The organism is Longimycelium tulufanense, from assembly GCF_014645795.1.
Classification (GTDB): Bacteria; Actinomycetota; Actinomycetes; order Mycobacteriales; family Pseudonocardiaceae; genus Longimycelium; species Longimycelium tulufanense.
Genome location: NZ_BMMK01000006.1, coordinates 1 through 57,671, shown reverse-complemented (window position 1 = coordinate 57,671; position 57,671 = coordinate 1). Strand labels below are relative to the sequence as shown.

Below are 57,671 nucleotides of genomic sequence, written 5' to 3'. Positions count from 1 at the left end.
TGGAGTTTCACATGCCGGCGATCGTCCTCATCGGCGCCCAGTGGGGCGACGAGGGCAAGGGCAAGGCCACCGATCTGCTCGGCGAGCGGGTCCAGTGGGTCGTGCGTTACCAGGGTGGCAACAACGCCGGGCACACCGTGGTGTTGCCCGACGGGCAGGACTTCGCCCTGCACCTCATCCCGTCCGGCATCCTCACGCCGGGCGTCACCAACGTGATCGGCAACGGCGTGGTCATCGATCCGGGCGTGCTGCTGGAGGAGCTCGCCGGCCTGGAGGAACGCGGGGTGGACACCTCGCGCCTGCTGGTCTCGGCCGACGCGCACCTGATCATGCCCTACCACGTGGCGATCGATAAGGTCACCGAGCGCTACCTGGGCAAGGCCAAGATCGGTACCACCGGCCGCGGTATCGGCCCCTGCTACCAGGACAAGATCGCCCGCGTCGGCGTGCGCGTGCAGGACCTGCTGGACGAGAAGATCCTGCGGCAGAAGGTCGAGGCCGCCCTGGAGTTCAAGAACCAGGTGCTGGTCAAGGTCTACAACCGGCGCGCGCTCGACCCGAACCAGGTGGTGGACAGCGTCCTGGAGCAGGGCGAGCACTTCCGGCACCGCATCGCCGACGCTCGGCTGCTGCTCAACCAGGCCCTGGACCGCGGCGAGACCGTGCTGCTGGAGGGCTCCCAGGGCACGCTGCTGGACGTCGACCACGGCACCTACCCGTTCGTGACGTCCTCGAACCCGACCTCGGGCGGCGCCTGCACCGGCGCGGGTCTGGGCCCGAAGCGGATCACCACGGTGCTGGGCATCCTCAAGGCGTACACGACCCGTGTCGGTTCCGGACCGTTCCCCACCGAGCTGCACGACGAGTGGGGCGAGCGGTTGCGCAAGCAGGGCGGCGAGTTCGGCGTCACCACCGGCCGTTCGCGCCGGACGGGCTGGTTCGACGCGGTCATCGGCCGCTACGCCTCCCGCGTCAACGGCGTCACCGACTACTTCCTCACCAAGCTGGACGTGTTGTCCGGTATGGAGAAGGTGCCGGTGTGCGTGGCGTACGAGGTGGACGGGCAGCGCGTCGACGAGATGCCGATGACACAGACCGACGTGCACCACGCCAAGCCGATCTACGAGGAGCTGCCGGGCTGGTGGGAGGACATCAGCCACTGCCGCACCTTCGAGGACCTGCCGGCGAACGCGCGCGCCTATGTGGAGCGGTTGGAGGAGCTCATCGGTGCCCGGATCTCGGCCATCGGCGTCGGTCCGGGCCGCGAGCAGACGATCGTCCGGCACGAGTTCGCCTGAGCCGTACCAGCGTCACCGGTTGTTCGCACGGTCTGCTGACGTAGCGCGTCTGTCATGGCGCGAACCGCCGACACACCACCGAGGTCGAGGTGGTGGATGAGGAACAGGTTGCCCGAGCAGGTTGGTTGGCGGGATCACGGCCGCCAACCAACCCGTCGACGTCGGGGCCGCAGGGCCTGATGATTGGCAAGATCGCGTGGTCCTGCCGAGCTTGTCGTGACCGGCCATGCCCAGTTCGATATCGGACAATTCCACTCTCAGGCACGTTCCGCCCGCGGGCGAACCGGTTCTCGCTCGATATCTCGGCGACCGGTGAATGTCGCCACCCGATTGTTCCGATCCGTGAGACCGGGTGGCCACTTGTTGACAAGCCCCTGGGACGCCGAGACGATCGACTCGTGACCGAGCGCGATTTTCTGGTGGCGCGCCTGCACGTCGACCTGCGGCGGCAGGCCAGCGCCATCTGTCGCGCGCACTGAGTCCGTCATCGGCACCGCGAATCGCCGCCCCCCGCTGACCCTTCTCCCGCGCCGGTGACCACCAATCGACTGTGGTCTCGACGGTTCCCGTGATTCGACCTTCCGACTCGTGGAGACAATTCGTGTCACTCCCGACGGCCGGCACCCTCACGCGTGCGGAAACGGCCACCGAGTCCCGCACCACTCGTCGCTTCCGCATCCCCGCCCCACGCCGATGGCTCAGCCCGGTGCTGCTGCTCGTGCTGTGGCAGGTGACCAGCGGCACCGGGGTAATGCCCGAGGACAAGCTGGCCGCCCCACTGACCATCGCGCGTTCGGCGGGTGAACTCATCGCCAACGGCCAGCTGCTGGAGGCGTTCCAGGTGTCGATCGGCCGCGTCGTGGCCGGTCTCGCCGTGGGCGCCGCACTCGGTGTGCTGCTCGCGCTGATCGCCGGCCTGTCCCGGTGGGGAGACGCCCTCGTCGACCCACCGGTGCAGATGTTTCGGGCGCTGCCGTTCCTCGGCCTCATCCCGCTGCTGATCCTGTGGTTCGGCATCGGCGAAGCACCGAAGATCGCGCTGGTCGCGCTCGGTGTCGCGTTTCCGCTCTACCTCAACGTGCACGCCGCGGTCCGGGGTGTGGACCCCCGCCTTCTCGACGCCGCCAAGGTGCTCGGTTTCACCCGCTGGGAACGGCTGCGGCACGTGGTGCTGCCCTCCGCGGCGCCACAGGCGTTGATCGGGCTGCGGCAGGGCCTTGCCGCGGCCTGGCTGTCGCTGATCATCGGCGAGCAGGTCAATGCCGACTCCGGCCTCGGCTTTTTGATCAACAACGCCCGCGACTTCCTGCGCACCGACGTCATCGTGGTCGGCCTACTGGTCTACGCGCTGCTCGGGCTGGCCACCGACGCGCTGGTGAGACTGCTGGAAAGGAGGGTTCTCCGGTGGCGGACCACGACCGGGAGCTGACCGCGGCACGCCTGCGCGGCGTGGGGAAGACGTTCGACGGCCGCCGCGTGCTCGACGGCATCGACCTCACCCTGGGCGCCGGCGAGTTCGTCGCCCTCCTCGGCCCCAGCGGCTCAGGCAAGTCCACCCTGCTGCGCCTGCTGGCCGGCCTCGACAACGACTTCGACGGCGAGCTGACCGTACCCGGCCGGGTGTCCGTGGCGTTTCAGGACCCCCGCCTGCTGCCGTGGCGGCGGGTCGGCGAGAACATCGCGCTGGGCCTGCGCCGGACCGACCCGCGCGAGGCCGCCCGCCAGGCGCTGGCGGAGGTTCGCCTCGATCACCACCTCAACTCCTGGCCGTCGACCCTCTCCGGCGGCGAGGCACAGCGCGTGTCGCTGGCCCGGGCCCTGGTGCGCGAGCCCGACCTTCTCCTGCTCGACGAACCGTTCAGCGCCTTGGACGCGCTGACCAGGCTCGTCATGCACCGGCTGGTGTCCGAGTTGTGGCAACGGCATTCGCCCGCCGTCCTGCTGGTGACCCACGACGTCGACGAGGCCCTGCTCCTCGCCGACCGGGTCCTGGTCCTCGGCGGTGGGCGGATCGCGGCCGAGTACCGGATCAGCGAGCCGCGCCCACGCCGTCGCGTGGAGTTCGCCGAGCTACGGCAACGCATCCTGGGTGATCTGGGGGTGAACGCGAGTGACGCGGCCTAGCTCGATGCTGATCCTCCTTGCGCTGCTGGCGCTTCTCACGGGCTGCCCGGCGGCTCCCACGGCACGGAAGGCCCCGGTCCCCGCCCCCGTCGGCCAAGCCGAGCTGAAGAACGTGGTGTTGCGGGTGGGAGACCAGAAGGGCGGCTCGAAGTCCCTGCTGGCCGCAGCGGACCTGTTGCGGGACGTGCCGTACCGGATCGAGTGGTCCACCTTCACCTCCGGCCCGCCCCTGCTGGAGGCCGCCTCGGCCGGAGCCGTCGACATCGGGGGCGTCGGCAACACGCCCCCGATCTTCGCCGCGGCCGCGAACGCCAAGGTCTCGGTGGTGGCCGCTGCCCAGGGTGATCAGACCGGCGATTCCCTCCTGGTGCCCGCCGACTCCCCACTCCACCGGCTCGCCGATCTCCGTGGCCGCACCATCGCGGTCGCCAAGGGCAGCTCGTCGCATGGCGTGCTGCTCGCGGCACTGCGCCGCGCCGGCCTGAGGCCCCGGGACGTCACGATCGCGTACCTGACACCTGCCGAGGCGTACGCGGCGTTCAGCCAGCATCGGGTGGATGCCTGGGCGATCTGGGAGCCCTACACCTCCCAGGCACTGCAGACCACCCGTGCCCGCACGCTGGTCGACGGACGTGGCCTGACCAACGGGCTGAGCTTCCAGGTCGCGGGCCTGGCCGCGCTCGCCGACCCCGGGCGCAACACGGCGATCCGCGACTACCTGGTACGCCTCGCCAGGGCCATGGCCTGGTCTGCGCTCCACCCCGAGCAGCGGGCCGACGTGTGGTCGACCGAGACGGGCCTCCAGCGCAGCGTGACCAAGGCAGCGGTGGACCGAGGCGTCGACCTGGCGACCTCGCTCGACCAGCGCGTCGCCGACAGCGAACAGCGAATCGCCGACGCGTTCTTCGAAGCCGGCCTGCTCCCCGACCGCGTCACCTTCGCCGACTTCGTCGACACCAGACACAACAACGACGTACTCGCCGCCGTCCGCCCATAGTCCCTCGACAGTCCACAGTGGAGAACGCAATGAGCATTGTGCTGCATTGGTTTCTACCCACCGCCGGCGACGGTCGAACCGTGCTGGACCGGTTCCATTCCTCGGCCGAGGCCGGAACCGCCGCACTCCGCGAACCGGATCTCGACTACCTCGCGCAGATCGCCCGTGCCGCCGAGCACCTCGGCTTCACCGGCGTGCTGACCCCGACCGGAACCTGGTGTGAGGACGCCTGGCTGGCCACGGCCGCGTTGCTTCGGGAAACCGAGCGGCTGCGGTTCCTGGTGGCCTTCCGGCCCGGCGTGCTCTCCCCGACGCTGGCCGCCCAGATGGCCGCCACCTACCAGCGGCTCTCCCGCGGGCGCCTGCTCCTGAACGTGGTGACCGGCGGGGACGCGGTCGAGCAGCGCAGGTTCGGCGACTGGCTCGATCACGACCAGCGCTACTCCCGTACCGACGAGTTCCTGGCGATCGTCCGGCGGGTCTTCTCCGGCAGCCCGGTCGACTTCGCCGGCGAGCACTACCGCGTCAGCGGCGCGACCCTGCTCGCCCCGCCGGACCCGCTGCCCGCGTTGTACTTCGGCGGCTCCTCCCCGGCCGCGCTGCCCGTCGCCGCCCGCCGCGCGGACGTCTACCTGACCTGGGGCGAGCCGCCCCAGCTCGTCGCCGAGAAGATCACCAAGGTGCGCAAGCTCGCCGACGAGGAGGGCCGGCGACTGCGCTTCGGCATCCGGCTACACGTGATCAGCCGGGACCGCGCCGAAGACGCCTGGGCGGAGGCGCGGAGGCTGCTGGACGCGCTCGACCCGGCCACGGTGGCGCGGGCCCAGCAACAGCTCTCGACAAGCGACTCGGTCGGCCAGCAACGGATGCTGGCGCTGCACGAGGACTACCGGCGGCGCGGCACCCACGACGCCCTGGAGGTCTCGCCCAACCTGTGGGCCGGGATCGGGCTGGTGCGCGGTGGTGCCGGCACGGCGCTGGTGGGCAGCCACACCGAGGTCGCCGACCGGATCGAGGAGTACCACGAGCTCGGTATCGACGAGTTCATCCTCTCCGGCTACCCGCACCTGGAGGAGGCGTACTGGTTCGGTGAGGGCGTGCGGCCCGAGCTGGCCCGGCGCGGCCTGCTCGACGAGAACCCGGCCACGCTGCGGGTGTCGGCATGAGCACCGCCAACGGTGGGAACGGCGTTTTGGCCGAGCGTGCGCAATGGCCGCTCGCCGTCGCAGCGCTTGCCGGCCACCCCAACCCGCGCTCGCGCACGCTCCGGGCGGCAACTGTGGTGCAGGAGCGCCTGGTCGCGACGCTCGTCGCGGCCGGGCGGCCGGCCGTCGCCGGTCAGGTGGTGGACGCCGCGGACATCGCACACCGCGTGTTCGACCCCGGCCAGGCCGAGTGCATCGCGGACGTGTTGGAGTCCCTGGCACTCTCCGACGTGCTCGTGGTCGCCTCGCCGACCCGCAAGGCCAGCTACAGCGGGCTGCTCAAGGCATTGCTCGACCACGCGCCGCGGGGGTTGCTCAGCTCGACCATCGCGGTGCCGCTGATGGTCGGGGCCACCCCGGCCCACGCGCTCGCGGTCGAGGTGCACCTCCGGCCACTGCTGGCGGAACTGGGCGCCACCGTTCCCGGCCGTGGGCTGCCCCTGCTGGAGTCCGATGTGGATAGTGGGGCGTTCCGGGCGGTGATCGAGCGCTGGCTCAGCGGTGCTGCGGCAGACCTGGTCGGGCTGGTCGACGCGCGTCGCTGGCTCGGCTTCCGCGACGAGGTACCGGTCCGTGCGATTGCCGCGGCCCGCGCGAGCTGGGGCGTCTGACTGCCGCGCACGAGGCCCTGGGGTGCCGCCGGTCAATCCGGTGTGCTGGCCGACGACACCGTTCTTCCGTGCGCCGGGGACATCATCGAGAGGCTTCGCGTGCCGCCCGGACAAAGTCCACGATCAGCGCGGGATCCTTGACGCCACGACTCGTCTCCACACCGCTCGACACGTCCACACCCCAGGGACGGATCATGCTGATCGCCTCCGCGACATTCCCCGGGTGCAGCCCGCCGGCAAGCATCCACTGCCCCAGGGGTGGCTCTGCCGCGAGGTTCGTCCAGTCCCAGGGCTTTCCCGAACCGGGCGCGGGAGCGTCCAGAAGCAGGATCTCCTCGCCGTGGCTGCCGCAGTAGTGGTCGGCGGTCGAGTGGCCGGCCACGCCCCGGATGAGGCGGACCGGGAGGTCGGCGCAGGCGGCGAAGTCCGCCGGCGAGTAATCCCCGTGCAGTTGGATGGCATGCAGGCCGGCGGCCATCACGGTGGTCCTGACCCAGTCCACCGGAACCCCGCGACACACACCGACACTCAGCACGTCCGGCGGGAGCTCTGCGGCCAACTCGCGGGCCTGCTCCGCCGTGACCTGCCGAGGACTCTCGGTGAGCACGAAACCGACGGCGTCGGCACCTGACTCCACGACGGCGGCCACATCGGTCGCGGTGCGCACGCCACAGATCTTGACGAACACGATCTCAACCCCCGGTCACGACGCCGCGCGAAAATCCGCGATCGCCGATCGCGGGTCGCCATCACGTACCAGTGCTTCGCCGACGAGGACGACATCGGCGCCCGTCTGGCGGTAGTACGCGACATCCTCCGGGCCACGGACGCCGGACTCGGCAACCGTGATCACCCCGGGCGGGACGACGGGTGCCAATCGCGGGAAGACCGACCTGTCGACCTCCAGCGTCGTGAGGTCGCGTGCGTTGATGCCCAGCAGCCGGGCGTCCGCCGCCACCGCACGCCGCACCTCCTCCTCGGTGTGGCACTCGACCAGTGGCGTCATGCCGAGCTCCTCGCTCAGCTTGATCAGCTCCACCAGCTCCGCCTGCTCCAGCGATACCACCATGAGCAGCACCAGGTCGGCACCGTGCGCCCTGGCTTCCCAGACCTGGTAGGGCGTCACGATGAAATCCTTGCGCAGTACGGGAATGTCCACCGCGGCCCGTACGGCGTCCAGATCCGCGAGTGAACCGCTGAACCTGCGCTCCTCGGTCAGAACGCTGATCGCCGACGCGCCGCCCGCCGCATAGGCACGGGCCAAGACGGCCGGATCCGGGATGTCGGCCAACGGTCCCTTACTCGGGCTGCGCCGCTTGACCTCGGCGATGATCGAGATACCGTCCCCGCGGAACGCGAGCAGCGGGTCGAGCGCGGCGGGAACGGAACGCGCCCGACGCTGCACGTCCTTCAACGGCACCGCCGACTCCCGGCGTTCGAGGTCCTCCCGGACGCCGAGCAGAATCTCATCAAGCACCGTGGCCATGCCGCTCATCATTCATCCGTGCCAAACGTCTGGCAATCAGCGGAATAAGAACGACGCGGTATAAAACGGCGTAAATATTGGCCACGGCGATGAATGTGGTTGTCTCGAAACGCCGTGCCACCGTCGGTGGTGCTCGGGCCGTGAACGCGGGCGACCTGTTCCGGTCCAGACGACGCTTGTGAGCAGGCAATGCCGGTCCGGGCTCGGTAGGTGCGAGCCGCCCGAACAAGGCCGGCAACCGAATGGAGCCGGGCAGTGGGGCAAGAGAGGGCGAGGGGCCGGTGGATGAACTTACCGGCCCCTCGCGCGGCGATGCGGCGGCCCGGATGCCTGCTGCGAGAACCTGGTCCTGTCGTCCTCGATGAGCCGCTGGTGCCCTCGAGAGCCTCGACATCCCCGAGCGCAGAGGTTTTCCCGCCGAGGCGAACTCCTCCGCCGCGCCTCACCGGTTCAGCGTCGTGCGAGCACCTCGCTGCGGGCCGCGACCGCCGTGTCCGTGTTGTCACTGAACAGACCATCGATGCCCTGCTTGAAGAACAGCTCGTACTCGTCGAACGCCCGGCCGTACTCCGCCGGGTTGTCCGACGAACGGAAGTCAGCCGGCAGGAACGTGTTCTCGTTGCGGAAGGTGTACGGGTGGACGACCAGGCCAGCGCCGTGGGCGTCGGACACCAGCGTCGTCGGCTCCGTGAGGAAGCCCTTCTCGTCCCGTGGGATGATCATCCCCTTCTCCGGGCCGACACCCTTGGCGTAGGTGGCGATCTCCCGCAGCCCCTCCGGCGTCACCAGGTCGGCATAGGTCCGTGGGTCGCCCGACTCGACGAAGTCGTAGGGTTGCCCCTCGGTCCACACCAGCTGTACCAGCGGCACCCGCAGCTGACGCTTCAACTCCTTGAGGTTGGAAACCTCGAAGGACTGCACGAACACGGGCGCGTTCGGCCGGTTCAACCCGTTGCGGGTCAACGCCTCGACCAGCTTCGGCTCCAACGCCAGGCCGGCCTTCTTGAAGTAGGTGGGGTGCTTGGTCTCGGCGTAGATGCCGATCGTGCGGTGCAGCTCCCGAGCCAGCCGCTTGGTGAGGTCGACGACCTCCTGGAACGTCGGCACCTCGTAGCGGCCGTCGTAGAGCGTGTTGTGCGGCCGCGTCTCGGGGATGCGCTCCTTGGCCCGCAGCGTCTTCAGCTCGGCGAGCGTGAAGTCCTCGGTGAACCAGCCGGTCAGCTGCTCGCCATCGATCGTCTTGGTGGTCTTGCGGTCGGCGAACTCCGGCCGGCTCGCCACGTCCGTGGTGCCGCCGATCTCGTTCTCATGCCGCGTCACCAACACGCCGTCCTTGGTCGACACCAGGTCCGGCTCGATGTAGTCGGCGCCCATCCGGGCGGCCAGCTCGTAGGAGGCCAGCGTGTGCTCCGGCCGGTACCCCGGCGCACCGCGGTGCCCGATCACCAACGGCTGGTCTGGGCGGTGGTCCTGCACCGCGACGTCGGCGGGCTGGCTCGGCTCGGCAACGGCCGACGGTAGCGCGACGCCCCCCATGAGCCCCAGGACGGCCAGGGCGGACACGGCGACACCGGCGAACCGGGCCGTGAGTCTGTTCCGGAACGCCTCTCGCGGCGGCTTCCGCATCAACGGACCTCCTCGTCGACTGGCACGTGGTCGCGGGACACCATGACGGCGCATCGCGACATGTCGGCCACCGTAAGGGGTACATGAGCGCACCGGGCAGTGAACGGACAGTGTTCGAGAAGGGGGTCGATGATCGGCCGGTGGCGCCGGCGGTCCCCCGGCGGTGCGAGCCCGGGTGGTTGAGCGTGCACGGCTCGTTGCGGACGGTCCCGGTAGGGGCGATGCGGGCGCGGCCGGTGGGCGAGTTGGGACAGGGGTCACCCGGAAGGCCCACCGAGCAGCCTCTACCCTGGTCCCCCGTGCGTGTGCTGGTGATCGGCTCAGGTGCCCGGGAGCATGCCCTCGTCCTCGCGCTCTCCCGCGACCCGGCGGTGACGGCGCTCGCGTGCGCGCCCGGCAACGCCGGGACCGCCACGCTCGCCGAGCCCAGCGTGCTGGAGGTGGGCGACCCGGCGGCGGTCGCCTCGCTGGCCCGGCGCTGGAAGGCCGACCTGGTCGTGATCGGCCCGGAGGTCCCGCTGGTCGCCGGTGCCGCCGACGCCGTGTGCGCGGCCGGCATCCCGTGTTTCGGCCCCTCCCGCGACGCCGCCCGGATCGAGGGCTCCAAGGCGTTCGCCAAGGACGTCATGACGGCCGCGGGCGTGCCCACCGCGCGCAGCGAGGTCGTGGACAACCCGGCCCGGCTCGACGCCGCCCTGACCCACTTCGGTGCCCCCTACGTGGTCAAGGACGACGGGCTGGCCGCCGGCAAGGGCGTGGTCGTCACCAGCGACCTGGACGCGGCCCGGATGCACGCGATGAACCTGCTCGACGACGGGCACCCGGTGCTGCTGGAGTCCTTCCTGGACGGTCCGGAGGCGTCGCTGTTCTGCCTGGTCGACGGCGACACCGTGGTGCCGCTGCTGCCCGCGCAGGACTTCAAGCGCGTCGGCGACGGCGACACCGGCCCCAACACCGGCGGCATGGGTGCCTACGCCCCGCTGCCATGGGCACCGCCGAACCTGGTCGACGACGTCGTCACCCGCATCGTCCAGCCGACCGTGGACGAGTTGGCCCGGCGCGGCACCCCGTTCACCGGGCTGCTCTACGCCGGCCTCGCGCTGACCTCGGCCGGCCCGCAGGTCGTGGAGTTCAACTGCCGGTTCGGCGACCCCGAGACGCAGGCCGTGCTCGCTTTGCTGCGCACCCCGATGGCCGGGCTGCTGCTGGCCGCCGCCACCGGCCGCCTCGCCGAGCACCCGCCGCTGGAGTGGGCCGAGGGCGCCGCGGTGACCGTGGTCGTCGCGGCGGAGGGCTATCCCGGGCGGCCCCGCACCGGGGACGTCATCGGTGGTGCCGATGCCGAGGGCGTGCTGCACGCCGGCACCAGGCGCCGCGACGACGGCGAGGTGGTGTCCGCCGGTGGCCGCGTGCTGTCGGTGGTCGGCACCGGGCCGGACCTCGACGCCGCGCGCGAGGATGCCTACCGGCGGGTGGCCGGCGTGCACCTCACCGGCTCGCACCACCGCACCGACATCGCGCTGCGTGCGGTGCAGGGCGAGGTCGCCATCCCCGCCGACGCCTGAGCCGTCGCCCCTGCCCCACGGCGGCGGGAACCCCGTCCGGTGCACCCGCGCGCATTTGGGATTGCGCTGCAACACGCTGGTCCCGGCGTGTTTCGGCGTCTCTTACCCGATCAGTTGAAGATCACTCCCAGTTGTCACCATTTCCTGGACGAATGCGGCATTCGGGGCACAGGATCCGGGTACGGAACCGGGAGGGCGATCAACGCGTCACACTGTGAGTCGCAGATCGCCAAAGGGGGTTGGCAAGGTGACGGTCAGCCAGTTCAACAACGAGGCGCTGGACCAGTGCCGCACCACGGTGAGTGGCCAGGCGGGTCAGTACGGTGCCCTCGGTGACGGTTTCCCCGCGCGCGGCGGCGACGCCACGATCTTCGGCAAGCTCGACAGCTCGGCGGCCTTCTCCGGCGCGGTTGACGAGTTCACCGGCACCGTGCGTTCCGAGTTCGGTGCCGCGGAGTCGCTGCTGGGCAAGATCGAGCGTGCACTGGACGCGGTGCACCAGAGCGTCCAGGACGTCGAGCAGGAGGCCGTCCGCGGCATGACCCCGGTTCACTGACCGGGTACGCGCCAGGGTTTGCGGTTGAGCGAGGGGTAGGGACGTTGAGCGCGAAGGATGCCGTCGCCGGTCTTCCCGGGGGACAGGCGTTGTACGAGCTGGCCGACAAGGTCGACGGTGACCCGGAGGCGATCCGCGGCATCGCCCGCAAGTGGAAGGCCGCGGCCGGACGGTGCGACGAGTCCACCACGACGGTGGACAAGTCGGTGACCGCGCTGGACGGCGCGTGGGAGGGCGAGTCCGCGGACGGTTTCGTCGCCTACATGGGCAGGTTCAGGCAGGCCGGGGCGGCCGTGCGGACCGCGCTGGACGACGGCGCCGGCAACCTCGAACGGGCCGCCGAGGCCCTGCAGGCCGCGGAGATCGCGGTCGACAACATCTGCGAGCGCCTACTCGCCGACGTGGAGAAGGCCAAACAGCAACGCGAGGACTCTTCCGACCAGGAAAGGGAAAACGCCATCCGACAGCTCGTCGAGCAGGCGGTGGCCGAGGCCCGGCCCAAGGTCGACGAGGCCGAACACGCGCTGAAGGGCCTGGCCGGACGGCTCTCCGAACTCGGATCGGGGCTGTCGCCGAAATTCTCCGAGCTCCCGGCACCCGACACGCAGCCGTTCACCCCCGCGCCGGGGCGCCAGATCGAGTGGAGCCCCGTCGCCCAGGAGACCTCGCCCACCGCGTCCATGCCCGGTGGCGGCGCGGGCAGCGGTGGTCCCAGTATCGGTGGCAGCGCGGGTGGTGGCGGAGCCGGTTTCTCCGGTGGCGGAGGCGGTTTCTCGGGCATGCCCGGCGGCGGGGAGGGCGACGGCCTCGGCGCCAGCGGTGGACCCCCGCCCGGCGGTGGCCCGGCCCCCGAGGGGCAGGTGGCCGAATGGATCCAGGAAGCGATCGAGATCCTCAAGCAGATGGGTTATCCCGTCGAGAAGATGAACCCGAACGACATCTGGATGATCATCCAGCACGAGTCGGGCGGTAACCCGCACGCGATCAACAACTGGGATTCCAATGCTGCCGCGGGAACGCCCTCCAAGGGCCTGATGCAGACCATCGACCCGACGTTCAACTCGTACGCGATCGATGGGCACCGCGACATCTGGAACCCGGTCGACAACATCATCGCCGGCGTCCGCTACGCAATCGACCGCTACGGCTCGGTGTCCAATGTGCCCGGTGTGGTCGGCATGAAGACCGGAACCGGTTACCGGGGCTACTGACAAGCCACGTGGGCCACGTCCACCGCCGGGACGTGGCCCACGTTTCCTTTGCTCACCCGGCTGTCCGGCCCGTGCCTGTCGGCGACGGGACGAGGGGTGAGCGGCTTCGGCCCACTGCCTTCGGCTCCACCAGGACCAGCCAAGTCCCGAGGCGGGAAATCCGCCGTGCGGCGGGAGAAGAGCCGCGACAGACCAACGATGTGGCTACCTGGTCGGCAAACCGCCGAAGCTCGGGCAGGCCGTGACTCGCCGTGCCTCGTGGGAGGCGAGCCGCGAGCCGGCCGAAGCCGCGACGGGCCGCATGACCAAATCGCGGAACGTTTCCTGCTGGCGTGCAGGCGGATAACGATCATCGCCGTGCGTCCGCCGGCACCTCCCGTGCAAGGTCCACTGTGTCCGGACCGTGCGTGCCGGCGGCCGCGGCGGGCCGGGCGTGGACTCACCCGACCTTCTGGACCAGCTCCTTCTGCTGCCGGTCACCGAGGCCACCGGCGCGACGGTTGGCGTCGATACCGATCTCGTCCATCAAATGGTTGACCTTCGCCGGGCCCAGCCCAGGAACGGCACGCAGCAACTGGGAGACCTTGGTCTTGCCCACGACGGGGTCACTCTTGGCCCGCTCCAGGACCTGCGAGAGCTTCATCTGGCCGCTGCGGAGCTTCTCCAGCAGCTGCGTCCGGGCCTTGCGGGCCTCCGCTGCCTTCGCCAACGCGGCCTTGCGCTGTTCCGGAGTCATCGACGGGAGAGGCACGTCGCCTCCTTCCACAGGGGACGGTTGGTGCGCGTTCGCACGCTCGCCATCATCGCTGGACCTGGCGGTTTGCACCGAACTGGGCCCGAGGATCAGCACCTTGGGTGAACCCGTGGGCCGGCCACCCGGCGTTGTCTTCCGGGCCGGCGTGCCCCCCGACCGAGCGGCGACGCGCCGGTTGTCAGCCCGGAACGAGTGAGCGGGGGTCTGGCACGCTGACGGCATGTCCAAGCTGGTGTCCCCCCTGGGTGTGGCGCGGCGCGCGGCGGTGCCGCCGTTCCACGTCATGGAGGTGGTCTCCGCGGCGGCCCGGCGACAGCGGGAGCGCGGGGACGTGGTGTGGCTGGCGGCCGGCCAGCCCGCAAGCCCGGCGCCCCGACCGGTGCGCGAGGCCGCCCTCGAGGTCCTGACCAGGCAGAACCTCGGCTACACCGAGCAACTCGGCATCCCGGAGCTGCGTGCGGCCATCGCCGGCCACTACGCGCGCCGCTACGACGTCGACGCCACGCCCGACGACGTCGTCATCACCACGGGCGCCTCGGGCGGCTTCCTGCTCGCCTTCCTGGCCGCCTTCGACGCCGGAGACCGGGTCGCGGTGGCTCGGCCCGGCTATCCCGCCTACCGCAACATCCTCACCGCGCTGGGCTGCGAGGTCGTCGAGCTGCCGTGCGGGCCGGACACCCGCTTCCAGCCGACCGTGGCGATGCTGGAGGAGCTGGACCGCCCCATCAGGGGCCTGGTCGTGGCCAGTCCCGCCAACCCCACCGGCACCGTGCTGGACCCCGACGAGCTGGCCGGGCTGGCGCGCTGGTGCGAGGCGCACGGCGTCCAGCTGGTCAGCGACGAGATCTACCACGGCATCGGCTACGGCCGGCCCACCGCCTGCGCGTGGCGGACCACGCGCGAGGCGATCGTGGTCAACTCGTTCTCCAAGTACTTCGCCATGACCGGATGGCGGCTGGGATGGATGCTCGTGCCCGGCCGGCTGCTGCGGGCGGTCGACAGCCTCACCGGGAACTTCACGCTGTGCCCGCCGACCCTCGCCCAGCACGCCGGGGTCGCGGCGTTCACCCCGGAGTCCTGTGCGGAAGCCGACGCGCACGTCGCCCGCTACCGGGCCAACCGGGAGCTGCTGCTGGCCGGGCTGGCCGATCTCGGGATCACCCGGCTGGCGCCGGCCGACGGCGCGTTCTACGCCTACGCCGACATCTCCCATCTCACCGACGACTCAATGGCCTTCTGCCGCCAGCTGCTCGATGACACCGGGGTGGCCGTGGTGCCCGGCATCGACTTCGATCCCGTCGACGGCCATCGCTTCGTCCGGATGTCGTTCGCCGGCAGCGCCGAGGAGGTTGCCGAGGCACTGGCCCGGATGCGCACGTGGCTGCGCGGGCACTGATCCGGCCTCTCGATCGTTGGGCAGGGTGAACACCGAACGGGGGAGGTCTGCCGTGTTGTGGCGTGTGATCGGTGTCCTGCTCGTCGCCTGGCTGGCGTTATCGCTGGTCGGAGCGCTGATCAAGGGGCTGTTCTGGCTCGCGGTGATCGGCGGTGCGCTGTTTTTGGGCACGGCCGCGGTCGGGTGGGCCAAGAAGGGCCGGCTTCCCCGCTAGCGGGAGCATGGCTGCCCGCTGACGTGCGGTCGTCGACGGCTCGGTGTTCGCCAGCCGTCGGGATGCCGCACGCGGCGGGCGGCCGGTTCTGCGCTCTTGGCGGTCACGATCGAGACGGCACGGTGAGACTGCCTGCGAGGAGCCTGGCCCCCATACCTGCGCACACGCCACTGCGGTGTGCGCGCTCTGGCGTCGGGCGGTGGGGTGTTGGTGCGGATGCTGCGCGGCGTCCGGTTGTCGAGGCGCGGCGCCTATGCGGGCTCCGGCGCACCGAAGACCAAGTCGAGGTGGACCTGTTGTGGTTCCGTGAGTGCGCCGGTGTCGCTGCGAATGAAGCGGTGTGGCGGGTGGTCGATCGACCATTCCTTGCCCGCGGCCGGCCCCTGTGGACGGGGCGCTGGTGGATGCGGTACTTCGCGGCAAACCGCGATCGAGACGCTGCGGTCTCGTCTGGGTGCCGAGCGCCGATGTGGGGAGCACCCGCCCTTGCAGGGGCGGGTGCTCGTGCTGGTGGTGGCGGGGCGCCCGCAGGTGCGCCCCGCTGCTCCTTGTCGGTCTCAGTCGCTCTGCCAGAGGAAACGGCCCTCGCCGGTGTGCTCGTCCACGAACGCGTACCCCACGCCGTCCTCACCGAAGTCGACGTCGAACGGCAGGTCGCAGCTGTCGATCTGGGCGAGGAAGCTCCAGGCGCCCGCCGGGCTCTCGTCACCCAGCAGCCACGTGGGCTCCCCACCGAGCCAGCAGAGCACCTCCTCCCCGTCATCCTCCGGCTGTACCACCTCGACCAGGTGGTCCGGGCCGTGCGTGGGCCCGCGCGAGATCGCCGCGGTGGACACGAAGGACGGCAGCCGTCCGGGCTGGCAGAAACACGCGTTCTCACCACCCTCGGGCTCCCAGGTGCTGTCCACCTCCTCCGCCACGTCGTCGGTCAGGAACAGGTATGCCAGGCGGACCTCCTCGCCCGGCAGCCGGACCTGCCCGAGGAACCGCATCGGCCGGCCCAGCTCCTTGGACAGTGGCCACGCCGGCTCACCGAGCCACACCGGCTGCCCGCCGAACTTGGTCACCGGCTCGGACACCGGCCCGTCCGCCGGAACGAAGCGCACCGCTTGGGACGGAAATGACATGACTGCCCCCTACTCCCTCCCCCAGCTGATCGGTCGAGCGCACGCTACCGGCCCGCCCCGACGCCGCGTGCGCCGCGCCCACCCAGCCCCGACGAGCCCACCCCGATGCGTGACGAACGATCCGATCTGTCCGAAAAAGGCGTTGGCATGCAACAGTTAGCTTCCATAACTTCAGGCACCGTGCTCGACGACGACTCCGTGTTCCGCGCTCTCGCAGACCCCATCCGCCGTCACCTGCTCGACCGCCTCCACTCCCGCAACGGTCAGACGCTGAACGAGCTGTGCGCGAACGTGGATGTGTCGAGGCAGGCCGTCAGCAAGCACCTCGCCGTCCTGGAGAGCGCGTTGCTGGTGATCTCCTTCCGGCGTGGCCGGGAGAAGCGTCACTATCTCAACCCGGGACCGATTGCCGATCTCGTCGCGGGCTGGATCGGCAAGTACCAGCACCAGCGCGCGATGGCGGTCGCGGAACTCCGGCGCGCGCTGGAGGCGGAACCCGGATGAGCGAGCCGCCCGTCGCCGGGGCACCGCCGAGGAAGTCGGACCAGAAACGTCGGGCCCAGGAGCGGTGACGCACGGGGTTCGACAGAACTCCTCGCGTGCCCGCCCGGAGCCCGGCTCGGCGAGCGGGCCGTCCCGGACAGTCGCGTCGCCCTCGACATCGGGTCGCTCCACGGCAGACGGGTACGGCTGAGCCTCGCCGGTGACCAGCCCGCAGGCGGGGACCCACAACGCGAGGGAAGGTCGAGGCACAGCCGGGAGTGGCCAGTCGGCCGTGACCCGCCTGGCCATGCCACCCGCGCCGTCCACGCACTCGTGGCCGGGCCCCGCGCTCTGCACGCCGTTCTTCCCACGGTAAGCCCAGCGCCCCGGAGAGCGATCCTGCGCAACCGCGAGGCATTCCCTCGACGAACTGGTCAGCCGTGGCGCACCGCCCGGATCCGGCGGAGCGCCTCGTCAATGCTGCGCCTGCCGACGTCGCGGTGGGTGACGAACCGGATGTTGCCGGCCATCGGAGCCGCGAGCACCCCGGCATCCGTGAGCTGTCCGAGCAGGGCCGCGGGGTCGGACACCCGGGCGAGCACGATGTTGGTCTGCGGCGGGGTGACCTCCCAACCCAGCTCCGCCAGGCCCTCGGCCAGCCGGGCCGCGTTCGCGTGGTCCTCGGCCAGGTCGTCGATCCGCTCCAACGCCACCAGCCCGGCCGCCGCGAGGACGCCGCCCTGCCGCACACCGCCGCCGAGCATCTTGCGCAGCCGCCGCGCCTCGGTGACGAAGTCCGCCGAACCCGCCACGAGCGAGCCCACCGGCGCGCCCAACCCCTTACTCAGGCAGACCTGCACCGTGTCCGCCCCCACGGTCAACGTCGCCGGCGCGACACCCAACGCCACGGCCGCGTTCCACAACCGCGCACCGTCCAGGTGCACCCGCAGGCCGCAGCCGGCCGCCGTGGCGACCAACTCGGTTTGCTCCTCCGGCGGCAGCACGACCCCGCCCGCCGCGTTGTGCGTGTTCTCCAGGCACAGAAGCGTGCTGCGCAACGTGTAGTACGGGCCCGGGACACCGGCGGCGGCCCGCACGGCGTCGGCGGACACCCGACCCGGGCCCGGATCCCACGGCAACGCCTCGGGCATCCCACCGGCCAGCCACGCCGGGGTGCCCAGCTCGTTCTCCAACACGTGCGCGCCCCGCGGCGCCAGGAACCGGTCACCCCGCCGCAGATGCGCCAGCAGTGCCACCAGGTTCCCCATGCAACCGCTGGGCACCCACAACGCCGCCTCGACACCCAGGACCTTCGCGACGCGCTCCTCCAGCTCCCGCATCGTCGGGTCGCCGTCGAGCACGTCGTCACCGACCTCCGCCGCGGCCATCGCGGCCCGCATGCGTTCATCCGGCCGTGTCACCGTGTCGGACCGGAGGTCGATAGGCTGGGCAGCCAGCTCTGGCCGCGACGCAGAGGTGGTCACGGGACGATCACACCATATTCGCGAGTAGGTATCAGGTCGTCCCTCGCCCCGCCCCGGCACCGTATTCGGTGTGGGCCGGTACGGCGCGGCCCGTCCGGTCACCCTTGTGGCGACCCGCCGAGAGGGTGACGTGGATCTCGCCGGTGGAACGTGCAACCGTGGAGGGTGGACGTTCCGTCCAGTTGGGTGCAGGCACGACGAGCGGAGAGTCCCGCGTGGACCAGCGCGAGGAGCAGGAGTTCGCGGCGTACTTCGTGGCTCGGCGCGACGCCGTGCGTCGAATGGCGTTCCTGCTCTGCGGCGACTGGCACCGCGCGGACGATCTCGCCCAGACCGCGTTCGTCGCGTTGCACCGGCGGTGGCGCAAGGTCCGGGACAAGGCGGCCCTGGACGCCTACGTCCGCAGGACGCTGGTGCGCGCGGTGATCGACGAGTCCCGGCGACCGTGGCGGCGGGAGCGGCAGGTGGAAAACCTGCCCGACGTCAGCGGCTCCGGGCCGGAGCTGGGCGACGCGGTGGCCACCCGGGAGGCCCTGCTCGGCGGCCTGCGGCGGGTACCGCCACGGCAGCGCGCGGTGCTCGTGCTGCGGTTCCTGGAGGGGCTGGACGTCGCCGCCGTGGCGGAGGCGTTGGGCTGCTCGGAGGGAACCGTGAAGAGCCAGACGGCGCGCGGGCTGGACGCCCTGCGGGCCGCCCTGGGCGACGCGCTCGACGACCTGCGGTCGGCGTCGTGAGCCCGGCGGGACGGCCCGCGTTGCGCGGCCCGTGGTCGAGGAGGTGGCTGTAGGTGGACGAGCACAGGCTCGCGGAGCTGTTCCGCGACGCGGTGCGTGACGCGCCACCGGCGTCCTTCGACGAGCGCGACGTGACCGCGGCTTCCCGGCGCGCCACCCTGCGACGGCGGACGACCGTCGCGATGGGCTCGGCCTTCGGTGCCGCGGTGTTGCTCGGCGGTACGGTATTCGGTGTTGGAATGCTCGACCGGGAACCCGACGGGTCGGGGAGCGTGTTCTCCGCGCAGGACGGGCAGCCGCCCGGCGCGGAGGCCGTGCCGCCGAACAACCAGAACCTGGACCCCAGGGCACAGGTTCCCTCGCGGTTGCCCGGAGGGCCACCGCCCGACAGCATCCCGGAGGACCCGCCTAAGCAGGGGGGCGGAACCTCGGGGAGTGCCGGTCCCGGGACCGGCGGCACCCCGCAAGGGTGCGAAACGGCGGACCGGGAGCTCGCCGTCGCCCTCGCCGGCGAGCTCCCGGCCGCTGCCGGCCGGAACCCGGACACGGCGCGGGGTTGCCCGGCCGGCGCCCGCGGGGCGGCCTTCGTGGTGCGGGACGGTGACGCGCTCGGTGTCGTCTCGGTGATCCTGGGCCCGCGGGACACCCAGCGGGCCGAAGGCTCCTTCAAGCGCGACAACGGCACCGTCGGCTACACCACATACGCCCGCTCGGGCAGCTCGCTGACGGTGTTGAGCGAGCCGCAGGAAGGGTCCAACCAGGCCCCGTTCGCGGGTGCGGTGCAGCGCTTGGCCCAGCGCATCGCCGAGCAGTTCTGACAACCGCTGGGAAAGCGTTCGGACAGCAGGGTCCAGCGCGGCGTCAGCCGTGACCACCCGACCGTCCTGACGCGTGGCCGCACCCGGACCGGAACGCCGAGCCCAGATCGGGTTCTCGTTCGCGTCGCTAACGACTTGCTCCCCCGGAAGCCACAGAGGTAGCGGGTCGGGGCTGGGATGTCTCGCGCCGAGGCCCCGCTCGCGCGTGTTCGGTTGGATCTGCGCCCGAACTCCTCGGATCTGCGCACCTGAGGCACGTCCGCGGCGCGTTGCTGTCGCGCTGTGCAGGGCCCCGTCGATCTTCCGGGGTGGGGAGGCGGGCTGGAGCAGGTGGTGGGTTGCCGCACCGGAGCACTTCTTTTTGGTACAGTCGTGCTACTTTTTTGGTACGAGTGTGCTAGATCGTGTGGGGGTGTGCCATGGCCTGGGTTGTTCTGCTGTTGTCCGGGATCCTGGAGGCCGGCTGGGCGGTCGCCCTCAAGCTGTCGCACGGGTTCACCCGGCTCGGCTGGACGGTGACTTTCCTGGTGACGGCCGCACTGAGCTTCGCCGGCCTGGCCTGGGCCATGCGGTACCTGCCGGTCGGGACCGCCTACGCCGTCTGGACCGGGATCGGCGCCCTGATCGCCGCGGTCATCGGCATGGTGTGGCTCGGGGACGGTGTCTCCGCGCTTCGGATCACGTCGCTGGTGTTGATCGTGGCCGGCATCGTCGGGCTGAAGCTGGCCGCGAGCGCCGCCTGAACCCGCGCCACACCGGCCCCGGAGAGCGGGGGAAGTCCTGGCTGGCCCGACGTGACAGGGGAATCGTGGTGGCCTCGGCCATGCCCCGCACGACGACCATCACTGCGTGGCGGGGGCTGCGCTGTCCATCAGCCAGACGTGCCGCAGGACCCCGGCCCGGCGGTGCCCCAGGTGGTCAGACGGTTTCCAGCCGGCTAAACCTTCGGCGGGAATCCCTCCCAGCCCGGTGCGAACGGGCCGTGCGCGGCGCGCCGCCGCTCGGAGACGTGCCGGTAGCCCACCGCCTGGTCGTGCTCCTCGGCGACCCGCACGCCATACCGGAACACCAGCTCACCGCCCAGCCAGCCACCGCCGGCCAGCACCACCACACCAACCAGCGTCAGCACGAACGCCGCGGTGGGTGCCGCGCGCTCGTCCGGGCCACCCCACCGCACGAGGAAATCAACGAGGAACACCACGAACGCGGTGGAGTTGAGCCCGATGTGCGCCAACGCGATGCGCCACGCGTGCGTACCGCGCGGCACGATCAGGAAGTCCAGCACCCCGGTCGCGGCGGCGACGAGCGCCCCCACGAGGCCGATCCCGATCAACCAGGTCGCCGCGCGCGCCAGCGCGGCGGGCTCGTAACCGGAGAACGACACCACGTCCAGCACCGCGGCCGACAACCACGCACCGATGGGCCACCCCACCACGACCGCGTGCACGGGATGACCATATGGCCCGGCCAGGCTGGACACCGGCCACTTCGAACGCTTCACCGGCTGGTCGGAGATCCCGGACATGACCGCCTCCTGTCTCATGCGCTGGCACCCGCACCGGCCGGTGCCGCTCGGTGGCCGCCGTGCACCGGCCTTCCGTCCCGAGCGTCGTGCCAGCCGGGACGGCGACCGCACGACGCCACCCGCGGGGTGGCAGCCGCGGCCGGTGACCGGCGGCTCCGCGCCACGGCTCCGGACGCGCTCGTGACCACCTCCACCAACCAGCCGTCCCACCGGCTCATGGCCACTGCGCGCCGGGTACCCGACGAGCCGGGGGCGGCAACCCGCCACCCCCTCCATGGCACCATCCCTAGCCATGTCAGGCAGTCCGGCGAGCACACCGAAGGGCGAGCGCAGGCGGCAGGCACTGGTCGAGGCCGCGGCCGCGCTGCTCGTGGAGGGCGGTTTCGACGCGGTCCGGCACCGCGCCGTGGCCGAGCGGGCCGGACTGCCGCTGGCCTCCACGACCTACTACTTCACCGACCTCGACGACCTGGTCGCGGCCGCCGCCGAGCACCACGGCCGCACCGAGCTGGCCCGCGGCCGGGCCAAGCTGACCGAACTGAGCAGCCGGCAGCGCGGCGTGGACGCGGTCGTGGAGATCCTGCTCGACCAGCTCCTCGGCCCGGCCTCCGAACACGACGCCGAGGCCGTGCTCTCCCGCTACGAGCGGCTCGTCGCCACCGGCCGCCGCCCCTACCTGCGGCCCCTGATGCGGGAACTGTCCGCCGAGCTGCACGAACTCCTGCTGGAAAGCTTCGCCCGCTGTGGCCTGCCGGCCGACCACGAGCGGGTGGACCAGCTGGTCGCGCTGGCCGACGGCGCGGTGGTCAACGCCCTGATCGAGGTGGACCCCGACCCCCGCACCGCCGCCCGCAAGATGTTGCACGACGCTCTCGACCAGGGATTCCCGGCCGGGATGCCAGCCACCGGTCAGGACCGGTAGGGCGCCTTCGCCGCCTTCGCGGCCGTCAGCAACGCTCCCTTGTTCTGCGGCCAGAACAGACTGTCCACACAGGAGTACTGCGGGAAGAAGCCACCGCAGTTGCCCCGGCTCGAGCCGATCTCGAAGGTGTAGCTGGCAACGCCGAGCTCACCGTAGGTGAAGTCGTCGGTCGTTCCCGTGGTCTTGTAGCCGACGGTGTCACCGTTGGTGCCCACGCGGTAGCCGTTCGACTGCGCCATATCCCTGCCCAGAGCGCGAAGCCCGGCGTCGTTCGGTGTCGGCCGCTCCGTCCAACCCCAGGGAATGATGATGAAGTTCCCATAGCTGTGCAGCGTGAGCATCACACCGGTGGCGTCCTTCGGCGCCGGGTCGGTGTCACGCGGACCGCGCTGGTCCGGATACAAAGCGGTGAAAAACCGTTCCAGGGACGCGGTTTCCGGCTCCGACACCGCCCGCGGACCCTGGTAGGTCTGCGAACACGGGCGCGTGGAGTCCCCACCCCACTTGAAGCTGGAGTTGCGGTTCAGGTCGACACCGACACCGGTGCCACTGCAGCTGCCGTAGCTGGTGTTGACGTTCTTCCGTTGCATCTTCGGGCGGTTGCCGCCGGAGGCGACCACGTCGACACCGTCCGGGTTGGCGATCGGCACCACCCAGACCTCGGTGGAGTCGAGCACGGTGGTCGCCTCGCGATCGTGGCCGTAACCCTCGACCAGGAAGTCGATCCAGCGCCAGGCCACCTCGCCGGTGGCCAGTTCCCGCGCGTGCAACTGCGCGATCACGGTCAGCCGAGGCTTGGCCGACCGCGGGTTCAACCCGCAGTCACCGGCTTCCCGCTTGGTCAGGCAGATCGCCTTGATGTCATGCCCGCCACGCCCCCTCGTCTTGCGCCAGCTGTCCCCGATGTCCACGACGAACGCCAGATCGGGCCATTTCTGCGCAACCTCGTCCAGATGCGCGGAATGCGCGGCCGAGGTGTGGTACCCGCCGTAGAACGTGTCTCCCGTTGCCTCCAGCCCGGGCGGCACCGGTTTGTGGACCGTGTCGTGCAACTCGACCCGGTAGCCCATCCGGCGCAGGCGATCCGCAGTCGCCCGGTCGCCCACCACGTGAGCGCTGCCACCGTGGACCTCGGCCACATCGAAACCGGCGTCCGCCAACGTCGCGATCCGCCGGTCGTCGGCGGACACCCGCCAGATGTGCGAAGTGTCGTCGACGGCCGGCTGCGCACCGGCGGGTGCCGTCGCGAGAATGAGGGGTAACACCAGAGCCGCGGCCAGCAGGCCACGGCGGAACAGGGATCTGGTCAACACGGACACCTCCAACCCGCGCGGCGGCAAAGCAGGGGTCGGGGCCGCCGCGTCGGTGCCAGCCAGTGTCAGGATGAGCGCATCCGCCGGAACCCGCCGTTCGTCGGAAGTGCCCCGGCCACAGCACCAAGATCGCCACCGCGGCGGGCGGAGCCGCGCCCCGCCGTGCGGCCGGACGGCGTCGGGCAGGGCGCTGAACAGGCCGGTTAGGCTGCTGCCGTGAGCTCCAAGCCGCGCATCCCCGACGTGCTCGCCGCCCGCTACGCCTCCACCGAGATGGCCCGCCTCTGGTCACCGGAGAACAAGGTCGTGCTCGAGCGGCGCCTGTGGCTCGCCGTCCTCGAGGCCCAGGCCGACCTGGGCGTCGACGTGCCCGCCGGTGCCGTCGCCGACTACGAGCGGGTCCTCGACCAGGTCGACCTCGCCTCCATCGCCGAGCGGGAACGGGTCACCCGGCACGACGTGAAGGCGCGGATCGAGGAGTTCAACGCCCTGGCCGGCCACGAGCAGGTGCACAAGGGCATGACCTCGCGCGACCTGACCGAGAACGTCGAGCAGCTGCAGGTGCGGCTGAGCCTGGAACACGTCCGCGACCGGTGCGTGGCACTGCTGGCCCGGCTGGCCCGGCTGGCCGGGGAGAACGCCGAGCTGGTCATGGCCGGCCGTTCGCACAACGTCGCCGCGCAGGCCACCACCCTGGGCAAGCGCTTCGCCAGCGCCGCCGACGAGCTGCTGGTCGCCTTCGGCCGTCTGGAGGAGCTGCTGGCGCGCTACCCGCTGCGCGGCATCAAGGGCCCGGTCGGCACCGCCCAGGACATGCTCGACCTGCTCGGCGGGGACGCGGGCAAGCTCACCGAGCTGGAGCGCAGGGTCGCCGAGTACCTCGGCTTCGCCCACGCGTTCACCAGCGTCGGCCAGGTCTACCCGCGGTCGCTGGACTTCGAGGTCGTCAGCGCGCTGGTGCAGCTGGCCGCGGCACCCTCCTCGCTGGCCAGGACCATCCGGCTGATGGCTGGCCACGAGCTGGTCACCGAGGGCTTCAAGCCCGGCCAGGTCGGCTCCTCGGCCATGCCGCACAAGATGAACACCCGCTCCTGCGAACGGGTCAACGGCCTGGCCGTCGTCCTGCGCGGCTACGCCTCGATGACCGGCGAGCTGGCCGGCGACCAGTGGAACGAGGGCGACGTGTCCTGCTCGGTCGTGCGGCGGGTCGCCCTGCCGGACGCCTTTTTCGCCTTCGACGGCCTGCTCGAAACCTTTCTCACGGTGCTCGACGAGTTCGGCGCCTTCCCCGCCGTGATCAACCGCGAGCTGGAGCGTTACCTGCCGTTCCTGGCCACCACCAAGGTGCTGATGGCCGCCGTGCGCGCCGGTGTCGGCCGCGAGACCGCGCACGAGGCGATCAAGGAGCACGCGGTCGCCTCCGCCCTGGCCATGCGGGAGAAGGGCGTCGAGCGCAACGAGCTGCTGGACCGACTCGCCGCCGACGAGCGCATCCCGCTCGACCGTGACCAGCTCGACGCCCTGCTCGCCGACCGGCTGCCGTTCACCGGCGCGGCGGCCGCCCAGGTCGCGGAAATCGTTCGGCGGGTCGAGGACGTCGTGGCACGCTACCCGCGAGCCGCCGAGTATGTTCCTGAACCGATTCTGTGAGGGGTCGATGCGGGCCAGCCGGGTACATGCGTTAACCGTCTATCCGGTGAAGGGTTGTGCCGGAATCCCCCTCGACCGCACCGAAGTCACCCTGCGGGGGCTGCGCCACGACCGCCAGCTCATGCTCGTCCACAGCGACACCGGGCAGTTCGTCAGCCAACGGAGCCTGCCCGCGATGGCCACGGTCCGGCCTCGGCTGTTCGACGACGGCGCCACCCTGGTCGTGTCCGCTCCGGGCATGGAGGAGTTCAAGCTGACCGTCGCCCCGGACGGCCCGCGCCGGCAGGTGACCGTCTTCCGGCACACCGGCCCCGGCGTCGACCAGGGGGACGAGGCCGCCGACTGGTTCGGCGAGGCCCTGCGGTTGCGCTGCCGGCTGGTGGGCGTGCCGCCCGAGCACCAGCGGGTCGCCTCCGGCGAAACCCCCGGCACCACCGGTTTCGCCGACGCGCACGCACTCCTGATCACGTCACTGGGCTCGCTCGACGAGCTCAACCAACGCCTCGTGGAACGCGGCGCGGACCCGCTGCCGATGAACCGCTTCCGGCCCAACATCGTCCTCGCCGGGTGGGACGAGCCCCACCGCGAGGACGACGTACGGCAGGCCCTCGTCGGTGACGTGGAGATCGGTTACGCGAAGCGCTGCAAGCGTTGCCCCGTCCCCACCGTCGACCAGGAGATCGGCCGGAAGAGCGGCCCCGAACCGCTCCGTACGCTGGCCACCTACCGGCGCGACCCGCAGGAGAGCGGCGTCTTCTTCGGCATGAAGGCTGCGGTAACCCAGCCTGGAACGATCGCGGTCGGCGACACCTGCACCGTGCTCCGCTGGGCCCAGTAACTCCACGGCTGACGAAAGTCCCACACGCCGGCCGGCACCATCGTGGGCCAACCGCGAAAGCCGGAAGGAAACCGACGTGCCGATCTCGCTGGAGCAGGCCGAGTTCAACGTCGTGTGGCGACGGGCCGGACTCGCCGAACGCCCGCTCGTACTGGCCACCACAGAACTCGGCGGCACCCTCGAGGACGCCGCGCGCATCGACGACCAGGCATGGGAGGCCCTGCGCGCTCGGCACCTGGTCCGTTCCGACGGCACGCTCGATGCCGACCTGGAGGCGGCCCTGCGGACCCTGGCCCGGCCCGCCGCGGCCCTGGACCTGCGCTGGGCCCCCGGGCCGGGCCCGGAGGTCCGGGCGATGTCCGCCGTCCAGGGCGGGCTCGGCGTCCTCGCTGTGCTCGTCGACGGCACCCTGCGCCTGGAAGAGGTCCGCGATACCGCGTTCGTACCGGCAATGATCGACGTGCTGCCGGACGTGCCGCCCGGCCCCGGTGGCGCGGTCAACCTGCCGGCGGCCACGGTCGAGCAGGCGACTCGTGCGGGCGAGGCCGACTACGAGTTCGAGTCCGCCCTGCTGGATGCGGGCGTGCGGCCCAACGACGCCCGCCTGCTGGTGGACATGGTCGGAGGTGAGCGGATCGCCGCCGGACAGCTCGGTGCGGCGGTGTGGGACAGGTGGGGCAACCGCAGGAGAACACCCTGGGTGATCACCGTGACCGACACCGACCGCGGCCGCTACGCGCTCCACGAACGCGATGGGTGGGTGACGGTCGCACCCACCGACCGGCTCCGCTTGGTCGAGCTAGCGCGAGACCTGCTGGACTCCACCTGACACCTGACCTGCGACTTGCCGCAACCCACACCCGTAACCAACACCGAATGGGCACACTGGGACGAACGCCGTCGGATGGAGGGGATGGCCGTGCCGGAAGGTCACGACCTCGGAGGCTGGCTGAACCTGATGGTGCCGATGGCCGCGCGAACGCCGGCTTCCGGCTCGGCGGAGGATGCCGGCGATCCCGGTGCGGCTCCCCTGGCCCGGTTCCGGGTACGCACCCACGAAGCCCCCGCACTCAAGGCCAGGTTCTCCGAGGCGATCGAGGAGATGCGGGCCGCGCGAACGCTCGTCCGGCAGCTCGCCACGATCAACCCACCGGGCGAGGATCCGGTGAGCGGCAAAGCAGTCAGGCACCTGGGCGACAAGGCAACCGGGGAGAGCGGATCGCTGACGCACGCGATCGACAGCACCGTGGACGCACTGCGTTCGGTTATCGCGCAGATCGATGCCTCGCTCGCCACCTACGAACAGACCGATCAGGACCAGATGCGGCTGTAGCCGTGCAGCCACGACCGTGCCCTGCCGGGACCGTGGTTGCTTGTCGACCAATCGAAAACCGCGGCGGGAGAACGGGAATGAGCGGCGTGACCTCGGGGACCAACTGGGACGCCATCGATCACGCGACCCTCTACGAGTGGTTCGGCAGGGGCTCCAGCGAGTCCGTCGCCGATTCGGTACGCACCTGGAAAGACGGCATCGGTGCTCGGTTCGACAAAGTGCGCGGCCTCATCGACAACGCGCTCGAGGAATCCGACACGACGTGGGAGGGTGGGGCCGCCGAGGCCATGAAGGACGGCGTGTCACCGCTGGCCCGCTTCGCCCTGGACGCCAAGGGAGTCTCCGCGGAAGTCGGCGATGGAGCGGAGGCCCTTGCGCGATCGTTCGACCACATCAAGAACGAGATGCCCCCGCCGGTTCGTGTCAACGGCGCGGGAACCGCGCTGGAGCCTGGCATCGGCAACCTGTTCGCGACCAGACGCGATCAGGAGGTACAGGAAAGTGTTGCGCGGCAGGCGGAAGAGCGCGCCCGCGATCTTGCCAAGGCGTATGACACCAACGTCAGCTCCACCATGGCTGGCCTACCGGTGTTCCTGCCCGCGCCGGTAATCCCACCAGGTGCCGATGGCAGCACCACGGGAGGGGGCACCGCTGGTGGGGGCGCTGCCCCAGGTGCGATGGCACCCGGTTTCCGGGGCACCCGTGAGCATGCGTTCAGGCCATCGGAGACCGCGACCGGTGGCAGCGGAATCGGAGGTGGGCTCGCGGGCGGTGAGAGCGGCCCGCGCAGGCTTGGCGCATCGGCAGGTCCGGCTCCCGTTGACGCACCGGGAGAACATGTGGTCTCGCGTGTGGAAACCCCTGGTGCACAAGGCTCTCGTACCGCGAACCCATTCGTGCCGGGACCCGGGGGCACATCGGTTCACCCGCCCCTGGCCAGCGCGGGAAGTGCCGGTGCAGCCACCGGAAACGGTCCGGGAGGCAGCATGGGGCCCGGGGTCGAAGGCGGTACATCGAGTTCGTCGCCCGGCACCGGTGTGCGGGCTGGCTCCCCGGTTCCGGGTGGTTCGTCGGGCAGCGGGGTGATCGATGCGTTGAACCCTCGTTCCGACACGAGCGTGGGCGGCGGGACCCCGGGCGGTCAGCAGGCGTCCACAACGCCACGGGCAGGAGCCCCCGGGGTTCCACCGTTGGGCGGCGGCGCACCGGGCAGGGCTGCCGTGCCCAGCGATCCGATCGAGGGGCCGAGCGCCCGCTATGGCGCGCCCGGTACCGGTGGCAATGCCGGAACGAGTGCCCCGCCCGCCGCAGCCGGACACCCGCCCGAGCCTGCGGCGCGGTCCGCCACGTCCGGCCTCCTCGCCGTACCTGGCGGGGCTGCTCCCGATTCCGGTGAGGGCACCGGCACACGTGCCAACGCCGGTGGATCTCCCGCTGCCCCACCTCCGGGTCGGAGCACCATCCCGTTGGGCAGCGGTCCGATGCCTCCTGCCGGGTCCTCCGCGGGCGGATCCGGCCCCGCCGAACCGCCTACGCGCCCGATCAACACGGCGACGGCGGCAACCACGGGTATTGCTCAGGGTGGGGTAGGACCTGCCGGTGCCCTGGGACCCGCATCCGGCGGGGTCGCTGCAGGAAGCCCTCACATAGCTCCTCGGAGGGCCGCGCACGGCCCCGCGGACGCTGGTGGCACAACCCCGAATGAGGCTCCCTCAGCTGCACCGGCCCGCGGATCCCGTACCCGGCCTGACCGCTCCGATGAGGAGGAGGACGGCAACGCCGCCGGCTATCTCCAGGACACCGACGACATCTGGGGTGACGGGTCGCGGGTCGCCCCCTCGGTCTTCGGCGAGGACTAGAGGACAGGGTTCCGCACTGTCAGTCGGGGACCGGGCATCGACGGCATGCGCGGCCGGCGCCGCGCGCTCCGGTCTCCACCGCCGATACCGGTGCGTGCCGGGCTCGCGCCGGTCGGGCCGTACCGGGTCGGCCAGACCGCGCGCCGTAGGGTTGCCCCGTGGCTTCGCTCGCCGACTACCAGCAGATCGCCGTCGGAAAGGTCCGCCAGCTCTACGCGGTGGACGACGACCACCTGCTGCTCGTCGCCTCCGACCGGATCTCCGCCTACGACCACGTGCTGCCCACGCCCATCCCGGACAAGGGCCGTGTGCTCACCGCGATGAGCGTGTTCTGGTTCGAGCTGCTCGCCGACGTCGCGCCGAACCACCTCGTCGCCTGGGACGACGACCGCATCCCCGCCGAGGTGCGTGGCCGCGCCCTGCTGGTGCGCCGGCTCCGGATGCTGCCGGTCGAGTGCGTGGCCCGGGGCTATCTGACCGGCTCCGGCCTGGCCGACTACCAGCGCAACGGCGCCGTCTGTGGCATCCCCCTCCCGGCCGGCCTGGGCGAAGCCGACCGCCTGTCCGAACCGATCTTCACCCCCGCCACCAAGGCCGAGGTCGGCGCCCACGACGAGAACGTCACCTTCGACGCAGTCGTCGCCACTGTCGGCCGGGAACGGGCCGAGCAACTCCGCGACCTGACCCTGCGGATCTACGCCCGGGGGGCCGAACGCGCTGCCTCCCGCGGCGTGCTGCTGGCCGACACCAAGTTCGAGTTCGGCGAGGCAGCCGACGGTGAGCTGGTGCTCGGCGACGAGGTGCTGACCCCGGACTCCTCGCGGTTCTGGCCGGCTGAGGGATACGAGCCCGGCCGGGTACAGCCCTCGTTCGACAAGCAGTACGTGCGGGACTGGCTCACCTCGCCCGCCTCCGGCTGGGACCGGGCCTCCGACACCCCGCCGCCGCCCCTGCCGGAAGAGGTCGTGGCCGCCACCCGGGCCCGCTACATCGAGGCCTACGAGTCGATCTCCGGGCGCTCCTTCGTCGACTGGCCCACCCCCGGCAGCTGAGCCGCACTCAACGCTCCGGGGCCCGTCGGCGTGTCGATCACCTCGAGCCCGTGAACGCTGTTTCGCACCCCTTCTGAACAGGCATTTCGGCTCACCGTCGGCAGAGGGTGGGTCCCCGTCGACGGGGACTCGGGCGGGCACGGGTTGACCGGTAAGAAGTTGCTTACCTATTCTTCGGGTGTGTCGAGCGAGGACGTGTACCACGCGATCGCCGATCCCACGCGGCGACGCATCCTCGACCTGCTGGCCCGCTCCGAGCGGCCGGTGCGCGACATCGCCGCGCCATTCGAGATGAGCCGCCCCGCGGTGAGCCAGCACCTGCGGATCCTGCGCGAGGCCGGCCTGGTCAGCGAGCGCAGGGTCGGCAGGCAGCGGATCTACCGACTGCGCGCCGAGCCGCTGCGCGAGGTCGAGGAGTGGGTGCGCGGCTACCGGCGGTTCTGGGCCGACCGCATGCGGGCGCTCGGCGAGTACCTGGACCAACAGCAGGAGGACCAGGGAAAGTCACAGCCCGGTGCCCCCGGGCTGTGGGACCCCTGCGCCTGGCTCACCCAGCCCGAGCAGAAAGGCGAGGACCGATGAGCACCACCCGCTCCATCCGCTTCCAGGAGTTCTTCCCGCATCCGGTGGAACGCGTGTGGGCCGCGCTGACCGAACCGAGCGCCATCGCGAAGTGGTTGATGGACAACGACTTCGTACCCGAGGTCGGCCGCACCTTCACCCTCCGGGCCGAGCGCGTCCCGTTCCGGCCGGACGGCACCATCCCCTGCCGCGTGGTGGAATGCGACCCGCCCACGACCCTGGCCTACACCTGGGCCAGCGACTCCTGGATCGTCTGCTACCGGCTGGAGCCCGCCGAGGTCGACGGCGTGGCCGGCACCCGGCTGCACTTCGAGCACTCCGGCTTCGACCTGGACAACCCCCGCGACGCCTTCGCCTACGACAAGATGGGCCGGGGCTGGCGCTCCATGGGACCCGACCTGGCCAGGGTCCTCGACGAACTGGCCGCCAGCTCCGCCTGACACCGACGTTCGGGTGCACCGACCGAGTCCAACCGGACGGGAGTTCGCCGGATCGGCAAGGTCCCGTCACCCAGGGGACACGCCGGTGTCACGGCCGGCGGGCCTCATGAGGGGCGTGACCATTCGGCTCGTGGTCTCGCTGTCCGGCATCCAGCCCCGGACCGCCGAGCGAACCGCCGACCTGGCCGCGGAGCTCGACCGCCGCGGCGTACCGCTGTCCCTGCTCCTGGTACCGCGCCCCACCCACGCCGACCGGCCCGCCGAGGACGTGCTCGCCTGGATCCGGCACCGGCAGCGGCAGGGCGACGCCCTGGTGGTGCACGGCTTCGCCCACCCCGCCGACCCGGACCCCGGCTGGCGGCCGGCGGCCACGCTGTGGCGGCGCGCCGAGTTCGCCGCCCTCCCCGCACACGAGGCGGGCCTGCGTCTCATCGCGGCGCGAGCGGCGCTGGACCGGCTGGAGCTGCGTACCGACTGCTTCGCCCCACCCCGGTGGCTGGCCTCCCGTGGTACCCGCGACGCCCTGCGGCGCAAGGGGTTCGCCGTGTGCGCGGACGCCTCCGCAGTGCACGACCTGCGGTCCGGCACGGTGCACCGCGGCCGCGTCCTCGGGCTCGGCCGTGGCCACACCGCGGAACCCTGGTGGTGCTGGGCCATGGTGCTCGGCGCCGCCCGCGCCGCGCGCCGCGGTGGCCTGGTGCGGCTCGCGGTGGACGCCCGCGACCTGGACCGCCCGGGCCCGTGGCAGGCGGTGCTCGACGCCGTGGACATCGCACTCCACCACGATGCCGAACCCACCACCTACGCCGCCTTCGCCAGCCCGGAGCGGTTCGTTCCCGTGCCACGCCTGCAGATCCACCACCGGGACCGGTTGACCTCCTGACCGGACCCGAGAACCACCGGTGCCGACGACCGCGCCGGGAGACGAGATCGCGGTGGAAGAGGGCGCCCGGCTGTTGGCTGGCGGCACGGCCACGAGACCGATCGCACCGCGATGGCGTAAACGCGCGCCGTCGTGTCGAGAGGGCCGCAGGCGAACAGGCGTCAGAGTTCGACCTGCTCGTTACGAGGTAGCACCCGGACCGTGGTGCCCTCCGGGGCGAGTTTCTCGAACAGCCCGTAGTGCATCTGCGGGTTCGCCAGCACCGCCTCATGAATCGGCACCGCTACCCGGGGCCGCACGGCACGCAGATAGTCCACCGCCTCCGACACCTTGAGCCAGGGAGCGCCGGTCGGCACCCCCAACACGTCGATCCGCCCCGGCGGCCGGGTGAAGGAATCCCCGGGGTGCAGGAACGCCCCGTGATCGATGAGAAAGCCGACGTTGGGGATCATCGGGATATCGGGATGGATCACGGCATGGTCCCCGCCCACCACCTGCACGTGCGAGTCGTTGACGTGCACGACGTCGCCGGGCCGCACGGATTGGCAGGCCAGGCCGCGCGCGGTGATCAGCTCGGCGGAGGCGTGGTCGGCGAGCAACCGCGCGCCGGGATTGGCCGCGAGTAACGCGGGTAACCGCTCCAGGTCCAGGTGGTCGGGATGCTGGTGGGTCACAAGGATCGCGTCCAACCGTTGCACCGTCTCGAAACCGGTGGAGAACCCACCGGGATCGACGAGCAACCGGGCCGAACCCGTGTCCAGCAACACGCAGGCATGTCCGAAGTGGACGATCCGCACGGCACCTCCCCGGAACCTTGACGATGTCCCGCCAGCCTCGCACGCCGAGCCGCCCGATCGCGGTAGCCGCGCCCCGGTCCACTCGTGATGTCCCGACGATCGGCGGGATGACTGCGGTGATCGGTCACCCCCAGCATCACCGAACCGTGTGTACCCCTGCTCACACAGTGAGGTGATCCCTGTGCGGAGAACCCTGCAACTGATCGCCGTCGCGTTACTTGGCGCGGCCCCGATGCTCGCCGGATCGGCCGTCGCACTGCCCCCGGTCCCGGCCGACGCCCCGGCTACCCGGGCCGCCGCCACCGCGCAGAGCACGCAGGAGGTCGGCACCGAGGAAACCGTCTCCGTCCGGCTCGGCACCGACACCACCACGGCCACCATCCACCGGACGGGCGCCTGGTACGTCAAGGTCCGCATCGCCGGCCTCCACCTGCAACCGGGGGAGTCGCTCACCGTCGCCGACCCCGATGGATCCGAGATCCACACCTACTCGGCCGACCCGCGCCGGGCCGCTCCCGGCGACTCCCCGGCCAGCCCGGACGGGGCCGGATTCTGGGCGCTGTCCGTCACCGGCGACACCGCGGTGGTCAGCCTGCGCGGCCGGGACGGTGCGGCCCCGTCACCGCTCAGCTCCGCCACCCTCGACCGCATTACGCGCGGCTTCACCGAACTGGAGTTCGCGCAGCGGGCCGCTGTTCAGCCCTTCAGCATCTGTGGCCGCAACGACTACAAGGACGTGGTCTGCTACCGGTCCAACGCGCCGACCGAGTTCAGCAAGACGCCACCGGTGGCGCGGCTGTTGATGAACGGCCGCACCCTGTGCTCGGGCTGGCGACTCGGTCCGAACAACCGCCTGATGACCAACAACCATTGCCTCGCCAACACCAACATCGCCAGGCGGACCGAGGTGTGGTTCAACTACCAGTGCCCCACCTGCGGTGGCTCAGGTAGCGAGCCGGTCACCAAGGTGCTGGGCAACCAGGTCCTCAAGACCGACGCCGGCCTCGACTTCACCCTTTTCGACGTGCGGAACTTCAACGCGGTCACGAAGTTCGGCTACCTGGAGCTGGACGCCCGTCTCCCCGGGATCGGCGAGGAGATGTACCTCGTCGAGCATCCGCGCGGACAGACCAAGAAGCTGGCGCTGGCCGACGACCAGTCCCGTTCGGGCAACTGCGAGGTGCGGGACGTGCGGGTGGACGGCAACATCCGCGACTCGGACATTGCCTACATGTGCGACACCGAAGGCGGTTCCTCCGGCTCGCCGGTGCTCTCCCGCCGCACCCACCGCGTGATCGCGCTGCACCACTTCGGCGGCTGCCCGAACCAGGGTGTCCGCATCGACCTGATCGCCAACAAGATCGGCGGCCTGATCTGAGCTGACCCGGGACCTCGGCCGGTGGACATCTCGCGAGGGTGGTGCCCACCGGCCGACACCCGGCTGTCCAGCCCCTCCTGCGGTTGCCGGCCCCTTCTCGCGGCTGTCAAGCCCCTTTCCGCCACCTGTGGACAGCCCATTTCCCCTGTGGACACCCATTTTGACCTGGCAAAACGGCCCGATAGGCTGGCCGTGGGCTGCGCGGACCCGGGTGGGCGGGGGCGTGACCAGCGGAAGGTGCTGGGCCGCATGTGAGCGGCCCAGCAGCCGGTCGGCGGCTTCCCGTTGCGACCTCGCCACGGGATCCTGCCCGTCCGAGCGGCAGCCACCCGGGGCACACCTGACGGCGGACATGACGAGGCCCCGCCGGTCGGGGGGCTTCCCGGCGGGGCCTCGTCCTCGGTGAGCGCGAAGCTCGCCGATCTCACGGTCGCACGTCCTGGTCTTCGGCGCGTCCCACGATCAGTGTGCGTCCGATCGGAGGATCGCCGGGACGGCGAGCCGTCGTTACCGCGGCGTACCGCTCTCAACCATTTGGGGCAAAGATCGGCTCGCCGTCAAGACCTGAAAGTACTTCATTTTCTTTCGTGGGGGTTAGCCCGGCCACACCGGGTCGGTCCAGACCACGTCGGCGCTCGTCGGCCAACGCCGCCCGCACCGTGTCCGCGAGGGGACGAATCCGCAGGCCGGCGGCCAGCGAGGGGGCCACGTCATGGGCGGTGAACCCGGCGCAGCCCGCCGGAAGCCACAGTGGCAGCGAGTTCGGCCCGGCCCATGGTGACACCCCCATCTCCGTCAGTACCTTGGGGGCGACCGGCACCAGCTCGGTGCCGGGCGGCGCCACCACCGCGGCGACGCCCCCGAGCAGCTTTCCCAACGGGAGCGGCGCACAGGCCCCGTCGAACGTCCCGACCAGGCGGGACTCGGCCGCGTCGACGACCCAGGACGCCAGGTCCCGCACGTCCACGTACTGCGTCAGCTGGTCGGGCACGTCGGGCACCACGACCCGCCCACCGCGGGACAGCCGAGCCGGCCAGTAACCAAACCGGTCGGTCGGGTCATCCGGCCCCACGATCAACCCCGACCGCAGCACGAACGCGCGGTCCCCGACAGCCTCCCGTACGGCCATCTCGCTCGCGACCTTGACACCGCCGTACCGGTCGGGAGGGTCCTGCTGCCCCGGATCCCCCTCTCCGCGAACGGGTTCGACCAAGGGCGCGTCGATGCCCTGGCCGCAAGTGTTCTTGTCGGCATAGACGTTCATGGACGAAACGAAGGTCCAGTGGCCCGCGTTGTCGCCGAGCGCGCGCAGGGCCTCCGTGACCCAGCGATAGGACATCCACGCCACGTCGACCACCGCGTCGAACCATCCCCCGGAAAGCGGGGCATACGCATCCGGCTCGTTGCGGTCGATCCGAACCAGCCGCGCCCCGCCCGGAACCAGCCCCGACGTCCCCCGCGCCGCGCACACCACGTCGTGGCCGCGCCCGACCACCTCGGCGGCCACCGCCTTCGACAACATCCTCGTACCGCCCAATACGAGAACCCGCATGCGGACACCGTGCTGCCCGCGTCGGCCGCCGACCACGACTTCTCACCGACGGCGAACACCGGTCCACTCAGGGCGAACATGACGGCGGAAAGATCTCCGCGAGCCGGGCGGGGCACGTGCGGGTCGACACCTGCGGCGGAGGTCGAACGCCCAGCTCAGGTAGGCTCCGGACGTACCGCCGACCGGAATGCCGCGGTCGTGGCATTCCTTGAGCCCGGGAGTTATCCAAGTGGCCCGAGTCGTCGTCGACGTCATGCCCAAGCAGGAGATCCTCGACCCACAGGGACAGGCGGTGGCCAGGGCGCTGCCGCGGCTGGGCTTCGACGGAGTGACCTCCGTCCGTCAGGGCAAGCACTTCGAGCTGGAGGTCGACGACGACGTCGACGACGCCACGCTCGCCAAGATCGCCGAAACCTTCCTCGCCAACCCGGTCATCGAGGACTGGGTCGTGCGGCGGGTGGACGCATGACCGCGCGCATCGGGGTCATCACCTTCCCCGGCACCCTCGACGACATCGACGCCGCACGCGCGGTGCGCTCCGTCGACGCGGAGCCGGTCGCGCTGTGGCACGCCGACGCCGACCTGCGTGGCGTGGACGCCGTCATCGTCCCCGGTGGCTTTTCCTACGGCGACTACCTGCGGGCCGGCGCCATCGCCCGGTTCGCCCCCGTCATGACCGAGGTCGTCCGCGCGGCCCGGCGGGGAATGCCGGTGCTGGGTATCTGCAACGGTTTCCAGATCCTGTGCGAGTCCGGGCTGCTGCCCGGTGCGTTGGTCCGCAACGCCGGCCTGCACTTCGTCTGCCGCGACCAGTGGCTGCGCGTGGAGAACAACGAGACCGTCTGGACCACGCGCTACGACGCCGGCGCCGAAATTCTGGTGCCACTGAAGAACATGGAGGGCCGCTACGTCGCGGACCCGGCGACCCTGGACGAGCTGGAGGGCGAGGGCCGCGTCGTCTTCCGTTACCTCGTCGACGGGGACGCCAGCCAGCGTTACCTCGGGATCGACAGCCCGAACGGCGCGCTCAACCACATCGCCGGCATCGCCGACGCCCGCGGCCGCGTGGTCGGCCTGATGCCGCACCCCGAGCACGCCATCGACGCCCTGACCGGCCCCAGCGACGACGGTCTCGGCATGTTCCTGTCCGTTCTCGACGCACTGGTGGCGGCATGACCAGCACGCAACCCGCCCTCGGCGGGCGGATCGACACCGTCGAGCACGCGGCGGCCACCCCGGACCACCCGCAGCCCTACCGCGAGCTCGGCCTGAAGGACGACGAGTACGCCCGGATCCGCGACATCCTGGGCCGCCGGCCCACCGACGCCGAGCTGGCCATGTACTCGGTGATGTGGAGCGAGCACTGCTCCTACAAGTCGTCGAAGGCGCACCTGCGGTACTTCGGGGAGACCACGACCGACGAGATGAGGGCCAAGATGCTGGCCGGCATCGGGGAGAACGCCGGTGTGGTCGACATCGGCGACGGGTGGGCGGTGACCTTCAAGGTCGAGTCGCACAACCACCCCTCCTACGTCGAGCCCCACCAGGGTGCGGCGACCGGCGTCGGGGGCATCGTCCGCGACATCCTGGCCATGGGCGCCCGGCCCCTGGCGGTCCTGGATCCGCTGCGGTTCGGCCCGGCCGACGCACCCGACACCAAGCGCGTGCTGCCCGGCGTGGTCGCCGGCATCGGCGGCTACGGCAACTGCCTCGGCCTGCCCAACATCGGCGGCGAGGTCGTCTTCGACCCCTCCTACGCCGGCAACCCCCTGGTGAACGCGCTGTGCGTGGGCGCGATGCGGGTGGAGGACCTGCACCTGGCCCACGCCTCCGGCGTCGGCAACAAGGTCATGTTGTTCGGTGCCCGCACCGGCCTGGACGGCATCGGAGGGGTGTCCGTGCTGGCCTCGGAGACCTTCGCCGGCGACGAGGCCGGCGGGGGCCGCAAGAAGCTGCCCAGCGTGCAGGTCGGCGACCCGTTCACCGAGAAGGTGCTCATCGAGTGCTGTCTGGAGCTGTTCCGCTCCGGGCTCGTGGTGGGCATCCAGGACCTTGGCGGCGCCGGCCTGTCCTGCGCCACCTCCGAGCTGGCCTCGGCCGGTGAGGGTGGCATGCGGGTCGAGCTGGACCGGGTGCCGCTGCGCGCCGAGGGCATGACCCCGGCCGAGATCCTCTCCAGCGAGTCGCAGGAGCGGATGTGCGCGGTGGTGCGGCCCGATGACGTCGAGGCGTTCCTGCGGGTGTGCGCCAAGTGGGACGTGATCGCCGTGGAGATCGGCGAGGTCACCGACACCGGCCGGCTTCAGGTGCACTGGCACGGCGAGACCGTGGTGGACGTGCCGCCGCGCACCGTGGCGCACGAGGGTCCGGTCTACGAACGGCCGGTGGAGCGCCCGGCGGACCAGGACGCGCTGGTCGCCGACGGGCCGGAGCGGCTCGCCCGCCCCAGCACGCCGGGTGAGCTGCGCGAGACGTTGCTGCGAATGGTCGCCTCACCGAACCTGGCGTCCCGGCGCTGGGTCACCGAGCAGTACGACCGCTACGTGCGGGGCAACACGGTGCTGGCGCAGCCGGCCGACTCCGGGATGGTCCGCATCGACGAGGAGACCGGCCGGGGCGTGGCCGTGGCCACCGACTGCAACGGCCGCTACGTGAAGCTGGACCCTTACCAGGGCGCCCAGCTCGCGCTGGCCGAGGCGTACCGCAACGTCGCGGTGACCGGTGCGGTGCCGCTGGCGGTTACCAACTGCCTGAACTTCGGCTCGCCGGAGGATCCGGGCGTGATGTGGCAGTTCCAGCAGGCGGTCCGCGGTCTGGCCGACGGCTGCCGGGAGCTGGGCATCCCTGTCACCGGCGGCAACGTCAGCTTCTACAACCAGACCGGCGGCACCGCGATCCTGCCCACCCCGGTGGTCGGCGTGCTCGGCGTGATCGACGACGTGCGGCGGCGCGTCCCCGCCGGCATCGGTGCCGAGGCCGGCGAGACGCTGCTCCTGCTCGGCGACACGCGCGACGAGTTCGGCGGCTCGGAGTGGGCGCACGTGGTGCACGGCCATCTCGGCGGCCGGCCGCCAGCGGTGGACCTGGCGCGGGAGAAGCTGCTGGCCGAGGTACTGGTGGCCGGTTCCCGCGACGGCATGGTGTCCGCCGCGCACGACCTGTCCGAGGGTGGCCTGGCCCAGGCGCTGGTCGAGGCGGCGCTGGCCGGGCAAACCGGGTGCCGGGTGGTGCTTCCGGCCGACGTCGACCCGTTCGTGTGGTTGTTCGCCGAATCGGCCGGACGCGCCCTGGTGGCCATCCCCCGTTCGGAGGAGTTGCGCTTCACCGACATGTGCAGCGCGCGGGGGCTGCCGTGGACCCGGATCGGCGTGGTCGACCCGGCCTCGAAGGCCCTGGAGATCCAGGACGTGGCCACCGTGGACCTGGCGGAGCTGCGCGCCGCCTGGGAGGGCACGCTGCCCGCGTTGTTCGACTGAGCGAACCCGGAACAGGCGCCGAGCCGGACCTCGCGCAGCGGGCCGGCTCGGCGTTTTTCCGTGCTGTTCGACCGAATTCTTCCGGTGCCGCGCGCCGAAGGCGATCAGCGGCATGCCGAGCACGGCCACCGCGATGCCCGCGGCGGGCTGGTAGTCCAGGGCCGAGCGCATCAGCAGCGAGTCCGTGGGCAGCCAGTCCGCGACCGCGGACGTGCCGCCCCGGATGACCAGCAGGACCGCCGATGAGCCTCCACCTGGGCATCCCCCAGCTCTCTTGGCCTCGTTCGCACGATCGTGTCAGAAACATCCCCCAAAGTTCAGCCTGGTCGGGGTAGCGCTTTACATAGCGTTACCTAGCTCCTCGTTGGAGTGAAACACTTATCGGTCCTATGCTCAGTTTCAGCCCTGGGGGCTGACGGAGCGAGGTGGAGGAACGGCCAGTGGAACGCCCAAGCTGGGCGCCCGCGGACATCGACCTGGACCGGCCCAGCGCCGCCCGGGTCTATGACTACTACCTGGGTGGCTCGCACAACTTCGCCGTGGACCGCGAGATGGCCGAGCAGGCCATCGCGCTCTGGCCCAACCTGCCGCTGATCATGCAGGCCAACCGGGCCTTCCTGCGCCGTGCCGTGCGGTACTGCGTGGATCAGGGCATCCGGCAGTTCCTCGACATCGGCTCCGGCATCCCCACCGTCGGCAACGTGCACGAGGTCGCCCAGGAGGCCGACCCGCGGTGCCGTGTCCTCTACGTCGACTTCGACCCCGTCGCCGTCGCGCACAGCCGCGCCATCCTCGCCGGCAACGAGCGGGCCGACATCGTCCACGCCGACCTGCGCAAGCCCGAGGACATCGTCGGCTCGCCCCAGTTCGGCCGGCTCATCGAGCCACAGCGGCCAATGGCCGTGCTCATGGTCGCCGTCCTGCACTTCATCGACGACGCCGACGACCCGGTCCGGCTGGTGGCCCGCTACCGGGACCTCCTGGCCCCCGGCAGCTACCTCGTCCTCTCCCACGCCACCCAGGACGGGCAGCCGGACAAGGTCGAGGACCACCAGAAGCTCTACGCCCGTACCCGCACCCCGATGCACATGCGTTCCCGTGCGGAGGTGGGCGCGTTGTTCACCGGCTTCGAGCTGGTCGACCCCGGCATCGTGTACCTCCCGCAGTGGCGGCCGGAGTCTTCGGACGACGTGGACGAACACCCCGAGCGCTACACCGGGTACGCGGCAGTTGGGCGGAAGCCATGACCGGCATGGGCGGGCGGCAGCCGGTCGAACCCTCCGCACTGGAGTGGGACCGGCCCAGCGCCGCCCGGGTCTATGACTACTACCTGGGTGGCTCGCACAACTTCGCCATCGACCGGGCCGCCGCCGAGGAAGCACTGCGTGCGGTCCCCGACCTGCCCCAGATGACCCGCGCCAACCGGGCCTTCCTGCGCCGTGCCGTGCGGTACTGCGTGGACCGGGGTATCCGGCAGTTCCTCGACATCGGCTCCGGGCTTCCCACCGTCGGACCTGTCCACGAGATCGCCCCCGAGGCCAATGTGGTCTATGTGGACAGCGACCCCGTCGTGGTGGCCCACAGCCGCGCCATGCTCGGCGCCACCGACCGCATCGCCGTCCTGCGGGCCGACGTTCGTGATGCCGGTCACGTGCTCTCGTCGCCCGAGGTCGGCGTTCTGATCGACCTCGACCGGCCCCTTGCGGTGCTGATGGTCGGCCTGCTGCACTTCCTCTCGGACTCCGACGACCCGGCGGGGGTGGTGGCGCGCTACCGGGACGCGGCGGCATCCGGCAGCCATCTCGTGCTGTCCCACGCCACCGCGGACGGCTTCGCCGAACCGTGGGCGACGACGGCCCGGGTGTGGGGGCTGGCCCTGCGCAGCCATGCCGAGGTGACCAGGCTCTTCGCCGGATACGAGCTGCTGTCCCCCGGGGTGGTGCATCTGTCGGAATGGCGGCCCGACACGCCTCAGGATGTCGACAAGCGTCCGGAGCGGTACACCGGATACGCGGGAGTAGGGCGAAAAGTGTGACCCTGGGTCGTGTCGGAGAGGGGTGAGGAGTGGACAGACCAACCTGGGCACCGGCCGGCGTCGACATGGAGCGACCCAGCGCGGCACGCGTCTACGACTACTGGCTGGGTGGCTCGCACAACTTCGCCGCCGACCGCATGCTGGCCGAGCAGGCGCTCCGACTGGTGCCCGACATGCCCGAGATCACCCGGGCCAACCGGGCCTTCCTGCGGCGCGCGGTCCGCTACTGCCTGGACCAGGGCATTCGGCAGTTCCTCGACCTCGGTTCCGGAATCCCGACCGTCGGCAACGTGCACGAGGTGGCGCAACAGGTGGCGCCGGAGACCCGCGTGGTCTATGTGGACAGCGACCCGGTCGCGGTGGCGCACAGCCGCGCCCTGCTGGAAGGCAACGACCTGACCGGCGTCGTCCACGCCGACGCAACGCGCGTCGACGACGTGCTGGGCGCGCCGCAGGCCCGTCGCCTGCTCGACCCCGACCAGCCGCTGGCCGTGCTCATGGTCGCTCTGCTGCACTTCGTGCCCGACTCCGCCGACCCGGCCGGCATGATCGCGCGCTACCGCGCCGCCGGCGCCCACGGCAGCCACCTGGTCATCTCGCACGGCACCGACGTCACCGGCCCGGACATGGGTCGCGCCGCCGTCAAGGAGCTCTACGAACGCAGCACCACGCCGCTGTGCCTGCGCGAGCCCGCCGACGTCACCGCCCTGTTCGCCGGCTACGAGCTCGTCGAACCCGGCGTGGTGTACCTGCCGCAGTGGCGGCCGGAGGAGACCGACCGTCCCGAGCCGAACCCCGAGCGGTTCGGCATGCTCGCCGGAGTGGGGCGAACGCCATGAGCCGGCCGGCCAAAGGCATCCCGGAGCCGAGGCGTCGTCACCTCGGCCTCGCCGCCGCGGCCGGCTCCGACACCGCACGGGGCACCCGCCACGGCGACGGTCGCGACGCGTTCGCGCTCGCCTGGGCCGACGCCGTCGTGGGCACCAGTTACGTGTCGATGAGCCGCACCGAGGTGGAAGAACACCTGCGCGGCCTCACCGACAGGCTCGCCGAAGCCCTGTTCACCGAGCCGTTCACCGCCGACGCCGCCCGCCAGGTCGGCGCCGCCATGGTCGGTGCCCACTTCACCGGCACCGAGACGCTGAACCGCACCATCGCGCTCGTCGCTGACGAGCTGCCGCTCCGGCTCGGCCTCGACCGAAGCACCCCGTGGCGGCTCTCCGCGTTGCAGGGCGCGCTCGCCGCCGGCTACGCCGAGGCGCTGCGGCAACGCACCCTCGACGAGCAGGAGGCGATCAGCCAGGCCGTGTTCGTCGCCCGCGACCAGGCTGAGCAGGCGTTGCGCGTCAGCGAGGCCCGGTTCCGGGCGGTGTTCGCCGAGGCCGCCATCGGCATGGGCATCGCCGACATGGACGGCAACATCCTCGACGCCAACGCCTCCCTGCTGGACATGTTCGGCTACAGCCTGGAGGAGTTGACCCGGCGCAACGTCCGCGACTTCATGCACGCCGAGGACGCGGCCAGCGTGTGGCGCCTCTACGACGAGCTGGTCAGCGGGCAACGCGACCACTTCCGCGTCGAGAAGCGGTTCGAGCGCAGCGACGGCGAGGTCATCTGGACACACCTGACCGCCTCGCTGATCCGAGACGACGAGGGACGGCCCACCTACCAGGTGGCGATGATCGAGGACGTCACCGACCGCCACCTGCTGCAGGACCGGTTGCGCTACCAGGCCCTGCACGACCCGCTCACCGGGCTGCCCAACCGCGCGCTGTTCCTGGAGCGGCTCGCCGAGGCGTTCGACTCGGCCGCCGAGGAGGACCGCATCGGCCTGTGCTACCTCGACCTGGACGGCTTCAAGGTCATCAACGACAGCCTCGGGCACGACGTCGGCGACCAGCTGCTGGTCGCGGTCGGCCAGCGGCTGGACGCCTGCGTGTCCGCACCCGGCCGGCTCGTCGCCCGGATCGGCGGCGACGAGTTCATCATCCTCATGGAACGCTCCAGCAGCACCCGCGACGTGGTGGCCATCGCCGACCACGTGCTCGCCGCGCTGGAGGCACCGATCCGGGTGCGCGAACACGAGTTGTCCATCTCGGCCAGCATCGGCCTGGTGGAACGGTCGATTGTCGGCACCACGCCCGCCGACGTCATGCGGGACGCCGACATCACGCTGTACTGGGCCAAGGCCGACGGCAAGGCCAAGTGGGCACTGTTCGACCCGGAACGCAACGCGCGCGAGGTCGCCCGGTTCACGCTGTCGACCACCATGCCGGCCGCCATCGAGCGCGGTGAGTTCTACCTGGACTACCAGCCGCTGGTCCGGCTGTGTGACGGACAGGTGGTGGGGGCCGAGGCACTGGTGCGCTGGCACCACCCCGAGTTCGGCCTGCTCGCACCGGACCGGTTCATCGGCCTGGCCGAGGAGACCGGCCAGATCGTGCCGCTGGGCCGGTGGGTGCTGCGCCAGGCATGCCACCAGGCCCGGCTCTGGCAGGACCGGTTCGGGTCCCGGGCGCCGTTCATCAGCGTCAACCTCGCGGTGCGCCAGTCCCGGGACCCCGGGCTGGTTGCCGACGTCGCCAAGATCCTCGCCGATACCGGGGTGGAAGCCACCCGGCTACAGCTGGAGCTCACCGAGAGCGCGATCATGGGCACCGCGGACGAGCCGCTGGACGCCCTGCGTGCGCTGTCCGCCATGGGCGTGCGCATCGCCATCGACGACTTCGGCACCGGCTACTCCAACCTCGCCTACCTGCGGCACCTCCCGGTGCACGAGCTGAAGATCGCGGGCTCGTTCGTGGAGGGGCTGCGCGCGTCGGCCAGCGACGGCTCGCACGTCGTGGACGCACGGATCGTCGGCACGCTGGTCTCCCTGGCACACGCACTGGGCCTCGGGGTCACCGCCGAGGGCGTGGAAACCGCCGACCAGGCGCGCCGCCTCGACGACATCGGCTGTGACTCCGGCCAGGGCTGGTACTACGCGCGTCCCGGCCCGCCCGAACGCATCGACCACATCCTCTCGGACGTGCGGTAAACACCGACCACCACGGCTGGATCGTTCGCACGCCTCCCTTCGTGCCACTGGCCGCGGTGAGGACGCCCTCCTCGAACCTTGCGGCGGCCGCCGCCCGACCCGTCGACACCTGCGCCGCCCCGACACCCGCAAGTCGCCCCGAATCTGATGCCGCTACCGCCGGCCGCGCCCCACCGGTGCTGGTGCCATCAGCCCGGCAGGTAGCACCACCAACAGGTAGCTCCACCAATCTGCCACCCCCAGCCACCACCCGAGCCGGCGGGCTCCGCACAGATGGCGACCAGCTTCCCCTCCAAGCGGCCGGCTACACCACAAACCACGAGCCACTACCCGACTGCTGTCCCCGAACCTCACCGGTGCGGCGAACTCATGCCACTCGTACGCAGAACTGCCCTGCTCAGGAGGCGGAGAAGCAGCGCCCACACTGCGGGCTTCCTCCGCACAAATGACGGCCACTGCTCGTTTCACCGCGGTCTCAGCGCCGCGTGCTACGCGTGCCGTTCCCGTCCGCGACGCCCATTCGCTCGGTTGCGGGCATGCCGCTGTACGCCCCCGTACAACACTGCGGCGCAGTTCAACAACGCCAGATGGCTGAACGCCTGCGGGAAGTTGCCCACGAAACGACCCGACTCGGCGTCGTATTCCTCCGAGAACAGCCCCACGTCGTTGGCCATGGACACCAGTCGTCCGAACATCGCCTCCGCCTCCGCGCGCCGGCCAGCCAACGCCAGGGCGTTGACGTACCAGAAGGAGCAGGCAAGGAACGATCCCTCGAGACCGGAGATACCGTCCACGTGAGACTGTTCGGTGTGAGTCGTGTAGCGGCGGACGACATCCCCGTCCTTCAACTCCGCCTCGACGGCCGTCAGCGTCCCGACGACACGCTCGTCATCACCCGACAGGAAGCCCACCGCCGGGATCAGCAGGGTAGCCGCGTCCAGCTCCCTACCCCCGTAGTACTGGGTGAAGGCACCGAGTTCGTCGTTCCAGCCCTTCGTCAGCACCTCCGTGTGCACCAGCTCGCGCAGTTCACGCCACCGATCCACCGGTCCCGGCAAGCCGTACTGCTCCACCGCCCGCACCGCACGGTCGAACGCGACCCACACCATCACCCGGGAATGCGTGAAGTGCCGGTCCGGCCCACGCACCTCCCACAGCCCGCGGTCCGGCTGCTGCCAGACGCGCTCCAGGTGACGCAGCATGCCCCGCTGCATCGCCCACGACTCGGGCCGCTCCGGAACCCCTCGCTCGCGCGCCAGATGCAGCGCGTCCATCACCTCCCCGTACACGTCGAGCTGGAGCTGGCAGAAGGCCGCGTTGCCCACCCGCACCGGACGTGACTCCCGATATCCCGGTAGCCAGTGGAGTTCCCACTCCACCAGGTGCCGCTCGCCCTCGACCCCGTACATGATCTGGACGTCCGCCGGATCGCCGGCGACCGCCCGAAGCAACCAGTCCCGCCACGCCAGGGCTTCCGAGGAGCAGCCGAAACTCTCCAGCGCGAGCAGGGTCAGAGTGGCATCACGCAGCCAGCAGTACCGGTAGTCCCAGTTCCGTGATCCACCGAGGCTCTCCGGCAGGGACGTCGTGGGAGCCGCCACCATGCCGCCACTCGGCTCGTAGATCAACGCCTTCAACGTCGCCAGCGAACGATGCACGATCTCCGCGTGCGGGCCCTCGTACCCGATCCGTCGGGACCAACCCCGCCAGAACCGCTCCGTCTCGTCCACCGCGGTCACGCCATCCAGCCCACGCGGTAGTGGCCCGTGTGCGTGCGCCCATTGCATCACCCAGCACAACCGCTGACCGGGGCGGACCGTGAACACCGCCTCGTGCGCCCGCTCATGCTGCACCCGGGTCGGCTGCAGGTCTCCGCGAAGTACCACCGTGTGCGGGCCCGCGACGGCGATGATCGCCGGATCGTCCGGGTCGGTGTTCCGGCGAACCCATGGCACCGAGTGGCCGTAGGCGAACCGCACCACCCAGCGGAACCGCACCTCCACCTCGCCTGACACGCCCTCGACCGTCCGCACCAGACACGGGGCCTCGTGCTGCCGGTCACGATGCTTCGGCATACAGTCGGTGATCCGGACCACTCCCTGCTCGGTCCGCATCTCGGTGTCCAACACCAGCGACGTGTTCCGATAGCTTCGACGCACCTCGACGACCGGCCGTGTGGGGGCGATCTGCCAGTGACCGTCACCCCCGAGGAGCCGGGCGAAACACGACGGAGCGTCGAACCGGGGCAGGCACAGCCAGTCCACCGACCCGTCCTTGCCCACCAACGCCGCGGTCCGCAGGTCGGAGAGCAGGGCGTAGTCCTCGATCAACCCGGCATGTGGGGCGGGGTGGTTCGCCACGTGCCAACGCTAGGTGCCCTGCGTCCGCCGAGCCACTGTGTGGCGGAGCACGCATACCGCCGCCCCGCTCCCTCAGCACACTCATGAGGACGGGCCACCGGCCTGGTCCAGGTGGAACAGTCTGGCGGAAATGGCTTTAGACATGAGCTGTCTGTCACCCATTGATTACTCGCCGTTCGATCGGGGCGCCTCCATCATGACGGGCGACAGCTCTGCTTGGCGGTTGGCTCGGGACAAACCCGGTCGTGGCCCGCCCAACCGGCCACCCAACCTCGACCGTCAACCGCTCGAAACGGTCGATCGACGCAGGCGGATCTTTCCCGACGAGAGCAAACAGACCGCGTCATCACAACCGATACCCCGAGCACCGCAGCTCACCCCGGTGCATAACCTCGCCGGTATGCCACGACGAGCCGTCGACCCGCACGAACTGCGCGCCGCCGTACACAAGGTCATGAACTGGGTGGACGGCGCCGCACCCGAACCCCCGCGTGCCGAGGTGGCGGCCGCGGTCCGCCTCAGCCTGCGCACACTCGAACAGATCGCCCCGGGGCGCAGCGTCGAAGTACGCGTCCCGCCCTTCGCGGCAATCCAATGCGTGGCCGGACCCGGCCACACCAGGGGAACTCCGCCGAATGTCATCGAGACCGATCCACACACCTGGCTCCGCCTTGCCACCGGCCGCCTGTTGTGGACCGAGGCGCTCGTCGAGGGCCGCGTCAATGCTTCGGGCAGTCGCGCGGATCTCGACCCGTGGCTACCTCTCCTCCGTCCCGGCGAATAACCGTCACCTTCTGCTCCGGTAGGACGCGGCCAAACGTGTGGTGCTCACTCACTTATTCGTTTTCCTACCGACACTGTTCGTTCAACAGGGGCACGATACGACTTGTCGAGCCACAGGAGGCGATGTGCGAGCGGTGCTGGGTCTGCAGCGTTGGCTGGGGACGTTCGAGGAGCAGAGTCGGATGTTCCGCGACGTGGTGTCGACGGCCGAACCGGACGCACCGGTCCCGCCTTGCCCGGGATGGACATTTGCCCAGTTGACGGTTCACGTCGGACGCTTCCTGCAACTGGTCACGACACAGATGCGCAGCGGAATCCTGGAACCGGTGAAGCCGGCGCCGCTCACCCCGGTACCCAATCCACTGGGATTTCTCGACGAGCAACTCTCCGTCACCCGCGACGTGCTGGCCGGCACGCCGGCCAACCGTCCCGTCTGGACCTTCTCCCCGGCCGCGCCCCGCCTCGCCTGGTTCTGGCACCGCCGGGTCGCCCACGAGATGAACCTGCGGCGCTGGGACGCCCAGTCCGCGCTCCGTGCGGTGACCCCGACCCCGCGCGACCTCGCCGTCGACGGGATCGACGAGGCACTGGGGACGTTGCTCGCGGCCAAGCAGACCCCGGACAGCCCGCTCGCGGTCACGGGCACGACCGTGGTCACCTGTGACGACGGCGGCGAGGGATGGTGGGTGCGCTTCACCCCGGGTGAGGTGCCCGAGGTCCGCCCGCTGAAGCCCGGCTCCACCGTTTCGGCGGACGCCCGGGTCAGCGGCCGCGCGATCGGTATTTACCTCGCACTTTGGCGACGTACCGAGCTGGCCGGGGAAGGCGACAGTGCCTTGCTGAGTGCCATCCGGCTTCGCTGACCTTCCCCATTACCGCGGACCGCCAGCCGTGGCTCCGGAGTTCGTGCCCCGTCAACTAATTCGGCGACGGATACATCCCTCAACATCGGCACGACTCAGCTCTCTCTGAAGGGGCGAACCCCCTCCTGTCAAGGAGTTAACCCGTTCGTGTCCGAAGTTATCCACAACCCCCGGATTTATCCACAAGCCGGTAACATCAGCTTCCCCTCCCGGTTATTTGCGGCGATCGTGGACGCATGATCCAGATACCGGGAGCGAAACATGGTGCATGTTCCAGAGACCAAGCAATCGCCAAGCTCGGCGAACGCGGACTACGCGCCGCGGTGCGCATCGGGCGACTGCGCGAGCTCTGGCCGGGAACCTACGTCCCACCGGACCGCGTGCTCGACCCGATCACCAGGGCATCTGCCGCCCTGCTGCACCTCGGCGAGGACGCGGTGCTCAGCGGACCCACCGCCGCGCTGGCCCACGGCTGCACGGCCGCCGACAGCCAGGAGGTCCACGTGACCGTCCCGCACCTGCGGAGCCGCCGACGCCGCAACGGGCTCCACGTCCATCAGGGCGACGTCTGCGAGGACGACGTCGTCGAACTGGACGGGCTACGGGTGTTCGTCCTCGACAGGGTCATCGCCGAGCTGCTCTGCCGACATCGCGAGGAGATCGCCTTCATGTGCCTCGACCAGGCACTGGGTAGTCTCCCGCCGGCCTACCGCGAGCAGTTCCGCGGCGAGGTGAACCGCCGTATCCAACGGCGGATCGACCGGCGCGGCGTCGTCCGCGCCGAGTTCCTCCTCGACCTCGGAACCGGTCGCACCGAGTCACCACCGGAAAGCCTGCTCCTGCTGGCGGCGGTCAAGGCCGGGCTACCGATGCCGATCCCGCAGTACGAGATCTTCGACCTGGACGGGCACGTGCGGTACCGCCTCGACCTCGCCTGGCCCCAGCTCCGTATCGCCCTCGAATACGATGGCGTCGTGGCCCACGAGGACCGCGCCCAGGCCGACCTCCTCCGCGACCACCGGCTCGCGGCCCTCGGCTGGGTGACCATCCGGGCCCGCGCAGAAGACATCACCGACCCGCAACGGGTCATCAGCGAACTCTTCCGAGCCTTCCGCCTCCGCGGCGCCGCCGCCTGACGAGTCACCGACGACCGAGCGAAAGACCCTCAAGCGGTCGTCCAGCAGCCGACCCGCGGGAACACGAGCCCCTCGGCGTCCGGCCATACCAAGTTCCTGTCCCTACACATCACCGAGGACGACAGATGCTCCACACCGACGGCCACCCCGACCCGCGCGACCGACGCGGCCCCGACCAACCCCACCACCACCGACGCCCCCTCGCGAGTACACGAACGAAGCGACGACAGCGCCAGCGCCACCAACCCACCGCGCTTCGACTTCGCTTGTCCGCCGCGCAACTGATCACCGAGCACAACAGACCAACAACCACAAACGACTCCCAGGAGACGCCACCGCCGGCACGGCCACCGCCACCGGGGCACCACAACCGAACCGACCACCACCAACGGGGGCGCGCCCTCCAGAGGAAGGGGTACGGGGGATGGGGGTGGCGTGTACGGGGAGGGGTTGGGGAAGGGCCGTTCACCAACGCCTCGCAGCCGTTGCCGAAACAGAACCGCCGCCCACCACGGCCGACCAACTGAGCGACTGAGCCAACCTTCCGACTGACGGCACGCCCAACGTTCACCGCCCGCTGCCCAGCCAGCGAGCGGTGAGCGCGCGACGTTCGCCAGTGCCGCGTCCGCCGAGCTGTCGGATCGCGAGCCCTGCGACCCCGGGCTGGGTGAAGCCGCCGTCCGGTGCGGCTCGGGTGTGCGGCCAGGGCTCGGTTGGTCGCGGCCGGGGGCCGGTGTGGCGGCTGGGGCCGGAGGGATGCGTAACGGCGTTTCCGGGGGCGGGCATCGTGCGGAGGACCCGCTGGTAGCCCCGTTCGGCTTAGACTGGGGTGCAGTCGGTTGCCGTTGCGAGGGAGTTTTCGGTGGTCACCGGCCCTTCCACCGCTAGGACCCAACCCCGTTCCCGGGGTCTCCCGACCGATCCAGAACCCCGTGACCTCGATCGCGACGCCCCTCGCGAGGAGTGCGGTGTGTTCGGTGTGTGGGCGCCGGGCGAGGAGGTGGCGAAGCTCACCTTCTACGGCCTGTACGCCCTGCAACACCGGGGGCAGGAGGCGGCCGGCATCGCCGTCACGGATGGCTCCCAGATCGTCGTCTTCAAGGACCTCGGCCTGGTCAGCCAGGTGTTCGACGAGCAGGTGCTGTCGTCGCTGCGCGGCCATCTCGCCATCGGCCACACCCGCTACTCGACCACCGGCTCGACCACCTGGGAGAACGCGCAGCCGACGTTCCGCACCACCCAGGTCGGCAGCGGGCTCGCGCTCGGCCACAACGGCAACCTGGTGAACACCGCCGACCTGCTCGCCCATGCCCGGGAGGCAGGGGCGCTGGGGAACGCGGGCGCGAACGCCACGTCCGACTCGGACCTGGTGTGCGCACTGCTCGCCGCCGAGGCCGCCGACGCCGGGCTGGAGCAGGCCGCCCTGCGGCTGCTGCCCACCCTCCGCGGCGCCTTCTCGCTCGTCTTCTGCGACGAGTCGACGCTGTACGCGGCCCGCGACCCCCAGGGTGTGCGCCCGCTCTGCCTCGGTCGGCTCGAGCGCGGCTGGGTCGTCGCCAGCGAGACCGCCGCGCTGGACATCGTGGGCGCCAGCTTCGTGCGCGAGGTGGAGCCCGGTGAGTTGATCGCGATCGACGAGGACGGGCTGCGCAGCTCCCGGTTCGCCGCCCCCGAGCCCAAGGGCTGCGTGTTCGAGTACGTGTACCTGGCCCGGCCCGACACCACCATCGCCGGCCGCTCCGTGCACGCCGCCCGTGTCGAGATCGGGCGCCGGCTCGCCGAGGAGCACCCCGCCGAGGCCGACCTGGTGATCCCGGTGCCGGAGTCGGGCACCCCGGCCGCCATCGGCTTCGCCCAGGCGTCCGGCATCCCCTACGGCCAGGGCCTGGTCAAGAACTCCTACGTCGGCCGCACCTTCATCGAGCCGAGCCAGACCATCCGGCAGCTGGGCATCCGGCTGAAGCTGAACCCGCTACGCGAGGTCATCCGCGGAAAGCGGCTGGTGGTCGTCGACGACTCGATCGTGCGCGGCAACACCCAGCGCGCGTTGGTGCGGATGCTGCGCGAGGCCGGCGCCATCGAGGTGCACGTACGGATCGCCTCGCCCCCGGTGCGCTGGCCCTGCTTCTACGGGATCGACTTCGCCTCCCGCGCCGAACTGGTCGCCAACGGCCTCGACGTGGACGGCATCCGCCGCTCGATCGGCGCCGACTCGCTCGGCTACGTGTCGCTGGACGGCCTGATCGCCGCCAGCGAGCAGCCGCGCACCCGGCTCTGCTCGGCCTGCTTCGACGGGAACTACCCCATCCCGCTGCCTGACGAGGCCAAGATGGGCAAGTTCCTGCTGGAGGGCATCGAGAAGGGCGTGGCGGGCGCGGCCGAGCCCGTGCTGCTGAACGGCTACGGTGCCGAGGACGCCGTCCGCCGTCCGTAACGCGTCCGGCACCGAGCGCAACCGATCGGCCGGTCGACGCCGTCCTCATGGCGAAGGCCCCGACCAGCAGACCGCGACCCAGCCGCACCGAGATGGAGAACCAGCCGTGACCACCCAGACGGAGAGCCCCAAGGCCACCTATGCCGCGGCCGGGGTGAGCATCGAAGCCGGTGACGAGGCGGTCGAGCGGCTCCGCCCGTGGGCGGAGAAGGCCACCCGGCCGGAGGTGATGGGCGGGATCGGCGGTTTCGCCGGGCTGTTCCGGCTGAAGCTGGACCGGTGGAAGGAGCCGGTGCTGGCGTCCTCGACCGACGGCGTGGGCACCAAGATCGCGGTGGCGCAGGCGCTGGACAAGCACGACACCGTCGGCATCGACCTGGTCGCCATGGTGGTCGACGACCTGGTGGTCTGCGGTGCCGAGCCGTTGTTCCTGCAGGACTACATCGCGGTCGGCAAAGTGGTGCCCGAGCGGGTCGCCGACCTGGTCAAGGGCATCTCCCTGGGCTGCCAGCAGGCCGGCTGCGCCCTGCTGGGCGGGGAGACCGCCGAGCACCCGGGGCTGATGGCACCGGAGGACTACGACCTGTCGGCCACCGGGGTCGGCGTGGTCGAGGCCGCCAAGGTGCTCGGGCCGGACCGGGTCCGGCCCGGCGACGTCGTGATCGCCATGGGCTCCTCCGGCCTGCACTCCAACGGCTACTCGCTGGCCCGGCACGTGCTGCTCGACATCGGGCGCATGCCGCTGTCCGGCCACGTCGAGGAGTTCGGCCGCACCCTGGGCGAGGAAATGCTGGAGCCCACCCGCATCTACGCCAAGGACTGCCTGGCGCTGGCCGCCGAGGCCGAGGTGCGCACCTTCGCGCACATCACCGGCGGCGGCCTGGCCGGGAACCTGGGCCGGGTCATCCCGGAGGGGCTCACCGCCGTGCTGGACCGGGGCACCTGGACCCCGGCCCCGGTGTTCGCGTTGATCGCCCAACGCGGCCGCATCGAGCGCGACGAGATGGAGCGGACGTTCAACATGGGCGTGGGCATGGTGGCGGTCGTGGCGCCCGAGGACGTCGACCGCGCACTGGCGGTGCTGACCGCCCGCCACGTGCCCGCCTGGGTGATCGGCGAGGTGTGCAAGAACAGCACGCTCGAGGGCACGGACGTGGAACCCGGCGCCGACCTTCTGCGGGCGGTGCTACGCGGCAACCACCCGCGGTTCTGAACCTGGCGGCGCGGTGCGCCGGCCCGCACGCGTTACGGCCGCCCCGGGACGTCCAAGCGCCCGGACTTGATGGTGCGTAAGAACATCCCGAATCTCGTTGCGTCTAGCAGTAAGACGGTGCCGGCAGGGTTCTTGCTGTCGCGGATCGCGCACCCCGAGCCGACACTGGCGCACTCCACGCATTCGTTGTCCTTGCCGCTGCGACTGCTCTTACGCCACGGCCCGTGGTTGAAGCCCCTCATAGTTCCCCTCCTAAGTTGCTCACGAATTCCTTGATCAGGGCGACAGAGTCGGTAGGACCGAGCGCGATGTTTGCCGCTTCCGAGAACGTTCGCTCGAAGAGCAAGACGTCGTTGCGGTCCTCTACCCAGTCTCCGCCCGCCGAGTACTCGACGTATACAGCCGGTGGGTCGTTCGGGTCTGGGTACCTCAGCACCGTGAACGGTCCGCTCATCGTCCCGTACGCCCCGGCGCCGAACGGAGCAATCTGGAGTGTCACGTTGTCTCGCCTCGCCAAGGCAACCAAGTGGGCGAGCTGCTCATGCATCAAGACTGCACCACCGATCACCCGGCGGATTGCAGCTTCGTCGATGACCGCATGAAATCGCACCGGATCAGGGCTGGTGATCCGCGCTTGCCGTGCCAAGCGGACAGCGACTCGCCGCCCGACTAACGAGGCATCAGCGGAAGGGCCAGACTCGTGTACGGCTCGAGCGTACCTCTCAGTCTGTAGCAGGCCGGGCACCAAGATTGGTTGCAGAGCGAGGATCTCCGACGCCTCAGCTTCCGCCCGAACGAAACTACGAAGGAAAAGCGGGAGCGCGTCGAGGTCGAGCCTGACACCTGGCTGCTGGGTCTCCTCCCACATGGCGAGTGCGGTATCACGGTCCTCGTCGCTTGCCCGGTAGAACGCCAACAACAGTTCCAGCTCAGCGAGCTTGATTTGGACTCGGCCGTTTTCGATGCGGCTGATCTTCGACTGGGAGCATCGGAGCCGGTTCTGCGCGTCCTCCACGCGCTTCCTCGCATCCTCGCGGAGTTGGCGCAGGAGCTGGCCGAGTCGGCGCTTCCGCGTCGTGGGACCGCTGTCTGACACTCGTGACCTCCTCCGATGATCGCGACGGCGGCAGCGTACGCCCCTGACCTGCACACGATCGGTGGCCCACGTTCACGCGATCTAGGATCTGTGCTATCTGCATATGCGAGCTTAGAGTCAGTTTGCATGAACGCACAGTCGTCCCGCTGCATGGTGGGGCTCGCCTATGGCGATGGTGGAAGGGTCTGGTGCGCGGTGGGGAACGAACCCTTGTCCGGCTGGGAGAAAACCACTCTGCTGTGGGTGATCCTCGCGTCCGTCACCGTGATCGCCTACGTCGCCGCGTACGTGCGTCGGCGGTGATGAGCCATGGACGGGATCGAAGAGGGTGTGCGGATTCGTGTTCGGGACACCGGCGCACTCGGAACCGTCATGCGGTTCCATCACCTAGCCGTGAGGGAGGATTGTCCGGTTCGGCTGGACTCCGGCCGCGCGGTTGTCCTTGTCGAGTTCGAAATCGAGGTAGTCGAGGATCGGCCCGCCGCGGCGGGGTAGCGAAAGGCGCGTCCGGGAACGTCCCGGACGCGCCTTCGCTCCTGCCCCCAGGGAGGGTTTGGGTCAGGACTGGCTGGCCGTCGGCATGGCCAGATCGACACCGTGGTGGCGCGGCCACCGGGCCGTGATCGCCTTCATGCGGGTGTAGAAGCGGACACCGTCCATGCCGTGCACGTGGGTGTCGCCGAAGAGCGAGTCCTTCCAGCCGCCGAAGGAGTAGTAGGACATCGGCACCGGGATCGGCACGTTGATGCCGACCATGCCGACCGACACCCGGCGCTGGTACTCGCGCGCCGCCAGACCGTCACCGGTGAAGATCGCCGTGCCGTTGCCGTACGGGTTGCTGTTGACCAGTTCGATCGCGGCCTCATAGGTGGGCACCCGCACCACCGTCAGCACCGGCCCGAAGATCTCGTCCCGGTAGATCGTCATGTCCGGGGCGACCCGGTCGAACAGTGTGGGGCCGAGCCAGAACCCGCCCGGCGTCGGGGCGATTCCGCGGCCGTCCACCACCAGCTCCGCGCCCGCCGCGACGCCACTATCCACATAGGACGACACCTTGTCCCGGTGCGCCCCGGTCACCAGGGGACCCATCTGCGAGTCCGGCTCGGTGCCCGGCCCGGTCTTCAGCGTCGCCATCCGCTCCGCGATCGCCGGCACGAGCCGGTCGCCGACATCACCGACCGCCACCACGACCGAGATCGCCATACAACGCTCGCCCGCAGAGCCGAACCCGGCCGAGACCGCCGCATCAGCCGCCACGTCGATGTCCGCGTCCGGCAGCACGACCATGTGGTTCTTGGCCCCGCCCAGCGCCTGCACGCGCTTGCCGTTGGCGGTGCCGCGCGAGTACACGTGCTTGGCGATCGGGGTCGAGCCAACGAACGACACCGCCGCCACGTCCGGGTGGTCGAGCAACGCGTTCACCGCAACCGCGTCGCCCTGCAGCACGGTGAGCACGCCGTCCGGCAGCCCGGCCTCGGTGAACAGCTCGGCCAGCCGCACCGATGCCGACGGGTCACGCTCGGAAGGCTTGAGCACGAAAGCGTTCCCGCAGGCGATGGCGACCGGGAACATCCACATCGGCACCATCACCGGGAAGTTGAACGGGGTGATGCCGGTGACCACACCGAGCGGCTGGCGCAGCGAGTAGGCGTCCACACCCCGCGAGACCTGCTCGGAGTGCTCGCCCTTGAGCAGGTGCGGGATGCCGCACGCGAACTCGGCCACCTCCAGGCCGCGTTGTACCTCGCCAGCGGCGTCGGCCAGCACCTTGCCGTGCTCGGCGGTGATGATCCCGGCCAGCTCGTCGCGGTGCGCGTCCACGAGCTGACGGAACGCGAACAACACCCGGGCCCGCTGGGACAGCGAGGACTCGGCCCAGGACGCGGCCGCCTTGGCCGCCGACGCCACCGCCAGGTCCACGTCGGGCTGGTCGGCGAGCACCACCTGACGGGCCACCTCGCCGGTGGCGGGCTGGAACACGTCGCCGCGGCGGGACGACGTGCCCGTGCTGTGGGCGCCGTCGATCCAGTGCGGCACCAGGGAACGTGTCACGAGGTTCCTCCTGCGGTTGCGGACTTCCCGGCCGGCTGCCGGGTGGGGGACTGCGGCGGTGGGTGCAGTGGCGGGTGGGCCGTCGTCGAGCGGACGACCAGCGACGGGTGCAGCAGCTGGTGGACAGGTTCGGACCGCTGTCCACGGATCCGCTGCACCAGGGCCTCCGCGGCCAGCCGGCCCATCTCGGTGCGGGGCTGGTCCACGGTGGTCAGGGAGAGGTGCCGGAGCGCGGCCAGCGACGTGTTGTCGTAGCCGACGACCGACACCTCCTCGGGAACACGCAGCCCGGCCTCCTCCAGGGCGGAGATCGCGCCGACCGCGTTGTAGTCGTTCGCGGCGACCAGCGCGGTCGGCAGGTCACCGTCGTGTTCGGCGAGCAACTCCCGCACCGCCTTCGCACCAGCGGCGTCGGTGTACTCGCTGCGCAGCACCACCGGCTCCAAGCCGTGCCTGCGCATCGCCTTCAGGTAACCGCGGCGCCGGGTCCCGGCCTGTGATCCGCCGCCGCCGTCCAGGTGCACGATCTTGTTGTGCCCCAAGGAAACGAGGTGGTCCACGGCCAGCTCCGCGCCGGCCTCGCCATCATCGTTGACGATGTCGACATTGGACAACCGGGTCGGCCGAGCCGCGACCAACACGATCGGAACCTGTTGTGCGGCAAGGCCGATCTCGGCGGCCGACACCACCGGGCCGAGCAGCGCCACGCCGGCCGGCCGGAAGGACAGCAGGCTGTTCAACGCCCGCCGCTCACGGGCCGGACTCCGGCTGCCGGTGTTGATGATCAGCTCGAAGTCCTCGGCGCGGGCCACCGCGTCCAGCCCGTCGACGATCTCGGCGAAGAACGGGTTGTGCAGGTCGGAGACCATCACGCCGAGCACGGTGGAGGTGCGGCTCGCCAGCGAGCGGGCCATCACGTGCGGCCGGTAACCCAGCTCCCGCGCGGCCCGCAACACCGCGGTGCGTCGCTGCTCGCTCACCTTGGGTGAGCCGCGCATCACCAGCGAGACCAGCGCCCGCGAGACACCTGCGCGCCGCGCCACGTCCTCCATGGTGGGCCGGGCCCCCGGGTTCGCCGCCCTGTCCAACGCCGTGTCTCCTCCTCCCCGGTTCTTGACCGGTTCCGTCGGATCAACTCCAAGTTTCTGCGATGTGACCCTTGACACCGCCGTGAGGCAGGCTACAGCATTAGCGCGCTCTAACCAATAGAGCGCTCTAACAAAACCACCCTCCAACCAGGACGGAGACCCATGCGGATCGGAGTTGCCGGGGTCGGTCGGATCGGTCGGATGCATGCCGCCAACCTGGCCTCGCTGGATGTGTTCGATGAGGTGTTGTTGTTTGATCCGTTGCCCGGTCGGGCTGAGCGGGTG

Annotated in this window: 54 protein-coding genes; 39 read left to right on the top strand and 15 right to left on the bottom strand. The window is 70.6% G+C overall.

The window, feature by feature from the left end; all coding sequences use genetic code 11:
• Positions 1-11: 11 nt before the first annotated feature.
• The 7 genes from IEY55_RS08630 (at position 12) to IEY55_RS08605 (ending at position 6,235) form a co-directional block, all read left to right on the top strand.
• Positions 12-1,298: an adenylosuccinate synthase gene (locus tag IEY55_RS08630; RefSeq protein WP_189055815.1), complete on the top strand. Its 1,287-nt coding sequence runs from the start codon at positions 12-14 to the stop codon at positions 1,296-1,298.
• Between the two features lie 179 nt (positions 1,299-1,477).
• The gene (locus IEY55_RS32945) at positions 1,478-1,777 is read left to right on the top strand and encodes a putative leader peptide (protein ID WP_373289986.1); all 300 of its coding nucleotides are present in this window, start codon (positions 1,478-1,480) and stop codon (positions 1,775-1,777) included.
• A gap of 122 nt (positions 1,778-1,899) precedes the next feature.
• Entirely contained in the window at positions 1,900-2,727 is an 828-nt protein-coding gene (locus tag IEY55_RS08625; RefSeq protein ID WP_229686191.1) for an ABC transporter permease, read from the top strand.
• Entirely contained in the window at positions 2,703-3,422 is a 720-nt protein-coding gene (locus tag IEY55_RS08620; RefSeq protein ID WP_189055813.1) for an ABC transporter ATP-binding protein, read from the top strand. Before IEY55_RS08625 ends, IEY55_RS08620 begins: the two co-directional genes overlap by 25 nt.
• The gene (locus IEY55_RS08615; protein ID WP_229686190.1) at positions 3,409-4,419 is read left to right on the top strand and encodes an ABC transporter substrate-binding protein; all 1,011 of its coding nucleotides are present in this window, start codon (positions 3,409-3,411) and stop codon (positions 4,417-4,419) included. Before IEY55_RS08620 ends, IEY55_RS08615 begins: the two co-directional genes overlap by 14 nt.
• Before the next feature lie 29 nt (positions 4,420-4,448).
• Entirely contained in the window at positions 4,449-5,585 is a 1,137-nt protein-coding gene (locus IEY55_RS08610; protein WP_189055791.1) for an LLM class flavin-dependent oxidoreductase, read from the top strand.
• The gene (locus IEY55_RS08605) at positions 5,582-6,235 is read left to right on the top strand and encodes an NADPH-dependent FMN reductase (RefSeq protein WP_189055789.1); all 654 of its coding nucleotides are present in this window, start codon (positions 5,582-5,584) and stop codon (positions 6,233-6,235) included. The genes IEY55_RS08610 and IEY55_RS08605 overlap by 4 nt, the downstream gene beginning before the upstream one ends.
• Before the next feature lie 82 nt (positions 6,236-6,317).
• Here IEY55_RS08605 and IEY55_RS08600 read toward each other — a convergent pair whose 3' ends face one another.
• The 3 genes from IEY55_RS08600 to IEY55_RS08590 all read right to left on the bottom strand — a co-directional run bounded on the left by IEY55_RS08600 (position 6,318) and on the right by IEY55_RS08590 (position 9,257).
• Positions 6,318-6,923 (bottom strand): phosphoribosylanthranilate isomerase, encoded by a 606-nt coding sequence (locus IEY55_RS08600; protein ID WP_189055787.1) that lies wholly within the window; start codon positions 6,921-6,923, stop codon positions 6,318-6,320.
• A 15-nt stretch (positions 6,924-6,938) separates the two neighbouring features.
• On the bottom strand, positions 6,939-7,721 hold the full coding sequence (gene trpC / locus IEY55_RS08595) for an indole-3-glycerol phosphate synthase TrpC (RefSeq protein ID WP_189056095.1): 783 nt from the start codon (positions 7,719-7,721) through the stop codon (positions 6,939-6,941).
• A 450-nt stretch (positions 7,722-8,171) separates the two neighbouring features.
• Positions 8,172-9,257, bottom strand: a complete 1,086-nt coding sequence (locus IEY55_RS08590) for a glycerophosphodiester phosphodiesterase (protein ID WP_189056093.1) — start codon at positions 9,255-9,257, stop codon at positions 8,172-8,174.
• 389 nt (positions 9,258-9,646) lie between these two features.
• Between IEY55_RS08590 and purD the strand changes: the two genes are divergently transcribed.
• The 3 genes from purD to IEY55_RS08575 all read left to right on the top strand — a co-directional run bounded on the left by purD (position 9,647) and on the right by IEY55_RS08575 (position 12,679).
• Entirely contained in the window at positions 9,647-10,912 is a 1,266-nt protein-coding gene (purD, locus tag IEY55_RS08585) for a phosphoribosylamine--glycine ligase (protein WP_189055785.1), read from the top strand.
• A gap of 247 nt (positions 10,913-11,159) precedes the next feature.
• Positions 11,160-11,468 carry a hypothetical protein gene (locus IEY55_RS08580; RefSeq protein ID WP_189055783.1) on the top strand — a complete coding sequence of 103 codons (309 nt, stop codon included), beginning with the start codon at positions 11,160-11,162 and terminating at the stop codon, positions 11,466-11,468.
• Positions 11,469-11,512: 44 nt separating this feature from the next.
• Positions 11,513-12,679 (top strand): WXG100 family type VII secretion target, encoded by a 1,167-nt coding sequence (locus IEY55_RS08575; protein ID WP_189055781.1) that lies wholly within the window; start codon positions 11,513-11,515, stop codon positions 12,677-12,679.
• Between the two features lie 439 nt (positions 12,680-13,118).
• On the opposite strand, the gene mihF is transcribed toward IEY55_RS08575, so the two are convergent.
• Entirely contained in the window at positions 13,119-13,430 is a 312-nt protein-coding gene (gene mihF, locus IEY55_RS08570; protein ID WP_189055779.1) for an integration host factor, actinobacterial type, read from the bottom strand.
• Between the two features lie 223 nt (positions 13,431-13,653).
• Here mihF and IEY55_RS08565 point away from each other — a divergent pair, with 223 nt between their 5' ends.
• Positions 13,654-14,829, top strand: coding sequence for a pyridoxal phosphate-dependent aminotransferase (locus tag IEY55_RS08565; RefSeq protein ID WP_189055777.1), 1,176 nt, complete (start codon positions 13,654-13,656; stop codon positions 14,827-14,829).
• A 52-nt stretch (positions 14,830-14,881) separates the two neighbouring features.
• Complete coding sequence (locus tag IEY55_RS08560) at positions 14,882-15,043, top strand: hypothetical protein (RefSeq protein ID WP_189055775.1); 162 nt, start codon at positions 14,882-14,884, stop codon at positions 15,041-15,043.
• Positions 15,044-15,600: 557 nt separating this feature from the next.
• On the opposite strand, the gene IEY55_RS08555 is transcribed toward IEY55_RS08560, so the two are convergent.
• Positions 15,601-16,149: a hypothetical protein gene (locus IEY55_RS08555; protein WP_229686188.1), complete on the bottom strand. Its 549-nt coding sequence runs from the start codon at positions 16,147-16,149 to the stop codon at positions 15,601-15,603.
• A 201-nt stretch (positions 16,150-16,350) separates the two neighbouring features.
• Between IEY55_RS08555 and IEY55_RS08550 the strand changes: the two genes are divergently transcribed.
• A complete protein-coding gene (locus IEY55_RS08550) occupies positions 16,351-16,674 on the top strand; it encodes an ArsR/SmtB family transcription factor (protein WP_229686187.1) in 324 nt (107 codons plus the stop codon).
• A 413-nt stretch (positions 16,675-17,087) separates the two neighbouring features.
• Here the strand turns inward: IEY55_RS08550 and IEY55_RS08545 are convergent, their stop codons facing one another.
• On the bottom strand, positions 17,088-18,137 hold the full coding sequence (locus tag IEY55_RS08545) for a threonine aldolase family protein (RefSeq protein WP_189055769.1): 1,050 nt from the start codon (positions 18,135-18,137) through the stop codon (positions 17,088-17,090).
• Positions 18,138-18,352: 215 nt separating this feature from the next.
• Here IEY55_RS08545 and IEY55_RS08540 point away from each other — a divergent pair, with 215 nt between their 5' ends.
• The 3 genes from IEY55_RS08540 to IEY55_RS08530 all read left to right on the top strand — a co-directional run bounded on the left by IEY55_RS08540 (position 18,353) and on the right by IEY55_RS08530 (position 20,432).
• Complete coding sequence (locus IEY55_RS08540) at positions 18,353-18,871, top strand: SigE family RNA polymerase sigma factor (RefSeq protein ID WP_189055767.1); 519 nt, start codon at positions 18,353-18,355, stop codon at positions 18,869-18,871.
• Between the two features lie 53 nt (positions 18,872-18,924).
• Positions 18,925-19,689: a hypothetical protein gene (locus IEY55_RS08535; RefSeq protein ID WP_189055765.1), complete on the top strand. Its 765-nt coding sequence runs from the start codon at positions 18,925-18,927 to the stop codon at positions 19,687-19,689.
• Between the two features lie 419 nt (positions 19,690-20,108).
• On the top strand, positions 20,109-20,432 hold the full coding sequence (locus IEY55_RS08530) for a DMT family transporter (protein WP_189055763.1): 324 nt from the start codon (positions 20,109-20,111) through the stop codon (positions 20,430-20,432).
• A gap of 194 nt (positions 20,433-20,626) precedes the next feature.
• Here the strand turns inward: IEY55_RS08530 and IEY55_RS08525 are convergent, their stop codons facing one another.
• Positions 20,627-21,232, bottom strand: a complete 606-nt coding sequence (locus IEY55_RS08525) for a DUF2231 domain-containing protein (protein ID WP_229686186.1) — start codon at positions 21,230-21,232, stop codon at positions 20,627-20,629.
• 274 nt (positions 21,233-21,506) lie between these two features.
• On the opposite strand from IEY55_RS08525, the gene IEY55_RS08520 reads away from it, so the two are divergent.
• Entirely contained in the window at positions 21,507-22,136 is a 630-nt protein-coding gene (locus IEY55_RS08520) for a TetR/AcrR family transcriptional regulator (protein ID WP_189055761.1), read from the top strand.
• On the opposite strand, the gene IEY55_RS08515 is transcribed toward IEY55_RS08520, so the two are convergent.
• Complete coding sequence (locus tag IEY55_RS08515) at positions 22,124-23,449, bottom strand: M14 family zinc carboxypeptidase (RefSeq protein WP_189055759.1); 1,326 nt, start codon at positions 23,447-23,449, stop codon at positions 22,124-22,126. The genes IEY55_RS08520 and IEY55_RS08515 overlap by 13 nt on opposite strands.
• Positions 23,450-23,665: 216 nt before the next feature.
• Between IEY55_RS08515 and purB the strand changes: the two genes are divergently transcribed.
• The 8 genes from purB to IEY55_RS08475 all read left to right on the top strand — a co-directional run bounded on the left by purB (position 23,666) and on the right by IEY55_RS08475 (position 32,086).
• Complete coding sequence (purB, locus tag IEY55_RS08510; protein ID WP_189055757.1) at positions 23,666-25,099, top strand: adenylosuccinate lyase; 1,434 nt, start codon at positions 23,666-23,668, stop codon at positions 25,097-25,099.
• A gap of 46 nt (positions 25,100-25,145) precedes the next feature.
• Positions 25,146-25,937 (top strand): MOSC domain-containing protein, encoded by a 792-nt coding sequence (locus IEY55_RS08505; protein ID WP_229686185.1) that lies wholly within the window; start codon positions 25,146-25,148, stop codon positions 25,935-25,937.
• Between the two features lie 76 nt (positions 25,938-26,013).
• A complete protein-coding gene (locus tag IEY55_RS08500) occupies positions 26,014-26,766 on the top strand; it encodes an ESX secretion-associated protein EspG (protein WP_189055753.1) in 753 nt (250 codons plus the stop codon).
• A gap of 84 nt (positions 26,767-26,850) precedes the next feature.
• Positions 26,851-27,270: a hypothetical protein gene (locus IEY55_RS08495; protein WP_189055751.1), complete on the top strand. Its 420-nt coding sequence runs from the start codon at positions 26,851-26,853 to the stop codon at positions 27,268-27,270.
• Positions 27,271-29,287: 2,017 nt separating this feature from the next.
• On the top strand, positions 29,288-30,181 hold the full coding sequence (locus tag IEY55_RS08490; protein WP_189055749.1) for a phosphoribosylaminoimidazolesuccinocarboxamide synthase: 894 nt from the start codon (positions 29,288-29,290) through the stop codon (positions 30,179-30,181).
• A 180-nt stretch (positions 30,182-30,361) separates the two neighbouring features.
• Entirely contained in the window at positions 30,362-30,763 is a 402-nt protein-coding gene (locus IEY55_RS08485; RefSeq protein WP_189055748.1) for an ArsR/SmtB family transcription factor, read from the top strand.
• A complete protein-coding gene (locus IEY55_RS08480) occupies positions 30,760-31,203 on the top strand; it encodes an SRPBCC family protein (RefSeq protein WP_189055746.1) in 444 nt (147 codons plus the stop codon). Before IEY55_RS08485 ends, IEY55_RS08480 begins: the two co-directional genes overlap by 4 nt.
• Positions 31,204-31,309: 106 nt before the next feature.
• Positions 31,310-32,086: a DUF2334 domain-containing protein gene (locus tag IEY55_RS08475; RefSeq protein ID WP_308424739.1), complete on the top strand. Its 777-nt coding sequence runs from the start codon at positions 31,310-31,312 to the stop codon at positions 32,084-32,086.
• Between the two features lie 161 nt (positions 32,087-32,247).
• Here the strand turns inward: IEY55_RS08475 and IEY55_RS08470 are convergent, their stop codons facing one another.
• Entirely contained in the window at positions 32,248-32,883 is a 636-nt protein-coding gene (locus IEY55_RS08470; protein ID WP_189055742.1) for an MBL fold metallo-hydrolase, read from the bottom strand.
• A 181-nt stretch (positions 32,884-33,064) separates the two neighbouring features.
• Here IEY55_RS08470 and IEY55_RS08465 point away from each other — a divergent pair, with 181 nt between their 5' ends.
• Positions 33,065-34,261 (top strand): trypsin-like serine peptidase, encoded by a 1,197-nt coding sequence (locus tag IEY55_RS08465; RefSeq protein ID WP_189055740.1) that lies wholly within the window; start codon positions 33,065-33,067, stop codon positions 34,259-34,261.
• A gap of 526 nt (positions 34,262-34,787) precedes the next feature.
• Here IEY55_RS08465 and IEY55_RS08460 read toward each other — a convergent pair.
• Complete coding sequence (locus IEY55_RS08460) at positions 34,788-35,813, bottom strand: NAD-dependent epimerase/dehydratase family protein (RefSeq protein WP_189055738.1); 1,026 nt, start codon at positions 35,811-35,813, stop codon at positions 34,788-34,790.
• Between the two features lie 229 nt (positions 35,814-36,042).
• Here IEY55_RS08460 and purS point away from each other — a divergent pair, with 229 nt between their 5' ends.
• The 7 genes from purS (at position 36,043) to IEY55_RS08425 (ending at position 44,361) form a co-directional block, all read left to right on the top strand.
• Positions 36,043-36,282 carry a phosphoribosylformylglycinamidine synthase subunit PurS gene (purS, locus tag IEY55_RS08455; protein ID WP_189055736.1) on the top strand — a complete coding sequence of 80 codons (240 nt, stop codon included), beginning with the start codon at positions 36,043-36,045 and terminating at the stop codon, positions 36,280-36,282.
• Entirely contained in the window at positions 36,279-36,989 is a 711-nt protein-coding gene (gene purQ, locus IEY55_RS08450; protein WP_189055735.1) for a phosphoribosylformylglycinamidine synthase subunit PurQ, read from the top strand. The genes purS and purQ overlap by 4 nt, the downstream gene beginning before the upstream one ends.
• Positions 36,986-39,289, top strand: a complete 2,304-nt coding sequence (gene purL / locus IEY55_RS08445) for a phosphoribosylformylglycinamidine synthase subunit PurL (RefSeq protein ID WP_189055733.1) — start codon at positions 36,986-36,988, stop codon at positions 39,287-39,289. Before purQ ends, purL begins: the two co-directional genes overlap by 4 nt.
• A 440-nt stretch (positions 39,290-39,729) precedes the next feature.
• Positions 39,730-40,536: an SAM-dependent methyltransferase gene (locus tag IEY55_RS08440; RefSeq protein ID WP_189055731.1), complete on the top strand. Its 807-nt coding sequence runs from the start codon at positions 39,730-39,732 to the stop codon at positions 40,534-40,536.
• Positions 40,533-41,324 carry an SAM-dependent methyltransferase gene (locus IEY55_RS08435; protein ID WP_229686184.1) on the top strand — a complete coding sequence of 264 codons (792 nt, stop codon included), beginning with the start codon at positions 40,533-40,535 and terminating at the stop codon, positions 41,322-41,324. The genes IEY55_RS08440 and IEY55_RS08435 overlap by 4 nt, the downstream gene beginning before the upstream one ends.
• A 29-nt stretch (positions 41,325-41,353) precedes the next feature.
• On the top strand, positions 41,354-42,163 hold the full coding sequence (locus IEY55_RS08430; protein ID WP_189055730.1) for an SAM-dependent methyltransferase: 810 nt from the start codon (positions 41,354-41,356) through the stop codon (positions 42,161-42,163).
• On the top strand, positions 42,160-44,361 hold the full coding sequence (locus IEY55_RS08425) for a putative bifunctional diguanylate cyclase/phosphodiesterase (RefSeq protein ID WP_189055728.1): 2,202 nt from the start codon (positions 42,160-42,162) through the stop codon (positions 44,359-44,361). Before IEY55_RS08430 ends, IEY55_RS08425 begins: the two co-directional genes overlap by 4 nt.
• Positions 44,362-44,849: 488 nt before the next feature.
• Here the strand turns inward: IEY55_RS08425 and IEY55_RS08420 are convergent, their stop codons facing one another.
• Complete coding sequence (locus tag IEY55_RS08420) at positions 44,850-46,721, bottom strand: glycoside hydrolase family 15 protein (RefSeq protein WP_189055726.1); 1,872 nt, start codon at positions 46,719-46,721, stop codon at positions 44,850-44,852.
• A gap of 400 nt (positions 46,722-47,121) precedes the next feature.
• On the opposite strand from IEY55_RS08420, the gene IEY55_RS08415 reads away from it, so the two are divergent.
• The 5 genes from IEY55_RS08415 to purM all read left to right on the top strand — a co-directional run bounded on the left by IEY55_RS08415 (position 47,122) and on the right by purM (position 53,150).
• A complete protein-coding gene (locus IEY55_RS08415) occupies positions 47,122-47,505 on the top strand; it encodes a sterol carrier family protein (RefSeq protein ID WP_189055724.1) in 384 nt (127 codons plus the stop codon).
• A 124-nt stretch (positions 47,506-47,629) separates the two neighbouring features.
• Positions 47,630-48,367: a maleylpyruvate isomerase N-terminal domain-containing protein gene (locus IEY55_RS08410; RefSeq protein ID WP_229686183.1), complete on the top strand. Its 738-nt coding sequence runs from the start codon at positions 47,630-47,632 to the stop codon at positions 48,365-48,367.
• 236 nt (positions 48,368-48,603) lie between these two features.
• On the top strand, positions 48,604-49,503 hold the full coding sequence (locus IEY55_RS08405; protein WP_189055722.1) for a DUF559 domain-containing protein: 900 nt from the start codon (positions 48,604-48,606) through the stop codon (positions 49,501-49,503).
• Between the two features lie 970 nt (positions 49,504-50,473).
• Entirely contained in the window at positions 50,474-51,937 is a 1,464-nt protein-coding gene (gene purF / locus IEY55_RS08400) for an amidophosphoribosyltransferase (protein ID WP_229686182.1), read from the top strand.
• A gap of 106 nt (positions 51,938-52,043) precedes the next feature.
• Entirely contained in the window at positions 52,044-53,150 is a 1,107-nt protein-coding gene (gene purM, locus IEY55_RS08395; RefSeq protein ID WP_189055718.1) for a phosphoribosylformylglycinamidine cyclo-ligase, read from the top strand.
• A gap of 32 nt (positions 53,151-53,182) precedes the next feature.
• Here purM and IEY55_RS08390 read toward each other — a convergent pair whose 3' ends face one another.
• Both IEY55_RS08390 and IEY55_RS08385 read right to left on the bottom strand, forming a co-directional pair.
• Positions 53,183-53,392 (bottom strand): DUF397 domain-containing protein, encoded by a 210-nt coding sequence (locus IEY55_RS08390; RefSeq protein WP_189055716.1) that lies wholly within the window; start codon positions 53,390-53,392, stop codon positions 53,183-53,185.
• A complete protein-coding gene (locus IEY55_RS08385) occupies positions 53,389-54,246 on the bottom strand; it encodes a helix-turn-helix domain-containing protein (RefSeq protein WP_189055714.1) in 858 nt (285 codons plus the stop codon). The genes IEY55_RS08390 and IEY55_RS08385 overlap by 4 nt, the downstream gene beginning before the upstream one ends.
• A gap of 126 nt (positions 54,247-54,372) precedes the next feature.
• Between IEY55_RS08385 and IEY55_RS08380 the strand changes: the two genes are divergently transcribed.
• The gene (locus IEY55_RS08380) at positions 54,373-54,549 is read left to right on the top strand and encodes a hypothetical protein (RefSeq protein ID WP_189055712.1); all 177 of its coding nucleotides are present in this window, start codon (positions 54,373-54,375) and stop codon (positions 54,547-54,549) included.
• A 255-nt stretch (positions 54,550-54,804) separates the two neighbouring features.
• Here the strand turns inward: IEY55_RS08380 and IEY55_RS08375 are convergent, their stop codons facing one another.
• Positions 54,805-56,298, bottom strand: coding sequence for a CoA-acylating methylmalonate-semialdehyde dehydrogenase (locus IEY55_RS08375; RefSeq protein WP_189055710.1), 1,494 nt, complete (start codon positions 56,296-56,298; stop codon positions 54,805-54,807).
• Positions 56,295-57,350, bottom strand: coding sequence for a LacI family DNA-binding transcriptional regulator (locus IEY55_RS08370; protein WP_189056085.1), 1,056 nt, complete (start codon positions 57,348-57,350; stop codon positions 56,295-56,297). Before IEY55_RS08370 ends, IEY55_RS08375 begins: the two co-directional genes overlap by 4 nt.
• Positions 57,351-57,671 lie beyond the last annotated feature (321 nt).

Excerpts from the sequence above, each read along its gene's own strand:
- IEY55_RS08370 (WP_189056085.1), bottom strand. The coding sequence starts at position 57,350 with ATGGAGGACGTGGCGCGGCGCGCAGGTGTCTCGCGGGCGCTGGTCTCG.
- IEY55_RS08630 (WP_189055815.1), top strand. The coding sequence starts at position 12 with ATGCCGGCGATCGTCCTCATCGGCGCCCAGTGGGGCGACGAGGGCAAG.
- IEY55_RS08480 (WP_189055746.1), top strand. The coding sequence starts at position 30,760 with ATGAGCACCACCCGCTCCATCCGCTTCCAGGAGTTCTTCCCGCATCCG.
- IEY55_RS08415 (WP_189055724.1), top strand. The coding sequence starts at position 47,122 with ATGCCACGACGAGCCGTCGACCCGCACGAACTGCGCGCCGCCGTACAC.
- IEY55_RS08525 (WP_229686186.1), bottom strand. The coding sequence starts at position 21,232 with ATGAGACAGGAGGCGGTCATGTCCGGGATCTCCGACCAGCCGGTGAAG.
- IEY55_RS32945 (WP_373289986.1), top strand. The coding sequence starts at position 1,478 with ATGATTGGCAAGATCGCGTGGTCCTGCCGAGCTTGTCGTGACCGGCCA.
- IEY55_RS08590 (WP_189056093.1), bottom strand. The coding sequence starts at position 9,257 with ATGGGGGGCGTCGCGCTACCGTCGGCCGTTGCCGAGCCGAGCCAGCCC.
- trpC (WP_189056095.1), bottom strand. The coding sequence starts at position 7,721 with ATGGCCACGGTGCTTGATGAGATTCTGCTCGGCGTCCGGGAGGACCTC.
- purQ (WP_189055735.1), top strand. The coding sequence starts at position 36,279 with ATGACCGCGCGCATCGGGGTCATCACCTTCCCCGGCACCCTCGACGAC.
- IEY55_RS08405 (WP_189055722.1), top strand. The coding sequence starts at position 48,604 with ATGATCCAGATACCGGGAGCGAAACATGGTGCATGTTCCAGAGACCAA.
- IEY55_RS08380 (WP_189055712.1), top strand. The coding sequence starts at position 54,373 with ATGAACGCACAGTCGTCCCGCTGCATGGTGGGGCTCGCCTATGGCGAT.
- IEY55_RS08460 (WP_189055738.1), bottom strand. The coding sequence starts at position 35,813 with ATGCGGGTTCTCGTATTGGGCGGTACGAGGATGTTGTCGAAGGCGGTG.
- IEY55_RS08495 (WP_189055751.1), top strand. The coding sequence starts at position 26,851 with ATGGCCGTGCCGGAAGGTCACGACCTCGGAGGCTGGCTGAACCTGATG.
- IEY55_RS08425 (WP_189055728.1), top strand. The coding sequence starts at position 42,160 with ATGAGCCGGCCGGCCAAAGGCATCCCGGAGCCGAGGCGTCGTCACCTC.
- IEY55_RS08530 (WP_189055763.1), top strand. The coding sequence starts at position 20,109 with ATGGCCTGGGTTGTTCTGCTGTTGTCCGGGATCCTGGAGGCCGGCTGG.
- purL (WP_189055733.1), top strand. The coding sequence starts at position 36,986 with ATGACCAGCACGCAACCCGCCCTCGGCGGGCGGATCGACACCGTCGAG.
- IEY55_RS08605 (WP_189055789.1), top strand. The coding sequence starts at position 5,582 with ATGAGCACCGCCAACGGTGGGAACGGCGTTTTGGCCGAGCGTGCGCAA.
- IEY55_RS08520 (WP_189055761.1), top strand. The coding sequence starts at position 21,507 with ATGTCAGGCAGTCCGGCGAGCACACCGAAGGGCGAGCGCAGGCGGCAG.
- IEY55_RS08475 (WP_308424739.1), top strand. The coding sequence starts at position 31,310 with ATGAGGGGCGTGACCATTCGGCTCGTGGTCTCGCTGTCCGGCATCCAG.
- IEY55_RS08610 (WP_189055791.1), top strand. The coding sequence starts at position 4,449 with ATGAGCATTGTGCTGCATTGGTTTCTACCCACCGCCGGCGACGGTCGA.
- IEY55_RS08565 (WP_189055777.1), top strand. The coding sequence starts at position 13,654 with ATGTCCAAGCTGGTGTCCCCCCTGGGTGTGGCGCGGCGCGCGGCGGTG.
- IEY55_RS08390 (WP_189055716.1), bottom strand. The coding sequence starts at position 53,392 with ATGAGGGGCTTCAACCACGGGCCGTGGCGTAAGAGCAGTCGCAGCGGC.
- IEY55_RS08435 (WP_229686184.1), top strand. The coding sequence starts at position 40,533 with ATGACCGGCATGGGCGGGCGGCAGCCGGTCGAACCCTCCGCACTGGAG.